The sequence below is a fragment of the Rhizobium sp. NZLR11 genome, from assembly GCF_019685115.1.
Lineage (GTDB): Bacteria > Pseudomonadota > Alphaproteobacteria > Rhizobiales > Rhizobiaceae > Rhizobium.
On record NZ_JABDWD010000006.1, the window covers coordinates 228,474 to 284,355 of the forward strand.

56 protein-coding genes and 1 tRNA gene (2 of these 57 only partly in view) are annotated in these 55,882 nt (G+C 61.6%); 29 read left to right on the top strand and 28 right to left on the bottom strand.

Going from position 1 to position 55,882, the window contains the following annotated elements:
• Positions 1–317 carry the beginning of a LysR family transcriptional regulator gene (locus HJB83_RS13095; protein ID WP_207582202.1) on the bottom strand. 592 nt of this gene lie to the left of the window's left edge, so only the first 317 of its 909 coding nucleotides appear in the window; the start codon lies at positions 315–317; its stop codon lies beyond the left edge, outside the window.
• A 101-nt stretch (positions 318–418) separates the two neighbouring features.
• Here HJB83_RS13095 and HJB83_RS13100 point away from each other — a divergent pair, with 101 nt between their 5' ends.
• The 6 genes from HJB83_RS13100 to HJB83_RS13125 all read left to right on the top strand — a co-directional run bounded on the left by HJB83_RS13100 (position 419) and on the right by HJB83_RS13125 (position 8,862).
• The gene (locus HJB83_RS13100) at positions 419–1,831 is read left to right on the top strand and encodes a VOC family protein (RefSeq protein ID WP_221131641.1); all 1,413 of its coding nucleotides are present in this window, start codon (positions 419–421) and stop codon (positions 1,829–1,831) included.
• A gap of 67 nt (positions 1,832–1,898) precedes the next feature.
• Positions 1,899–3,182 carry an FAD-binding oxidoreductase gene (locus HJB83_RS13105; RefSeq protein WP_207582200.1) on the top strand — a complete coding sequence of 428 codons (1,284 nt, stop codon included), beginning with the start codon at positions 1,899–1,901 and terminating at the stop codon, positions 3,180–3,182.
• A gap of 65 nt (positions 3,183–3,247) precedes the next feature.
• Entirely contained in the window at positions 3,248–4,786 is a 1,539-nt protein-coding gene (locus tag HJB83_RS13110) for an aldehyde dehydrogenase family protein (RefSeq protein WP_207582199.1), read from the top strand.
• 299 nt (positions 4,787–5,085) lie between these two features.
• Positions 5,086–6,102 (top strand): iron ABC transporter substrate-binding protein, encoded by a 1,017-nt coding sequence (locus HJB83_RS13115; protein ID WP_221131642.1) that lies wholly within the window; start codon positions 5,086–5,088, stop codon positions 6,100–6,102.
• A 61-nt stretch (positions 6,103–6,163) separates the two neighbouring features.
• The gene (locus tag HJB83_RS13120) at positions 6,164–7,828 is read left to right on the top strand and encodes an iron ABC transporter permease (protein ID WP_221131643.1); all 1,665 of its coding nucleotides are present in this window, start codon (positions 6,164–6,166) and stop codon (positions 7,826–7,828) included.
• Positions 7,825–8,862 (top strand): ABC transporter ATP-binding protein, encoded by a 1,038-nt coding sequence (locus HJB83_RS13125; RefSeq protein ID WP_207582196.1) that lies wholly within the window; start codon positions 7,825–7,827, stop codon positions 8,860–8,862. Before HJB83_RS13120 ends, HJB83_RS13125 begins: the two co-directional genes overlap by 4 nt.
• 101 nt (positions 8,863–8,963) lie before the next feature.
• Here HJB83_RS13125 and HJB83_RS13130 read toward each other — a convergent pair whose 3' ends face one another.
• The 3 genes from HJB83_RS13130 to HJB83_RS13140 all read right to left on the bottom strand — a co-directional run bounded on the left by HJB83_RS13130 (position 8,964) and on the right by HJB83_RS13140 (position 12,591).
• Complete coding sequence (locus HJB83_RS13130) at positions 8,964–10,298, bottom strand: glucoamylase family protein (RefSeq protein ID WP_207582195.1); 1,335 nt, start codon at positions 10,296–10,298, stop codon at positions 8,964–8,966.
• 367 nt (positions 10,299–10,665) lie between these two features.
• A complete protein-coding gene (locus HJB83_RS13135; RefSeq protein WP_207582194.1) occupies positions 10,666–12,108 on the bottom strand; it encodes a M81 family metallopeptidase in 1,443 nt (480 codons plus the stop codon).
• A gap of 408 nt (positions 12,109–12,516) precedes the next feature.
• Positions 12,517–12,591, bottom strand: a tRNA-Gly gene (locus tag HJB83_RS13140).
• Between the two features lie 256 nt (positions 12,592–12,847).
• Here HJB83_RS13140 and HJB83_RS13145 point away from each other — a divergent pair.
• From HJB83_RS13145 to HJB83_RS13160, 4 genes are all read left to right on the top strand, one after another.
• A complete protein-coding gene (locus HJB83_RS13145; protein WP_207582175.1) occupies positions 12,848–13,357 on the top strand; it encodes a prolyl-tRNA synthetase associated domain-containing protein in 510 nt (169 codons plus the stop codon).
• Positions 13,358–13,516: 159 nt separating this feature from the next.
• The gene (trxA, locus tag HJB83_RS13150) at positions 13,517–14,491 is read left to right on the top strand and encodes a thioredoxin (protein ID WP_207582174.1); all 975 of its coding nucleotides are present in this window, start codon (positions 13,517–13,519) and stop codon (positions 14,489–14,491) included.
• Between the two features lie 174 nt (positions 14,492–14,665).
• Positions 14,666–15,352 (top strand): LON peptidase substrate-binding domain-containing protein, encoded by a 687-nt coding sequence (locus tag HJB83_RS13155; protein ID WP_207584400.1) that lies wholly within the window; start codon positions 14,666–14,668, stop codon positions 15,350–15,352.
• A 9-nt stretch (positions 15,353–15,361) separates the two neighbouring features.
• Positions 15,362–15,550, top strand: a complete 189-nt coding sequence (locus tag HJB83_RS13160) for a Trm112 family protein (protein WP_003589705.1) — start codon at positions 15,362–15,364, stop codon at positions 15,548–15,550.
• A gap of 17 nt (positions 15,551–15,567) precedes the next feature.
• Here HJB83_RS13160 and HJB83_RS13165 read toward each other — a convergent pair whose 3' ends face one another.
• The gene (locus tag HJB83_RS13165) at positions 15,568–16,782 is read right to left on the bottom strand and encodes a ubiquinone biosynthesis hydroxylase (RefSeq protein WP_221131644.1); all 1,215 of its coding nucleotides are present in this window, start codon (positions 16,780–16,782) and stop codon (positions 15,568–15,570) included.
• An 84-nt stretch (positions 16,783–16,866) separates the two neighbouring features.
• Here HJB83_RS13165 and tesB point away from each other — a divergent pair, with 84 nt between their 5' ends.
• The 6 genes from tesB to HJB83_RS13195 all read left to right on the top strand — a co-directional run bounded on the left by tesB (position 16,867) and on the right by HJB83_RS13195 (position 24,338).
• A complete protein-coding gene (tesB, locus tag HJB83_RS13170) occupies positions 16,867–17,751 on the top strand; it encodes an acyl-CoA thioesterase II (RefSeq protein ID WP_221131645.1) in 885 nt (294 codons plus the stop codon).
• Between the two features lie 221 nt (positions 17,752–17,972).
• Positions 17,973–18,323, top strand: coding sequence for a P-II family nitrogen regulator (locus tag HJB83_RS13175; RefSeq protein ID WP_003543684.1), 351 nt, complete (start codon positions 17,973–17,975; stop codon positions 18,321–18,323).
• 25 nt (positions 18,324–18,348) lie between these two features.
• Positions 18,349–19,707 carry an ammonium transporter gene (locus HJB83_RS13180; RefSeq protein WP_221131646.1) on the top strand — a complete coding sequence of 453 codons (1,359 nt, stop codon included), beginning with the start codon at positions 18,349–18,351 and terminating at the stop codon, positions 19,705–19,707.
• A gap of 248 nt (positions 19,708–19,955) precedes the next feature.
• Positions 19,956–22,625, top strand: a complete 2,670-nt coding sequence (locus HJB83_RS13185; RefSeq protein ID WP_221131647.1) for a DNA translocase FtsK — start codon at positions 19,956–19,958, stop codon at positions 22,623–22,625.
• Between the two features lie 139 nt (positions 22,626–22,764).
• On the top strand, positions 22,765–23,433 hold the full coding sequence (locus tag HJB83_RS13190) for an outer membrane lipoprotein carrier protein LolA (RefSeq protein WP_207582169.1): 669 nt from the start codon (positions 22,765–22,767) through the stop codon (positions 23,431–23,433).
• Positions 23,434–23,534: 101 nt separating this feature from the next.
• Positions 23,535–24,338 carry an exodeoxyribonuclease III gene (locus tag HJB83_RS13195; RefSeq protein WP_207582168.1) on the top strand — a complete coding sequence of 268 codons (804 nt, stop codon included), beginning with the start codon at positions 23,535–23,537 and terminating at the stop codon, positions 24,336–24,338.
• Positions 24,339–24,391: 53 nt separating this feature from the next.
• Here HJB83_RS13195 and HJB83_RS13200 read toward each other — a convergent pair whose 3' ends face one another.
• Both HJB83_RS13200 and HJB83_RS13205 read right to left on the bottom strand, forming a co-directional pair.
• Positions 24,392–24,847: a cyclic nucleotide-binding domain-containing protein gene (locus tag HJB83_RS13200; RefSeq protein ID WP_207582167.1), complete on the bottom strand. Its 456-nt coding sequence runs from the start codon at positions 24,845–24,847 to the stop codon at positions 24,392–24,394.
• Positions 24,848–24,963: 116 nt separating this feature from the next.
• The gene (locus HJB83_RS13205) at positions 24,964–25,647 is read right to left on the bottom strand and encodes a response regulator transcription factor (protein WP_003582964.1); all 684 of its coding nucleotides are present in this window, start codon (positions 25,645–25,647) and stop codon (positions 24,964–24,966) included.
• Between the two features lie 166 nt (positions 25,648–25,813).
• On the opposite strand from HJB83_RS13205, the gene HJB83_RS13210 reads away from it, so the two are divergent.
• Both HJB83_RS13210 and HJB83_RS13215 read left to right on the top strand, forming a co-directional pair.
• Entirely contained in the window at positions 25,814–26,335 is a 522-nt protein-coding gene (locus HJB83_RS13210) for a L,D-transpeptidase (protein ID WP_207582166.1), read from the top strand.
• Between the two features lie 130 nt (positions 26,336–26,465).
• Positions 26,466–27,296, top strand: a complete 831-nt coding sequence (locus HJB83_RS13215) for an aldo/keto reductase (RefSeq protein WP_221131648.1) — start codon at positions 26,466–26,468, stop codon at positions 27,294–27,296.
• Between the two features lie 97 nt (positions 27,297–27,393).
• Here the strand turns inward: HJB83_RS13215 and HJB83_RS13220 are convergent, their stop codons facing one another.
• From HJB83_RS13220 to ffh, 12 genes are all read right to left on the bottom strand, one after another.
• On the bottom strand, positions 27,394–27,744 hold the full coding sequence (locus tag HJB83_RS13220; RefSeq protein ID WP_207584399.1) for a cell surface protein: 351 nt from the start codon (positions 27,742–27,744) through the stop codon (positions 27,394–27,396).
• Positions 27,745–28,105: 361 nt separating this feature from the next.
• Entirely contained in the window at positions 28,106–29,515 is a 1,410-nt protein-coding gene (gene leuC, locus HJB83_RS13225; protein WP_221131649.1) for a 3-isopropylmalate dehydratase large subunit, read from the bottom strand.
• A 299-nt stretch (positions 29,516–29,814) separates the two neighbouring features.
• The gene (locus tag HJB83_RS13230) at positions 29,815–30,168 is read right to left on the bottom strand and encodes a hypothetical protein (RefSeq protein WP_221131650.1); all 354 of its coding nucleotides are present in this window, start codon (positions 30,166–30,168) and stop codon (positions 29,815–29,817) included.
• Positions 30,165–30,530 carry a hypothetical protein gene (locus tag HJB83_RS13235; RefSeq protein WP_221131651.1) on the bottom strand — a complete coding sequence of 122 codons (366 nt, stop codon included), beginning with the start codon at positions 30,528–30,530 and terminating at the stop codon, positions 30,165–30,167. The genes HJB83_RS13230 and HJB83_RS13235 overlap by 4 nt, the downstream gene beginning before the upstream one ends.
• A gap of 69 nt (positions 30,531–30,599) precedes the next feature.
• Positions 30,600–31,412 (bottom strand): amino acid ABC transporter permease, encoded by an 813-nt coding sequence (locus tag HJB83_RS13240; RefSeq protein ID WP_221131652.1) that lies wholly within the window; start codon positions 31,410–31,412, stop codon positions 30,600–30,602.
• A 16-nt stretch (positions 31,413–31,428) separates the two neighbouring features.
• The gene (locus tag HJB83_RS13245; RefSeq protein WP_221131653.1) at positions 31,429–32,226 is read right to left on the bottom strand and encodes a basic amino acid ABC transporter substrate-binding protein; all 798 of its coding nucleotides are present in this window, start codon (positions 32,224–32,226) and stop codon (positions 31,429–31,431) included.
• Positions 32,227–32,387: 161 nt separating this feature from the next.
• Positions 32,388–32,930: a 50S ribosomal protein L19 gene (rplS, locus tag HJB83_RS13250; protein WP_221131654.1), complete on the bottom strand. Its 543-nt coding sequence runs from the start codon at positions 32,928–32,930 to the stop codon at positions 32,388–32,390.
• 213 nt (positions 32,931–33,143) lie between these two features.
• A complete protein-coding gene (trmD, locus tag HJB83_RS13255; RefSeq protein ID WP_207582160.1) occupies positions 33,144–33,845 on the bottom strand; it encodes a tRNA (guanosine(37)-N1)-methyltransferase TrmD in 702 nt (233 codons plus the stop codon).
• 4 nt (positions 33,846–33,849) lie between these two features.
• Positions 33,850–34,419 carry a ribosome maturation factor RimM gene (gene rimM, locus HJB83_RS13260; RefSeq protein WP_007632422.1) on the bottom strand — a complete coding sequence of 190 codons (570 nt, stop codon included), beginning with the start codon at positions 34,417–34,419 and terminating at the stop codon, positions 33,850–33,852.
• A gap of 114 nt (positions 34,420–34,533) precedes the next feature.
• Entirely contained in the window at positions 34,534–34,905 is a 372-nt protein-coding gene (gene rpsP, locus HJB83_RS13265; RefSeq protein ID WP_209880769.1) for a 30S ribosomal protein S16, read from the bottom strand.
• A 45-nt stretch (positions 34,906–34,950) separates the two neighbouring features.
• Positions 34,951–35,271: a chorismate mutase gene (locus tag HJB83_RS13270; protein ID WP_003543666.1), complete on the bottom strand. Its 321-nt coding sequence runs from the start codon at positions 35,269–35,271 to the stop codon at positions 34,951–34,953.
• A gap of 16 nt (positions 35,272–35,287) precedes the next feature.
• Entirely contained in the window at positions 35,288–36,874 is a 1,587-nt protein-coding gene (gene ffh / locus HJB83_RS13275; RefSeq protein ID WP_207582158.1) for a signal recognition particle protein, read from the bottom strand.
• 223 nt (positions 36,875–37,097) lie between these two features.
• On the opposite strand from ffh, the gene HJB83_RS13280 reads away from it, so the two are divergent.
• From HJB83_RS13280 to HJB83_RS13310, 7 genes are all read left to right on the top strand, one after another.
• Positions 37,098–37,319 (top strand): hypothetical protein, encoded by a 222-nt coding sequence (locus tag HJB83_RS13280; protein ID WP_221131655.1) that lies wholly within the window; start codon positions 37,098–37,100, stop codon positions 37,317–37,319.
• Positions 37,320–37,376: 57 nt separating this feature from the next.
• Positions 37,377–37,601, top strand: coding sequence for a hypothetical protein (locus HJB83_RS13285; RefSeq protein ID WP_207584398.1), 225 nt, complete (start codon positions 37,377–37,379; stop codon positions 37,599–37,601).
• A 112-nt stretch (positions 37,602–37,713) separates the two neighbouring features.
• On the top strand, positions 37,714–38,619 hold the full coding sequence (dapF, locus tag HJB83_RS13290) for a diaminopimelate epimerase (protein ID WP_221159561.1): 906 nt from the start codon (positions 37,714–37,716) through the stop codon (positions 38,617–38,619).
• Positions 38,616–39,890, top strand: coding sequence for a tRNA (N(6)-L-threonylcarbamoyladenosine(37)-C(2))-methylthiotransferase MtaB (gene mtaB, locus HJB83_RS13295; protein ID WP_221115454.1), 1,275 nt, complete (start codon positions 38,616–38,618; stop codon positions 39,888–39,890). Before dapF ends, mtaB begins: the two co-directional genes overlap by 4 nt.
• A 17-nt stretch (positions 39,891–39,907) precedes the next feature.
• Complete coding sequence (ftsY, locus tag HJB83_RS13300; protein WP_221115455.1) at positions 39,908–41,527, top strand: signal recognition particle-docking protein FtsY; 1,620 nt, start codon at positions 39,908–39,910, stop codon at positions 41,525–41,527.
• Positions 41,528–41,605: 78 nt separating this feature from the next.
• On the top strand, positions 41,606–42,250 hold the full coding sequence (locus tag HJB83_RS13305) for a septation protein A (RefSeq protein ID WP_007632438.1): 645 nt from the start codon (positions 41,606–41,608) through the stop codon (positions 42,248–42,250).
• A complete protein-coding gene (locus HJB83_RS13310) occupies positions 42,247–42,837 on the top strand; it encodes a DUF2585 domain-containing protein (RefSeq protein ID WP_221115456.1) in 591 nt (196 codons plus the stop codon). Before HJB83_RS13305 ends, HJB83_RS13310 begins: the two co-directional genes overlap by 4 nt.
• A gap of 4 nt (positions 42,838–42,841) precedes the next feature.
• Here HJB83_RS13310 and HJB83_RS13315 read toward each other — a convergent pair whose 3' ends face one another.
• From HJB83_RS13315 to ccmA, 5 genes are all read right to left on the bottom strand, one after another.
• On the bottom strand, positions 42,842–43,450 hold the full coding sequence (locus HJB83_RS13315) for a DsbE family thiol:disulfide interchange protein (RefSeq protein ID WP_207582153.1): 609 nt from the start codon (positions 43,448–43,450) through the stop codon (positions 42,842–42,844).
• Positions 43,447–43,614, bottom strand: coding sequence for a heme exporter protein CcmD (gene ccmD / locus HJB83_RS13320; RefSeq protein ID WP_207582152.1), 168 nt, complete (start codon positions 43,612–43,614; stop codon positions 43,447–43,449). Before ccmD ends, HJB83_RS13315 begins: the two co-directional genes overlap by 4 nt.
• A 3-nt stretch (positions 43,615–43,617) precedes the next feature.
• Positions 43,618–44,379 (bottom strand): heme ABC transporter permease, encoded by a 762-nt coding sequence (locus HJB83_RS13325; RefSeq protein ID WP_207582151.1) that lies wholly within the window; start codon positions 44,377–44,379, stop codon positions 43,618–43,620.
• Positions 44,380–44,426: 47 nt separating this feature from the next.
• Complete coding sequence (ccmB, locus tag HJB83_RS13330) at positions 44,427–45,086, bottom strand: heme exporter protein CcmB (protein ID WP_207582150.1); 660 nt, start codon at positions 45,084–45,086, stop codon at positions 44,427–44,429.
• A gap of 241 nt (positions 45,087–45,327) precedes the next feature.
• A complete protein-coding gene (gene ccmA / locus HJB83_RS13335; RefSeq protein WP_207582149.1) occupies positions 45,328–45,975 on the bottom strand; it encodes a heme ABC exporter ATP-binding protein CcmA in 648 nt (215 codons plus the stop codon).
• A 261-nt stretch (positions 45,976–46,236) separates the two neighbouring features.
• Here ccmA and acnA point away from each other — a divergent pair, with 261 nt between their 5' ends.
• From acnA to HJB83_RS13350, 3 genes are all read left to right on the top strand, one after another.
• Positions 46,237–48,927: an aconitate hydratase AcnA gene (gene acnA / locus HJB83_RS13340; RefSeq protein WP_207582148.1), complete on the top strand. Its 2,691-nt coding sequence runs from the start codon at positions 46,237–46,239 to the stop codon at positions 48,925–48,927.
• A gap of 235 nt (positions 48,928–49,162) precedes the next feature.
• A complete protein-coding gene (locus tag HJB83_RS13345; protein WP_207582147.1) occupies positions 49,163–49,903 on the top strand; it encodes a thioredoxin family protein in 741 nt (246 codons plus the stop codon).
• A 350-nt stretch (positions 49,904–50,253) separates the two neighbouring features.
• On the top strand, positions 50,254–50,655 hold the full coding sequence (locus HJB83_RS13350) for a DUF2794 domain-containing protein (RefSeq protein ID WP_164007576.1): 402 nt from the start codon (positions 50,254–50,256) through the stop codon (positions 50,653–50,655).
• A gap of 63 nt (positions 50,656–50,718) precedes the next feature.
• Here HJB83_RS13350 and HJB83_RS13355 read toward each other — a convergent pair whose 3' ends face one another.
• The 4 genes from HJB83_RS13355 to HJB83_RS13370 form a co-directional block, all read right to left on the bottom strand.
• Positions 50,719–51,276 (bottom strand): GNAT family N-acetyltransferase, encoded by a 558-nt coding sequence (locus HJB83_RS13355; RefSeq protein ID WP_221131709.1) that lies wholly within the window; start codon positions 51,274–51,276, stop codon positions 50,719–50,721.
• Between the two features lie 109 nt (positions 51,277–51,385).
• Complete coding sequence (locus HJB83_RS13360; RefSeq protein ID WP_007632456.1) at positions 51,386–52,114, bottom strand: Bax inhibitor-1/YccA family protein; 729 nt, start codon at positions 52,112–52,114, stop codon at positions 51,386–51,388.
• Between the two features lie 179 nt (positions 52,115–52,293).
• Positions 52,294–54,837: an ABC transporter permease gene (locus HJB83_RS13365; RefSeq protein ID WP_207582146.1), complete on the bottom strand. Its 2,544-nt coding sequence runs from the start codon at positions 54,835–54,837 to the stop codon at positions 52,294–52,296.
• Positions 54,834–55,541 carry an ABC transporter ATP-binding protein gene (locus tag HJB83_RS13370; RefSeq protein WP_221131657.1) on the bottom strand — a complete coding sequence of 236 codons (708 nt, stop codon included), beginning with the start codon at positions 55,539–55,541 and terminating at the stop codon, positions 54,834–54,836. Before HJB83_RS13370 ends, HJB83_RS13365 begins: the two co-directional genes overlap by 4 nt.
• Before the next feature lie 72 nt (positions 55,542–55,613).
• Between HJB83_RS13370 and HJB83_RS13375 the strand changes: the two genes are divergently transcribed.
• Positions 55,614–55,882: the 5' end (the start) of an arylesterase gene (locus HJB83_RS13375; RefSeq protein ID WP_221115461.1), read on the top strand. It continues 376 nt past the right edge of the window; the window shows 269 of its 645 coding nt (coding positions 1–269); the start codon lies at positions 55,614–55,616; its stop codon lies off the right edge, out of view.

A 55,882-nucleotide genomic window follows, 5' to 3' on the forward strand; every position in this document is an offset into this window, starting at 1 on the left:
AGGATGGCAAGATTGAGCGTGCCGCCATACGGATTTGCGCGCAGGTTCAGCGAGGCGCTGGATATGCGCCGTAGCGCCTCGCGGATTTCACGGGCATAACTGTCACCGGCAAGCGTCAGCCGCATGGTCTGGCGTTCGCGCCGGAAGAGTTCGACGCCAAGCTGCTGCTCCAGCGCGCTCACCTGACGGCTGACGGCGCTCTGGGTCAGATCGAGTTCGCGCGCGGCTGCCGTCACACTGCCGGTGCGGGCGACCGCCTCAAAGGCGGCGAGATGCGAAATCGATGGCAAAAATCGTCTTGAAGCAAACATGATCATTCCGCTTCAGAATGAGCTATTTCCAAAATGTCGATATTTCTGGGTTTGTTACGCTTGTAAAGAGGTTCATCCTGCAAAAGCGGAATGAGCCGGAGTCCCCGATGCCGAAAGCCTTCGTTTCCACAGACCGTATCCGTTCGCTCTTTACCGAGGCGATGTCGCAGATGTACCGGGCAGAGGTGCCGCAATACGGCACGCTGATCGAACTGGTGGCGGATGTGAATGCCGGCTGCCTCGAACACGACCCCGAACTGCGGGAGCGACTGGCCCGCGCCGGCGAACTGGAGCGCATCGATGTCGAGCGCCACGGCGCCATCCGGCTCGGCACGGCAGAAGAACTTTTCACCATTCGACGGCTGTTTGCGGTCATGGGAATGCAGGCCGTCGGCTATTACGATCTTTCGGTTGCCGGCGTGCCTGTTCATTCCACCAGCTTCCGGCCGGTCGACGACGCGGCGCTCAACGTTAATCCATTCCGCGTCTTTACCTCGCTGTTACAGCTGGAGCTAATCGAAGACGAGGGGCTGCGCGGCGAAGCGGCGGCCATTCTGGCGGCGCGGCGCATCTATACGCCGCGCGCCATCGCGCTAATCGAGCGTCATGAGCGGGACGGCGGCCTGACCGGGCCGGAAGCAGTGGAATTCGTCGCCGAGGCGCTCGAAACCTTCCGTTGGCATGGCGAGGCGACCGTCAGCGCCAAGACTTACAAGCGCCTGCACGATGCACACCGGTTGATCGCCGACGTCGTCAGCTTCAAGGGGCCGCACATCAACCATCTGACGCCGCGCACGCTGGATATCGACGCGGTTCAGGCCCGCATGCCAGAACGCGGCATCACGCCGAAGGCCGTCATCGAAGGGCCGCCGCGCCGTCATTGCGATATCCTCCTGCGGCAGACGAGTTTCAAGGCGCTGGAGGAAAGGATCGGCTTTTCCGATGACGACGGTGCGATCCGGGGTACACACACCGCCCGCTTCGGCGAGATCGAACAGCGCGGTGTGGCGCTGACGGCCAAGGGCCGGGCGCTCTACGACCGGTTGCTCGCCTCGGTTCGCGGCGAGGTCCAGGTCGGCCCCGGCGGCGCCAAGGCCGGCGCCTACGACAGCGAACTTGCCGAGCGTTTCAAGGCGCTGCCGGACAGCTGGGAAGAGCTGCGCAGGCAGGGTCTGGCATTTTTCCGTTATTCCGCCACACCTGCTGGCATTGCCGCCGCCGTCCGCGGCACGCTGCCCGACGATCCGGAAGCGTTGATCACCAACGGTTACCTCGCCTTCGCCCCGATCGTCTATGAAGACTTCCTGCCGGTCAGCGCAGCCGGCATCTTTCAGTCGAACCTCGGCACCGACCAGCAGCAGAATTATGGGACCCGCTCGAACCGCGACGCCTTCGAGGCAGCACTTGGCGGGACCGTCCAGGACGAGCTGGCGCTTTATGCCGAACGCCAGACGGCATCGCTGGATGCGGCGATGGAGGCGCTCGGTCTTGCGGGCCTGCAACTGAAGACCGTCGCGTAAAATGGTGGCTTCAACCCTTCATCATATGCGTTAGAGTACCGCGATTTCGCTCCGATCGGACTGAGCCATGCTGAATGATCCGCGCTCCCACGGCCTCTGGGAAAAGACCGCAGCCGAACCACCGGCCACCTCGCCGCTTGCAGGCGCGGTGTCGGCCGATGTCGTCATCGTCGGCGGCGGTTACACCGGCCTGTCGTCTGCTCTGCATCTTGCCGAAGCCGGGTCGAAGGTGGTGCTGCTGGAAGCCAAGGAGATCGGCTTCGGCGGGGCGGGGCGCAATGTCGGCCTGATCAATGCCGGCATGTGGGTGATGCCCGACGATCTGCCCGGCGTGCTCGGCCCGGTGCATGGCGAACGTCTGCTCGAGCTGCTCGGCAATGCGCCAAAGCTGGTCATGGAACTGATCGACAGGCACGGGGTTGCCTGTGAACTCGAACGCAACGGCACGCTGCATTGCGCTGTCGGTGCGGACGGGCTGAAGGAGATCGAAGAACGCGCGGCGCAATGGTCCGCCCGCGGCGCCGCCGTAACGCTGCTCGATGCGGCGGAGACGGCCAGACGCATCGGCAGCGATGCCTATACCGGTTCGCTGCTCGACATGCGCGCCGGAACGCTGCAACCGCTGGCCTATGCGCGCGGTCTTGCCCATGCCGCCGTCAAATCAGGCGTCGTCATTCACACATCCAGTCCGGTCGTTGCAACGGAGCGTCACGGCAGCCGCTGGAAGGTGAAGACCGAAAGCGGCGAAGTCAGCGCCGAATGGATCATCGTCGCGACGGACGCCTACAGCACCGGACCGTGGGAGCAGGTGCGCAGCGAACAGGTGCATCTGCCCTATTTCAATTTCGCCACCGTGCCGCTCGGCCACAATCTGCGTCAGTCGATCCTGGCGGGCCGGGAAGGCGCGTGGGATACCAAGGAAATCCTCTCCTCCTTCCGGATGGATCAGGCTGGACGTCTGGTGTTCGGCAGTGTCGGGGCGTTGCGCAATACCGGGCTCACCGTGCATAAGGGTTGGGCCAAGCGCGCCCTGAAGCGGCTGTTTCCGGTTATCGGCGATGTCGAATTCGAGTGCGAATGGTATGGCCAGATCGGCATGACCGACAATGCGCTGCCGCGCTTTCACAAATTCGCGCCAAATGTCGTCGGCTTTTCGGGTTACAATGGCCGCGGCATTGCGCCCGGCACGGTCTTCGGCCGGACGCTGGCAGAGCATATCCTCGGCCGGCTTGCCGAAGCCGACCTGCCGCTGCCGCTGACGTCGCCGACCGAACCGAGGCTCCGTGCGCTGAAGGAACTATGGTACGAAGCGGGCGCTCAAGTCGCCCATTTCGCCGATGCCCGCTTTTGAGAACCGGTAAACGCTTCCGGGAAGCGAAACTCGCTTCTGAGAATAATAAGATTGGAACCACGACAATGAATATCGCCGTCCTCGATCTCGCCACCGAAACCGCCAAGCTGCTTGCCGAACTCGGCGTCGATGCCGGCCGCTATCACGGCGGCACCCTGTCGGTCAGCTCGCCGGTCACCGGCAAGGAAATCGGCAAACTCAGAGAGCATTCGGTTGCCGAGGCGAATGCGGCGATCGAAGAGGCGCATAAGGCCTTCCTCGAATGGCGTGCCGTACCGGCACCGAAGCGCGGCGAACTGGTCCGCCTGCTCGGCGAGGAACTGCGCGCCGCCAAGGCAGCACTCGGCCGTCTCGTCTCGATCGAAGTCGGCAAGATCACATCCGAAGGCCTCGGCGAAGTGCAGGAGATGATCGATATCTGCGATTTCGCGGTCGGCCTTTCCCGTCAGCTCTACGGCCTGACGATCGCCACCGAGCGCTCCGAACACCGGATGATGGAAAGCTGGCATCCGCTCGGTGTGATCGGTATCATCTCCGCCTTCAACTTCCCTGTTGCTGTCTGGTCGTGGAATGCGGCGCTGGCGATGGTCTGCGGCAATTCCACCGTCTGGAAGCCCTCGGAAAAGACACCTTTGACCGCCCTTGCCGTGCAGGCACTGTTCGAGAAGGCGCTGAAGCGCTTCATCGCCGAGGGCGGCACGGCTCCGGCCAATCTATCGACTTTGATCATCGGCGGCCGTGAAGTCGGCGAAGTGCTGGTCGACCATCCGAAGATCCCACTCGTTTCCGCCACCGGTTCGACGGCCATGGGCCGCGCCGTCGGTCCGCGGCTGTCGCAGCGTTTTGCCCGCGCCATTCTCGAACTCGGCGGCAACAATGCGGCGATCGTCTGCCCAAGCGCCGATCTCGACCTGACGTTGCGCGGCGTTGCCTTCTCCGCCATGGGCACGGCCGGCCAGCGCTGCACGACGCTGCGTCGTCTCTTCGTGCATGACAGCGTCTACGACCAATTGGTGCCGCGCCTGCAGAAGGCCTATGGCTCCGTCACCATCGGCAATCCGCTCGAAACCGGCACGCTGGTGGGACCACTGATCGACGGCAAGGCTTTCGAGAAGATGCAGGCAGCACTTGGCGAAGCGAAATCGGCCGGCGGCAAGGTGACCGGCGGCGACCGCGTCGACAATGGTTCGACTGACGCCTTTTACGTTCGCCCGGCGCTGGTCGAAATGCCTGATCAGACCGGCCCGGTCGAGCACGAGACCTTCGCGCCGATCCTCTATGTGATCAAATATAGCGATTTCGACGCGGTGCTGGCGCTGCACAATGCCGTGCCGCAGGGGCTGTCGTCGTCGATCTTCACCAACGACATGCGCGAGGCCGAAACCTTCGTCTCCGCCCGCGGCTCGGATTGCGGCATCGCCAATGTCAATCTCGGGCCATCGGGCGCCGAAATCGGCGGCGCCTTCGGTGGCGAGAAGGAAACCGGTGGTGGCCGCGAATCCGGCTCGGATGCCTGGAAGGCCTATATGCGGCGCTCCACCAACACGATCAATTACGGCAGGACGCTGCCGCTTGCGCAGGGCGTCAAGTTCGACGTCGAATAAGCCGGCTGCAACGGGCGGCATTCCCTAAAGCGCGTCGCATGCAATTGATTCATGCGACGCGCGTTAGCTCTTTGTTTTGAAGTGTGTCGCTATCCGGAACCACTGCACACTTCCGGGCGACATGCAGGGGGCGTCGCCTTTTTGGCCAATCGCGATTTATTCCACTATAACATGAGACATTTAGTCAAGATATTGTGATGGCTTTTTCGGGCAAGCCAAACTTGAAATCCTCAGTCAGGAAAAATATACGCCTCTCATCACCCGTGGAGACCTCGGGTGACATCGCCACGGAGGCCATCATGAACATTGCTCTTAGCCGTTTTTCCCTCGCGCTTGCCGCTTCGCTTCTCGCCGCCACCGCGCTCGCCGGTAGCGCCAATGCGCAGGACGAAAGTCTCGTCGTCTACAATGCCCAGCATGAAAGCCTGGGCCGCGAATGGATCGATGCCTTCACCAAGGAGACCGGCATCAAGGTCACCATGCGGCAGGGCGGCGACATGCAGTTCGCCAACCAGATCATTCAGGAAGGCGACGCCTCTCCGGCCGACGTGTTCCTGACCGAGAATTCGCCGGCGATGACGCTGGTCGATGGCGCGGGCCTCTTTGCCCCCATCGAAAAGGACACGCTGGACCAGGTTCCCGATCAATATCGCCCGGCTGACGGCATGTGGACCGGCATTGCCGCCCGCACCACCGTTTTTGCCTATGACAAGACGAAGCTCACCGAAGACAAGCTGCCGAAATCAATGCTTGACCTTGCTGATCCGGCCTGGAAAGGTCGCTGGGGTGCGTCACCTGCCGGCGCCGATTTCCAGGCCATCGTCGCTGCGCTGCTGCAGCTCAAGGGTGAGCAGGCGACCGCCGACTGGCTGAAGGCTCTCAAGGAAAACGCCACGCCCTACAAGGGCAACAGCGTCGCCATGAAGGCCGTCAATGCAGGCGAAGTCGAGGGTGCGATCATCTATCACTATTATTGGTTCGGCGATCAGGCGAAGACCGGCGAGAACAGCAAGAATGTCGGCCTGCACTACTTCAAGAACCAGGATCCCGGCGCCTTCGTCAGCGTTTCGGGCGGCGGCATCCTGAAGTCAACGCAGCACATGAAGGAAGCCCAGGCTTTCCTGAAGTTCCTCACCAGCAAGGCCGGCCAGGCGGTTCTCAAGGATGGTGACTCCTACGAATATGCCGTCGGCAAGGACGCGCCCTCCAACGAGAAGCTCGCTCCGCTCGCCGATCTCGACGCGCCGAAAGTCGAAGCTTCGACGCTCGACAGCAAGAAGGTTGTGGAGCTGATGACGGCCGCCGGCCTGATCTGACCTTCTGCCGCAGGCGACTTCCGCCAAAACTATTGCTTTTGGCTCAAGAAAACCTTAGGGCATGACGAAATCCGGCAACCGCTCCTCAAAAGCGGTTGCCTTCCTTTTTCAGCGTGTAAAGGCATCGGCCTTGCTGCAGGACAACAGATTGCTCGCATCCGGTAACGCGGGGCCGGTCGCGCCTGGGGGGCGGATGGGTTTGCCGCGCGCGCCCATGCCGCACGCTTCCGTGGTGCTGCTGGCAACCATCGTCGCGATCTTCAGCCTGGTGCCGCTCGGCTTCATCGGCTGGGTCACCTATGATGTCGGCTGGGAAACGGTAAACGCCCTGGTCTTTCGGCCGCGCGTCGGCGAACTGCTCGTCAACACGGTTCTGCTGGAATCGCTCACCATTCCACTATCGATCGCGCTTGCGGTGACGCTTGCCTGGCTGACCGAGCGGACCGACATTCCTTTCGCGCGGCTCTGCGCCTGGCTTGCGATTGCTCCGCTCGCCGTGCCTGCCTTCGTACACAGCTATGCCTGGGTCAGCCTCGTCCCCGGCATGCACGGCCTGCAGAGCGGTGTCTTCGTCTCGGTGATCGCCTATTATCCTTTTCTCTACCTGCCGGTCGCCGCGGCGTTGCGCCGTCTCGATCCGGCGATCGAGGATGCCGCGGCCTCGCTGGGTCTCAATCCCTGGCGGGTCTTCTTCCGGGCGGTGCTGCCGCAGCTCCGACTCGCCATTTGCGGCGGCTCGCTGCTGATCGGGCTGCATCTGCTTTCGGAGTACGGCCTGTTTGTGATGATCCGGTTCGACACTTTCGCGACGGCGATTGTCGACCAGTTCCAGTCCTCCTACAACAGTCCCGCCTCCAACATGCTCGGCGGCGTGCTCGTCGCCTGCTGTCTTTTTCTGCTCGGCTTCGAGGTGCTGGTGCGCGGCAACGAACGGTATGCACGCGTCGGCTCCGGCTCGCCGCGTCCGACAGATCGCCGCCGGCTCGGCTGGTTCGTGGTGCCGGCCGTTTTTCTGCCTGTCGTCCTGGCGGTGCTGACCCTCGGCGTGCCGCTGGTGACGCTTGGCCGCTGGCTCTATCTCGGCGGCACCGAGATCTGGCGCATCGAAGTCGGCAGCGCTTTCCTGCAGACGATCGTGCTTGCCATTGTCGGCGGCGTGCTGGCGACGATTGCCGCAGCACCGATGGCCTGGCTTTCCGTGCGTGCGCCCGGCCGTTTGCAGCGCGTGCTCGAAGCCTGCCATTACTATGTCGGCTCGCTGCCGGGTGTCGTCGTGGCGCTGGCGCTGGTGACGATCACCGTGCGTCTCGTGCTGCCCCTCTACCAGACCTTTGCAACGCTGCTCGTCGCCTATGTGATGCTTTTCCTGCCCCGCGCCATGGTGGGGCTGCGCGCCAGCATCGCCCAGGCACCGGTGGAGCTGGAGCGCGCCGCGATGGGCCTCGGCCGCACCCCGGGGCAGGCGGTACGGCAGATCACCATGCGGCTTGCCGCACCCGGAGCGGCGGCCAGCGTCGCGCTCGCCGCCCTCGGCATTACCAATGAACTGACGGCGACCCTGATGCTGTCGCCCAACGGCGTCGATACGCTGGCGACGAAATTCTGGTCGCTGACCAGCGAGATCGATTATGTTTCGGCTGCGCCCTATGCCTTCATGATGATCGTGCTGTCGCTGCCGCTCACGCTGATGCTCTATACCCAATCGAAACGGACTGCCGGCCAATGACGCTGCTTACGATCGAAAACATCAGCAAGCGCTACGGGCCTGTGCAGGCGCTGAAGGATATTTCGCTCGATGTCCAGGCGGGCAGCCGCACCGCCGTCGTTGGCCCGTCCGGTTCGGGCAAGACGACACTGCTGCGCATCATTGCCGGCTTCGAGCAGCCCGACGTCGGGAGAGTGACGCTCGATGGCGAGGTGCTTGCCGACGGCCCCGCGACGGTGCCGGCTCACAAGCGCGGCATCGGCATCGTTTCGCAGGACGGCGCGCTGTTTCCGCACTTAAGCGTCGCCGAAAATATCGGCTTCGGCTTCGAGCGGGGTGCGGCCGACCGTGAGAAGCGTATCGTCGAGCTGCTCGATATGGTCGAGCTCGACCGCGGCATGCTGGTGCGGCGCCCGCATCAGCTTTCCGGCGGCCAACAGCAGCGCGTGGCGCTTGCCCGCGCGCTCGGCCGCAAGCCGCGGCTGATGCTGCTCGACGAACCTTTCTCGGCACTCGACACCGGGTTGCGCGAGAACATGCGCAAGGCGGTTGCGCGCGTTCTCAAGGCGGCCGGCATTACCACCATTCTGGTTACGCATGATCAGGAAGAGGCGCTGACCTTTGCCGATCAGGTCGCGGTGCTCAGAGAAGGACGGCTGGTTCAGGCCGGGTCGCCGCAATCATTGTATCTGCATCCCAGGGATCGTGAGACAGCACTGTTCCTCGGCGATGCCGTGCTGCTTCCCGCGATCATTCGGAACGGTCTGGCCGACTGCGCGCTTGGCCGCGTCGCCGTCGAAGGCAGTCGTCAGGGCAAAGCGGAGATCATGCTGCGGCCGGAGCAGATCCGCGTCGTTGCCGATGAAAGCGATCGCAACCATGGCGGACGTGTCGTCGAGGTGGAGTTCGGCGGCGCGGTCTGCACCGTTGCCGTTTCGCTCGACGGTGTTGCCCTGCCGCCGATCCTGATCAAGACCTCGAGCGTCGCGCTGCCGGCGCGAGGCGATCTCGTTCGCCTCGATATCGCCGGCAAGGCGCATGTTTTCGAGAGCTGAGTGAAAGCGTCGCGCGTCCGAGGACGCTCAGAACCCCCATAACTTCTTGTTTTAACGCAATTCCGGACGGAAAACCGCTTCGCACTTTTCCTGTAATTGCTTTAGCCGAACTTGCGCACCACTTCTTGCGGCTCGATGCCTTCAAGCCAGCCGCCGGTAAAGCCGGCGCGCTCGAGCCCGAGCCGGATGGCCGGCGATTGCCTCATCAGCTTCCAGATGAAGTCGGAGCGCTCGTTCTCGACGGTCATGACGAGAAGACCCTGATCAATGCCGACGGTGCGGTCGTCGACCCAGCCTTCCGGCCGCGTGGTCTTGACCGTCGGGTTGAAGCCGCCGGGAAAGCCGCCTTCCAAGAGCAGGTTCGGATAGCTGGTCAAAAGTGCCTTGGTGCCATCCAAAGCCGCCTGCCGGTCATAGGGCAGGCAGGCAAGGGCTGCCCAGGGTGCGATCGTGCCGTCATCCGGGCCGAGCGGGGCTCCGCGAGCGGCATAACCCAGAACCTTCGGCTGGCGGCCGCCGCGCATGCGCCGCGTCGGCGGCGGGCCGTCGCAGGCGGAGAAACCCCAGATATTCTTGTTATAGCCGACGAACTGGCCGGGATTGCGCTCGGCATAATCACGCTGGACGTTGATGACCGCCTGCGTGTTGCGGAAATAATCCCAGTTCCGCTCCGCCATCGGCTTGTCCTGAATGCCGCGGAAATCGATCCAGGCATGAGAGAACAGGTGGATGAACAGCGGCCCGGCATAGAGATAGGACTGTTCGCCGTGCAGCATCCAGGAATAGCTTGACGTAAAGGCGTCGTAGCAAGATTGCGGGATGGGGTGCGTCGGCGATGCGAGCGCCAGTGCGTAAAGGATGATCGCCTCGTCGAAGCCGTGATAGCGCCAACGCAGGAAGCCGGAAGAGGGCTTCCAACCCATGGCAATGGTGTCGCCCTTGTTCAACGCCCAGCGCCAATCGACGCGCTCGTAGATGAAGGTCGCGAGCTCACGGATTTCCGTTTCCGTCTCGTCGTCTTCGCGGATGAAATACTGCGCTGATGTCAGGATGCCGGCGACCAGCAGCGCCGTATCGATGGTCGACAGCTCGCTGTTCCAGGCGCGGTGGCCGGTATCCATATGCAGAAAGTGGTAGAAGAAGCCGCGGTGGCCGGTGGCGTGGCGTTCCTCGCCCTGACGCGCGCCGGCGAAAAACCGCAGCGTATTGACCGTGCGTTCGGCTGCTTCCGCGCGGCTGATCCAGCAACGCTCGACACCGACGGGATAGGAGGAAAGGGCAAAGCCGACGGCTGCGATACTTGCCGGCACGCCGCCGATCGAGGTATCGGCCACCAGGCCATTTTCGGGATTGGAATATTTCAGGAAGTACTTGAATGCCGAATGCTGCAGCCTGTCGACAAGCGCTGCATCAATATCTTCAATCCGTTGCAGCATAGGCTCCTACCCAACTGTTGCATCGCCCCATGCTTGAACATGACGGCCGTCCCCCGGCAAATCAAACCTTTTTGATTCGCAGGGATAAGAGAACACAAATGGGCAGAAGTGGTCGTTAATAATTATCGGTGAAATAATATCTAGTAGAAGTCATATAAGCGGTGCAGCAAAAGCAGCGGTTACGCGCCGGTCCGCAGCCGTTGTTTTCGGCGATATTCGGTTCCTCCGATCTTCCGCGGAACGGGTGACAGTCGCTCAATCGTATAGGCTGGTATGAGGCGTCGTAGTCTCTACTGCGCGCATCTACCCCTTGGCATCGCGCCGCGAGGCAGTGAAGATGAAACACGCCTCTCGCCGATCGGTCGTCTCAAGTCCCCGCCGAACGCGCCGACAGGAAGACCTGCGGCTCGAAGGCAAAATCCTTGTCGAAGGGATAGGTTGGATGCTGCTTGCGCAGCCGTGGCAGGCGCTCGACGAACTGATCGACGACACCGGTCGAGAGCGCCATCAGGCTGGGATTTGCAATCGGCGCCAGCTCGGGAGAGAGATAACCCGATTTGACGACAATGATCCTCGCCTTGTGCGGATCGAGGCCGAGCCGGGTGAAATCGGCTATGTTGTGATAGGGCCGGCGTTTGGCGGACAGTACGAGATCGATGCCATCGATCGAAACCACCGCCTGGCGGTCGGCGGGTTCGGCGGTTCCATGCAGGAACTTGACGATGAAACGAGCATTGACCGGCTTGCTGCCCTCGCTGTCGAGTGAGGCGCCAACGCTGAGGTCCAGTTTGGCGCCCACGCCTGCGGCATAGCAGGTCTCGGTTGCCGCCTTGTCGGTGATGCCGGCGAAGACGACGCCGGCAGCACCCCTACCGATCAACTCGGCCAGCACGTCGGCTCGGTCCCCGACGCCGCCGCCGGTCGGGTTGTCGCCGGATTCGGCGAGCACGACGGGGATTGTCGGGCTTGCAATGGCTCTCGCGACGCATTCCTCCAACGAGCCGGTCTCGCAGCCGAAGACAAAGTCTTCGCGCGCATCCCAATAGGCCTTGGCGAGACGTCTGGCCTCGCGCTCCATTACCGCGCGGTCGGTGCCGGTGATGATGGCGGCGGCCGTGGCGCGCGGTTCGTCGGCCCAGACATAACCAACCATCAGTGATGCATCCCAGACACCATCAATCGCATCGATTTCGGGCAGCATCTCATAGAGGCTTTTCGCCGGCTCATCGACGGTGCTGGTGCGCTCGCCGGGCAGCACGACCGGGACCGGCGCCCAGAGAACAACCGGCCGCACACCTGATTTCAGGCTCTTCACCAGCATGGAGACCGAGCGGCGCATCGTCTCCTCGACATCGATATGCGGCGCAGTGCGATAGGTTGAATAAATATCGAGCGCATCGATGATGCGCTGGGTGACGTTGCCATGCAGGTCGTAGCTTGCCGACACCGTGCAGGCCTCGCCGACGAGCGCGCGGGCCGCACAAATCCAGTCACCTTCGGCATCCTCCATGCCCTCGACATACATGGCGCCATGCATGGCGAGGTAGAGACCGTCGAGCGGCAGCATCGGCTTCAGCCGCTCGAGGAATTCGCCCTTGAAGGCCTCGTAGGTGGCGCGTGAAACCGGGCCGCCAGCAATGGCGCGGGCATGGATCGTCGGTAGGAATTCGGCGTCGTAATCCCTGAGGAAGCCAAAGTAGGGTGATGCCAGCAGTGCGTCCCCGCGCAGCACGCGAAAATCCTTCTCCTCGTTCAGGACGGGATTGTATGTGCTGCATTCGATATGAATGCCACCAACGGCGATGCGCATGGGAAACCTCAGTTGATATTGGGAGCAATCAGGAAGGTAGGGCCGCAATGCCGGCAGCGCCCTGGACCTCGAGGCCGGTGCTGTCGTCAAGAATTTCTCCGGTCATCTGACACCAAGTGAGGGATTGTCGCAAGCGGTGCGGCCCATCTCATTGAGTGCGCCATCTGCTCCTGCCGTTGACGATGATCAGAACATCATCTTATGGGTCGAGGCCAAGCAGAGTGGCGTTGCTATGCGGCGAGTCATTGGGTGCACGCAAGATCGCGTCAAACTCAGCAGTTTACGCGCCCCGGCCGCGAGGAGCACACGCCCCTTATTCGCCGATCAGCGAGCTCGCGGATCGGCAAACATTCAGAACAGGCACGCTGCACGGCAAAGGTGCGCTAAGGCTTTGAAAATTTGAGAAACTGGAGCGGGCGAAGGGATTCGAACCCTCGACCCCAACCTTGGCAAGGTTGTGCTCTACCCCTGAGCTACACCCGCTCAATCCACATCGGTCCGGGGTAGTTGTTGGACCGTGGGCGCCGCCTCGCGGCGACCGGCGCTATATGGCCTAACGGGTTTTCAAATGCAACAGGGAAATGACGGAGAGGTGAAGAAAAATTCTCCTGCTCGCGCGGGCCGGGCGGAAAGGCCGCAAATGCGGGGCAAAGCGTCGGCCGCAAAGATTGCCAAACGATGTCGACGGACTTAATCAGGACGCCTTGTCTTTTTCCCTTCCTATCCAATGGATTGCCCAATGTCCGAAAATGTCCCGAAGACCAGAGAAGAATTGTTTGCCTTTCTCGATGGGCTCGGCATTGCCCATAAGACGGTTGACCATGCGCCGGTTTTCACCGTGGCGGAATCGGTTGCGCTGCGCGACGAGATCCCCGGCGGCCACACCAAGAACCTGTTCGTCAAGGACAAGAAGGACAGGTATTTTCTGCTGACCGTCGAGGAAAACGCTGCCGTCGATCTCAAGCAGGTGCATAATGCCATCGGCGGGTCCGGCAGGGTCTCCTTCGGCAGGCCCGAGAAGTTGATGGAATATCTCGGCGTCATTCCCGGCGCGGTCACTGCATTCGGCGCGATCAACGATACTGCGGCGAATGTCACCTTCGTGCTCGATACCGATCTGATGCGCGAGGAGATCATCAACTGCCATCCGCTATCCAACGATGCGACGACATCGATTGCGAGCTCCGATCTCATCCGTTTCATGGAAGCGACCGGGCATAAGCCGCTTGTCTTGAAAGTGACGTCCTGACATACGATTTTAGCGCTAAAGCGCGTCGCGGACTTTCAGTTTCGCTTGCGGCGCTTTAGGCCTTTGGTTTTGTGCATGTCTTGATCGCAAAACCGCTACACTTTTGCGCGACATGCTTTAGCAAAGACGCCGGCAAGATCGGCGCGGCGGGAGATACCTATGAGCGGCAGCGACAACCCCTATAACAGTTCCTTCGGAAATCAGATGACGGCGACGACAAGCTTCGGCGCCACCCCAGAACCCGTGGCTGCAGCCGGCAGCTACATCACCGACACCACGACCGCGAATTTCGGCAAGGACGTCATCGAGGAATCGCGCAATCAACCGGTGCTGGTGGATTTCTGGGCGCCCTGGTGCGGGCCGTGCAAGCAGCTGACGCCGGTGTTGGAGAAGGTGGTCAACGAAGCCAAGGGCCGCGTCCGGCTGGTCAAGATGAACATCGACGACCATCCCTCGATCGCCGGCCAGCTCGGCATCCAGTCGATCCCCGCCGTGATCGCCTTCGTTAACGGCCGCCCCGCCGACGGCTTCATGGGTGCAGTGCCGGAAAGCCAGATTCAGCAGTTCATCGACCGTATCGCCGGCCCGGCCGGCGCCGATGAGGCGGCCGAGATCGAAGCCGTGGTTACGGAAGCAGCAGAACTGCTGGCCGCCGGCAACATCAATGAGGCCGCTCAGCTCTACGCCGCGGTGATGCAGGCCGATCCCGAAAATGCCAAGGCGATTGCCGGCATGGCCGAGTGCATGATCGTCGCAAACCAGCATGAGCGGGCGCGCGAAACTCTGACTGATCTGCCGGAAGAGTTGGCGAAGGACGCCGGTATCCAGGCCGTACTGAAAAAGCTCGAACAGATCGAGGAAGCCCGCAAGCTCGGCGATCCTGTTGCGCTCGAACGTGGCCTTGCCGTCAACCCCGACGACCATGAGGCGCGGCTGAAGCTCGCCAAGATCCTCAATGTCGAAGGCCGGCGCGACGAAGCGGCCGAGCACCTGCTGCTGATCATGCGCAAGGACCGCGCCTTTGACGATGACGGCGCCCGTCGCCAGCTGCTGCAGTTCTTCGAGGTCTGGGGCTTCAAGGATCCGGCGACGATTTCGGCTCGGCGCAAGCTTTCGGCGATGCTGTTCTCGTAAAGCGCCGCGGGTCCGACAGGGCGGCAAGGCGCTGTATTGCTTTGTATCCCTGTCTGATCCTGTTGAAAGGCGATTCGGATTTTCGGAGGTAGGCGCTAAGTTTCGAGCAACTGCCCTTGCGTTTTCGGACGGGGGCACCACATTCTCGTGAGGACGGGCATGCCCGTTACAAGAATGCGGGACGGTTTCATGCAAGTCGGGAATGCCAGATACCTGAAGCCGGGCGATCTGCCTGATACAATCGCCGTCTTTCCCCTGACCGGTGCCCTCCTTCTGCCGGCCGGGCAGCTTCCGCTCAACATTTTCGAGCCGCGTTATCTGGCGATGCTGGATGCTGTACTGACGGGAAACCGGCTGATCGGCATGGTGCAGCCGGCGCTCGGCGAACACGAAGACAAGGGCGGCGATCCCAATCTTGCCGCCGTCGGCTGCCTTGGCCGCATCACCTCCTTCGCCGAAACTGGCGACGGCCGCTATATCGTCTCGCTGACCGGCGTCTGCCGCTTTCGGTTGCTTGAGGAGAAAGCAACCAGCGATCCGTTCCGCACCTTCCGTATCGCGCCGTTCATCGCCGATCTCTCGGCCGCGAACGAGGAGGAGGCGGTCGACCGCGCAGCGCTTCTGACTGCCTTCAAGGCCTATCTCGATGCCAACAAGCTGGAAGCGGACTGGGAGAGCGTCGAGCGGGCGAGCAATCTGACGCTTGTCAATTCGCTGGCGATGATGTCGCCGTTCGGACCGGCTGAAAAGCAGGCACTGCTGGAAGCGCCCGATCTGAAGACGCGGGCCGAAACGCTGATCGCCATTACCGAGATCGTGCTGGCGCGGGTCTTCGGTGACTCCGACACGGTTCTGCAGTAGACTTCAGCCATGGATGAAAAACTCAGCCGCGTCGATCCAAAGCTGCTCGATCTGCTGGTCTGCCCGCTCTCCAAGGGCCGGCTTTCCTATGATCGCGAACACAATGAGCTAGTCTCGGAAAAGGCGCGGCTTGCCTATCCGATCCGCGACGGCATTCCGATCATGCTGGTGTCCGAAGCCCGTCGCCTCGACGAATAGGCGTCTTTAAATCACCATCAAATGACTTGGCCTGCCAGCAGCCGCGGATTGTCCTTTGCCGTCGTTCCAGCCGCCTGGCCGATGAAGAAAGATTTGAGGCGCGGCAGCCGGTCGACGATGCCGAGGCCGACGTCTCGGGAGATGCGGATCGGTATTGCGTCGTTGGAGAACAGCCGGTTCAGCACGTCCGTCGTCACGCCCATACGGAAGGTGTCGAAGCGGCGCCAGGTCTGGTAGCGTTCGAGAATGTTGATCGATCCGATATCGAGGCCGAGCCGATCAGCCTCCACGATCGTTTCGGCAAGTGCCGCTACATCCTTGAAGCCGAGATTGAGGCCCTGGCCTGAGATCGGGTGAATGCCGTGGGCGGCGTCGCCGGCCAGCGCGAAACGCGGTGCGACGAAGGCGCGTGCCAGCGTCAGGCCGAGCGGGAAGGCGCGTTTGTCGCCGATGATTTTCAGCGCCCCAAGCTTGTGGCCGAAGCGGCGTTCGAGCTCTTCCTCGAAGACCAGGTCGTCGGCGGCGACCAGCCGATCGGCATCATGTGTCCGCTCCGTCCAGACGAGCGAGGAGCGATTGTTCTTGAGCGGCAGGATGGCGAAGGGACCGGCCGGCAGGAAATGCTCCTCGGCGCAGCCATCATGCGGCCGCTCATGTTCGACCGTGGCAACGATGCCCGACTGGCCGTAGTTCCAGGTGACGGTCTTGATGCCGGCGAGATCGCGCAGCGTCGAGCGCACGCCGTCGCAGGCAACCAACAGCCGGCTCTCCAGCGCGCTGCCATCCGAAAGCGTGACGGTTATGTGGCTGTCGTGCGTCTTCAGCTCCGTGGCGCCGAGCCCGTGACGGATGTCGATGCCGAGCCGCTCGCAGACGCCCCGCAGCGCTGCGACCATGGCGACATTCGGGATCATGTGGGCGAAAGGCCGGCCTTCCGCCGCTTCGCCGTCGAAGGTGAGAAAAACCGGGCGCACCGGATCAGAGGTCTTGGAGTCGGTAACGATCATTTTGGTGATCGGCTGGGCTTCCGGCTCGATCTCATTCCAGATGCCGAAGACCTCGAGCATCTTCGACGCCGCCGCGATGACGGCGGAAGCGCGCGTGTCGTTTTTCCAGACATGCTCCGGGGCCGCCTCGACGACGACGACATTCAGATGGGGGGCTGCCTGTTTGACCGCGACAGCGGCGGAAAGGCCGACATAACCCCCGCCCACAACCAGCATGTCCAGCATCGCGCCGCTCCCGTACCTTGTGCCTCAGATGTGACCTATATAGATCATCGCAACTTCACTTCCTACCGCCGGGAGACATACAAAATGACGCGCGAGACGACCGGGTCTTCGGCAATGGAGACACTGCTTTCGACGCTCGACCTGGAGCCGATCGAGGTCGATATCTTCCGTGGACGCAGCCCGCAGGCCGGCTGGCAGCGCGTCTTCGGCGGCCAGGTGATCGGCCAGGCGCTGATGGCGGCGCAGCGCACCATCGAGGGCGAGCGTTTCGTCCATTCCCTGCATGCTTATTTCATGCGGCCCGGCGATCCCTCGGTGCCGATCATCTACCAGGCGGAGCGCATCCGCGATGGATCGAGCTTCAATACCAGGCGCGTCGTCGCGATCCAGCACGGCAAGGCGATCTTCACGCTGTCGGCCTCCTTCCAGGTGGAGGAGCCGGGCTTCGATCACCAGATCGTCATGCCTGAGGTGACAATGCCCGAAGCGCTGCTTGGCGAACAGCAGATCAAGGAGCAATATCTCGCGCATGCGCCGGTGGCGATCCGAAAATACTGGCAGCGCGAGCGGCCGATCGAGATCCGTCCCGTCTCGCTGACGCATTATTTTTCCGACAAGAAGCTCGATCCCAAACAAGACGTTTGGGTGCGCGCCACCGGCCCGGTTCCCGACGACCGGCTCTATCAGGCGGCCGTGCTTGCCTATCTCTCGGACATGACCCTGCTCGATACGTCGCTTTATGCACACGGCACCTCCATCTTCGATCAGAGCCTGCAGGTGGCAAGTCTCGATCATTCGATGTGGTTTCACAGGCCCTGCAAGCTCGACGACTGGTTGCTTTATACGCAGGACAGCCCGTCGGCGTCGGGTGCCAGAGGGCTGACCCGGGGTAGCCTGTTTACCCGATCGGGTGAGCTGATTGCCTCTGTCGCACAGGAGGGTTTGATTCGGAAAAAGGCAAATGAATAAAAAATACGCATCTTTTTAAAATTGCGCATTATTTGTGCGATTGATGGCCGGTCATTTGCCGATCATTTGCCTGTTTATTGGCGCCAGGTATTATAATCGTTATTTTTCAATAAGTTATTCCATGCCTCGAATCTGGCACGTCCCTTGAATGTATATCGCCGGTCGCTGTTCAGGAACGTCAGCGGCAAGGAGAGTCGGCTCCGCGCCGAGGATAACGAAGGATGGGAAACCAGATGAAAATTGTGATGGCTATTATCAAGCCGTTCAAGCTCGATGAGGTCCGCGAAGCTCTTACGGCGATCGGCATTCAAGGGCTGACCGTGACCGAAGTGAAGGGCTACGGGCGCCAGAAGGGGCATACCGAAATCTATCGCGGCACCGAATATGCGGTCAGCTTCCTGCCGAAGCTCAAGATCGAAATCGCGGTTGCATCGGAACTCGTCGACAGGGCGGTCGAGGCCATCGCGGCATCGGCCAAGACCGGTCAGATCGGCGACGGCAAGATTTTCGTCTATTCGATCGACCATGCCGTGCGCATCCGTACGGGCGAAACCGATTCAGAAGCGCTGTAAGCGGCAGATCAAGGAGCTTTTTCCAATGTCAATTTCGAAGTTTTCTTCCACCTTTGCGCGGATTTGCGCAGCTTCGGCAGCGCTTCTCGCGCCGGCCGTCGCTTTCGCGCAGGAAGCTGCACCGGCTGCGGCTGCGGCTGCAGCACCGGTGCCGGACAAGGGCGATACTGCCTTCATGTTCATTTCCACGATCCTTGTGCTGTTCATGCTGGTGCCCGGCCTAGCACTCTTCTATGGCGGTCTCGTTCGCGCCAAGAACATGCTCTCCGTTTTGATGCAGTGCACGATGATCGGCGCGGTGGTTATGCTGATCTGGGTGATTTACGGCTATTCCTTCGCTTTCGGCGGTTCGGACAGCCCCTATTGGGGCGGCACAGCCAAGATGTTCCTTTCCGGCGTTTCCACGGCAACCACGGCTGCAACCTTCTCCAAGGGCGTCGTCATTCCGGAATTCATCTTCATGTTATTCCAGATGACCTTCGCAGCGATCACGCCTGCCCTAATCATCGGGGCTTTCGCCGAGCGCATCAAATTTTCGGCTGCAGTTCTCTTCTGCGCACTTTGGGCGACTTTCGTCTACTTTCCGATCGCGCACATGGTCTGGGATTCGAACGGCATGCTCTTCAAGATGGGCGCGCTTGACTTCGCAGGGGGTACGGTCGTCCACATCAATGCCGGTATCGCTGGTATCATTGGCGCTCTTCTGGTCGGTAAGCGCACCGGCTACGGCAAGGACATGATGGCACCGCATTCGATGACGCTGACCATGGTCGGCGCCTCGATGCTCTGGGTCGGCTGGTTTGGCTTCAACGCGGGCTCCAACCTCGAAGCCTCCGGCGGTGCGATGCTTGCAACGGTCAACACCTTCATCGCGACCGCAGCTGCCATCGTTTCCTGGACGCTCGTCGAAACCCTTGCTCGTGGCAAGGCGTCTATGCTCGGCGGTGCTTCCGGCATGGTTGCGGGTCTCGTTGCCATCACGCCGGCTGCTGGAATCGCCGGTCCGATGGGCGCGATTGTCATGGGCCTAGCCGTTTCGCCGCTTTGCTACTTCTTCGTATCCGTCGTGAAGAACAAGTTCGGCTATGACGACACCGCAGACGTCTTCGGCGTGCACTGCGTGGGCGGCATATTCGGCGCTATCGCAACGGGCGTCTTCGCCAGCGCGTCGCTCGGCGGCGTCGGCTATGTCGAAGGTGTGACGATGGGAAGCCAGGTCGTTGTTCAGCTCATTGCCGTTCTCACTACCATCATATGGTGCGGCGTCGGTTCGGCGATCCTCTACAAGATCGTCGATGTCGTCATCGGGCTGCGCGTCAGCGTCGAAGCCGAGCGCGAAGGTCTCGACCTCGCAACCCACGGCGAAGCCGCCTACCACTCGTAAATCGGCTTTGCGGCGCCTGGCTTAAGGACGCCGCTCCACGGCCCGTCGCGGCCTATCTAATCATAGACCGCATTTGGCCCGGACCTCTCAAGGTTCGGGCTTTTTTTATTTCCCTGTCGCGAATGCACGTCCAGGCGTGCATGGTTAACATCGCTTTAACCCGGCTCTGATTAGGTGGAGCGGACGCATTTTGGCATGGCGAGGCTTCGGTGATTCGCCTGCCCTCAGGCATTGGACGGGTTAGACACATGGCAAGAAGCACGTCGCCGGCGATGGATGGCCGTCCGGATCGGTTCTCCCTCTCGGCATTCATGCTGCGGCAGATCCAGGCCCTCATCGGCTTTGCGATCTTTCTGCTATTGGCGCTCTGCGTCGCGGCGCTGGCGACATGGAACGTTGCCGATCCGAGCTATTCCTATGCCACTGCCAATCTGCCGACCAATATCCTCGGTTATAGCGGCGCTGCCTTTGCCGATATCGTCATGCAGTTTCTCGGCCTTGCCAGCGTCATTTCGATGCTGCCGATCGTCGCCTGGGCGCTGACGCTGATCTCGGGCCGCCGCTTCAGCCGTATCCCCGCCCGAGCCGGCGCCTGGCTTGCCGGTACGGTGCTTTCCTGCGCCGTGATCGGCTGCTTCCCGCCGCCGCTCACCTGGCCGATCCCGAACGGGATCGGTGGCGTCATCGGCGACATGATCCTGCGTTTTCCCGCACTCTTCGTCGGCGCTTATCCCACCGGCACCTTCGCCATGGTCGTCGGCTGCATCTTTGCCGCGCCCACCGCCTGGATGATGCTCTTTGCGTCGGGCCTCGTCGGCCGCAGCGACGCCGAGGAGGAGATCGAGGAAGATTACGTCGGGACAGCAAGCAAGGTCCGCGTCGTCGGAGACGAGGACGAGGACGACGAGTCGCGCTGGGTCGCTCTCAGCGGTGCGATGACCCATGCCTGGTACATGAGCCAAGGGCGGCTGCGCCGGCTCTTCGGCATGGGGCCGCGCAAGCGCCGCCAGGGCGATTTCGAATCACCCTATGATTTCAACGATGACGAGTTCGGCACGCTGAACGAACCCGTCCGCGCTAAGGCGCCCACCGTCCGCGGCGAGCGCATGGAGCCGTCGATGGAGGCACGCGCAGCATCGCCGCGGCGTATCGTCTCTGCACCGTCGCTTTCCGTCGATGACGACGATGATGACGACGATCTGCCCTTCGATGCCGACATGCCGCCGCGCCCGGCCGATATTCTGCCCGATGATGACGACGACGACTGGATGATCCGCGCACCGGCAAAGGCCGCCGGCAAGCCGGAACCGCGCGTCGTGCCTTTGGTCTCGCGTCCGAAGCCCAGCGCCCGCATCGAGCGGGAGGCGCAGGGCTCGTTCATCCGTCCGGAGGGTTTCCAGCTGCCCTCGATGCATCTGCTTGCCGAACCGAAGAATGTCGTGCGCGACTCGACGCTATCGGCCGATGCGCTGGAGCAGAACGCCCGCATGCTCGAAGGCGTGCTTGAGGATTTCGGCGTCAAGGGCGAGATCATCCATGTCCGCCCCGGCCCGGTCGTCACGCTCTATGAACTGGAGCCGGCGCCCGGCATCAAGTCGTCGCGCGTCATCGGCCTTGCCGACGATATCGCCCGCTCGATGAGCGCCATTGCCGCCCGCGTCGCCGTCGTGCCCGGCCGCAACGCGATCGGCATCGAATTGCCGAACCAGACGCGCGAGACCGTCTATCTGCGTGAACTTATCGCCTCCAGGGATTTCGAAGGCAGCAAGGCGAAGCTCGCCATGGCGCTCGGCAAGACGATCGGCGGCGAAGCCGTCATCGCCGACCTCGCCAAGATGCCGCATTTGCTCGTCGCCGGCACCACCGGCTCCGGCAAGTCGGTCGCCATCAACACGATGATCCTGTCGCTGCTTTACCGCATGACGCCGGAACAATGCCGGCTGATCATGATCGACCCGAAGATGCTCGAACTTTCGGTCTATGACGGAATCCCGCATCTGCTTTCGCCCGTCGTCACCGATCCCAAGAAGGCCGTCGTCGCGCTCAAATGGACCGTGCGCGAGATGGAAGAGCGCTACAAGAAGATGTCGAAGATCGGTGTTCGCAACATCGACGGCTTCAACACCCGCGTCGAGCAGGCCTTGTCGAAGGGCGAGGCGATCTCGCGCACGGTGCAGACCGGCTTCGACCGTCACACCGGCGAGGCAATGTACGAGACCGAAGAATTCGACCTCAGGCCAATGCCCTATATCGTCGTCATCATCGACGAAATGGCCGACCTGATGATGGTCGCTGGCAAGGATATCGAAGGCGCCGTGCAACGGTTGGCGCAAATGGCGCGCGCGGCCGGCATCCATGTGATCATGGCGACACAGCGCCCATCGGTCGACGTCATTACCGGCACGATCAAGGCGAACTTCCCGACCCGCATCTCCTTCCAGGTCACCTCGAAGATCGACAGCCGCACCATCCTTGGTGAACAGGGCGCCGAACAGCTGCTTGGCATGGGCGACATGCTCTACATGGCGGGCGGCGGACGTATCCAGCGCGTGCATGGTCCGTTCGTCTCGGATGTCGAGGTGGAAGAGATCGTCTCCTACCTGAAGACCCAGGGCTCGCCGCAGTATCTCGATGCGATCACCGCCGACGACGACGAAGATGGTGATTACGGCGGCGGTGGCCCGGCCGGCACGTCCAACCTTTCGGAATCGGAAGATCCTTACGATCAGGCTGTCGCCATCGTGTTGCGTGATGGCAAGGCCTCGACCTCCTACGTCCAGCGCCGGCTCGGCATCGGCTACAATCGGGCCGCCTCGCTGATCGAGCGGATGGAGAAGGAAGGCATCATCGGGCCGGCCAATCATGCCGGCAAACGCGAGATTCTTGTTCCGACCGAAGGCGATATCCTCGACCGCTGAAATAATTGGCATATATTTCCAATAGGGCCGGTTTTGCGGAAACCTGACAGCGTCGAAGCCGTTACCTCTCGCGGGCCGATCGCAACGCCTTGAAGACGCCGCCTTTCGGCAGCATGCAGATCGCATAAAGGAGATTTAGATGAGTAACTCCGACCCCTTCCTCTCCGGCCTGACGGTAACGCGCCGCGATCTTCTCGGCGCCTTTGCCGTTGCTGCGATGGTGAGCGCCGTTCCCTTCGGTGCTTATGCGCAGGCGGCAGCTCCCGCCTCCGGCACCGCGCAGGCGATCGCCGACCACTTCTCCGGTGTCACGACGATGCAGGGCGAATTCGTGCAGTTCGGTCCGCGCGGCGAGCAGACCGGCGGCAAGTTTTTCATCCAGCGGCCCGGCAAACTGCGCTTCAATTATGACGACCCGTCGCCGATGCGGGTGATCGCCGACGGCAAAAACGTCGCCATCGGCAATACCAAGCTGAAAACCTGGGACCTCTATCCGCTCTCGAAGACGCCGCTCAGCCTGCTCCTGGCGCAGCACATCGACCTCTCGGCCGGCATGGTGAAGCGCGTGAAGGAAGAGTCGGATCTGACGACGATTGCGCTCGGCAACAACACGGTATTCGGCAGCTCGACCATCACCATGATGTTCGACCCGAAGACCTACGACCTGCGTCAGTGGACGATCACCGACAACCAGGGCAAGGACACCTCGGTGATGATCTTCAACGTCAAGACAGGCATGCAGTTCGACGATCGCGTGTTCCGCGTGCCCTATGAGACCATTCCGGGCACGCCTCAGTCCCGCGACTGACGCCTTTTTGGTTGACTGTCCCCTGTTTTGCACGCGGGCGGTTCCCTCCCATCCGCCTTTGTTCTAAAGCCCTTTCATGAAAGCATGAAAGGGCTGGGAATATGGGCTTTTCGATCACCACCTGGAACATCAACTCGGTGCGGCTGCGCATGCCGATCGTCGAGCAGCTCGTTCTCAAGCACAGGCCCGACATTCTCTGCCTGCAGGAAACCAAGGTGGCGAACGAGCTCTTTCCGGCCGCACCGCTGCGGGCGATGGGCTACGATCACATCATCATCCACGGCCAGAAAGGCTATCACGGCGTGGCGATCGCCTCGCGCATTCCGCTGACGGAGGATCACCGGCAGGATTATTGCGGGGTCGGCGATGCCAGACACATTTCGGCGATTTTCGAGCGCGGCAATCGCCGTGTCCGGCTGCACAATTTCTACGTTCCGGCCGGCGGCGACGAGCCCGACCGTACCGTCAATCCGAAATTCGGCCACAAGCTCGATTTCATCGAGGAGATGAAGCGGCTGAAAGCCAATGGTGAGAGCAACACCTCCGCCATCCTGGTCGGCGACCTGAACGTCGCGCCGCTGGAGCACGATGTCTGGTCGCACAAGCAGCTCCTGAAGATCGTCAGCCATACGCCTGTCGAGACCGACGGGCTGCTTGAGGTGATGAAGCGCGGCGGTTGGCTCGATCTCATGCGCCAGCATGTGCCGGAGAACGAGAAGCTCTATACCTGGTGGAGCTACCGCGCCAAGGACTGGGAGGCGGCCGATCGCGGCCGCCGTCTCGACCATATCTGGTCGTCATCGGATCTCGGGCCGCATCTCCGGCGCATCGAGATCCTGAAGGAGGCGCGCGGCTGGGACCGGCCCTCGGACCATGTGCCGGTCACGGCGCATTTCGATCTTTAGAGCGGTGTGGTGGTTCAGCTTTTCGTGGAAGCGCAGAACCGCTCCAGCAGGCCTCAGCTGAAGCGGTAGAACTGGCTTGCGGCCTTTGCCGCAAGTTCGGCGAGATTGTCGCGGATGCGGTTCTGGATCAGCAGGGCTGCGTCCGGATATTCCTCGATCAGTCGGTGGAAAAGGGCGCGGGTGATGCGGATGATGCCGGTGTCCTCGCGCGCCACCGCGGTGAACTTGCGCTCCACCAGCGTGACCAGCGCCAGTTCGGAAATCATCGTTCCGGGGCCGGCGACCCCCTCCGTCTTCTGCATGCCGTCGCTGCTTGCAGCGCTCAGCTCCAGGCTGCCGCTGAGGACGACATAGGCACTCTCGGCGGGCGAGCCCTGGCGAAACAGCATCTGGCCGGCCGCGATCATGCGCCGATCGGCGCCGAAGGCGATCAGCCGCAGCTGATCCTCGTTCATATCCCTGAACAAAGGAAGCTGCGCGAGCATGTGGATGTCGTCGGTCAGCGCCATGCGGGCTTTTCGCCTAAGAGCAATTCCATCAAAAGCGCGTAGCGGCTTTGCGTCCGGAATTGCGTGAAAACAGAGAGATAGAGCATTTCCGTGATTCGGAGAAAAATGAAAATGCTCTAGGGTATGATCTTGTAGCCGCCGTTTTCGGTGACCAGGATTTCGGCATTGGAGGGATCGCGCTCGATCTTCTGGCGCAGCCGGTAAACGTGGGTTTCCAGCGTATGCGTCGTCACGCCGGAATTATAGCCCCAGACCTCTTCGAGAAGCACGTCGCGGGTCACGACCTTCTGTTCGGCACGATAGAGATAGCGGATGATCGCCGCCTCCTTTTCCGTCAGCCGGATCTTCTGGCCGTTATCGGTGGTGAGCAGTTTCTGGCTCGGCTTGAAGAGGTAGGGGCCGACGGTGAAGGTGGCGTCCTCGCTCTGCTCGTGCTGGCGCAGTTGCACGCGAATGCGCGCGAGCAGCACGGCGAAACGGAAGGGCTTGGTGACATAGTCGTTGGCGCCGGCTTCGAGGCCAAGGATCGTGTCGGAATCGGTATCGTGGCCGGTCAGCATGATGATTGGCGCCTTGAAGCCGCCCTTGCGCAGCAGTTTCACCGCCTCGCGGCCGTCCATATCGGGCAGGCCGACATCCATGATCAGCAGATCGACCGGTGTCGAGCGGGCGGTCGCAACACCCTTGCCGGCGTTGGCTTCCTGCAGAACCGAAAACTCCTCATACAGCGACAATTGCTCCGTCAGCGTCTGACGAAGGTCGTCGTCGTCATCCACCAGAAGAATGGTGCGTGCGGTCATGCCGTCTTGTCCTCGTGTTATCTTCCCTAGTCCTACGCCAAATTCCTGGTTTGGCAAGGATCGGGCGGCGGGCTGTTGCCGCACAGGTTTTCATATGATTTCAATGGGAGCCCCAGACAATGCAAGACATGCGAGAAAAATGGAAAAAACAAGGCGGAAGCCGGGGATGAAGCCGTCGACGATCGTGGTGCGGCCGGCGCCGGGCCAGAAAAGCCGGGCGATCGTCCGGTTCGGCGCCATCACCGTCCCTGCCGCGATCGGCCGCTCCGGACGAACCGCAATGAAACGAGAGGGCGACGGCGCCACACCGATCGCCTCGATGAGGCTGATATCAGGCTTCCGGCGTGGTGAGCGAAACGGCCGGCTCGCCACTTCTCTTCCCATCCGCCGCATCCGCGCCGACATGCTCTGGTGCGATCAGCCCGACAACGCCAGCTATAATCGCCTCGTCAGGGGGCCGTTCGGCCCGAGCCATGAGGAGATGCGGCGTGGCGACGGGCTCTACGATATCTGTCTGGTGATGGACTGGAACATCTCCTCGCGGGCGCGCAATCGCGGCTCGGCGATCTTCTTCCATCTCATCCGGCCGGGCTACGAGCCGACGGCCGGCTGCGTGGCGGTCAGCCTCAGCGACATGCGCCGGCTTCTGCCGCATCTTCGGAAAGGGACGATTGTCCGGGTCCTCTGATTGTCTTCCGGATACGGCCGCCTATATGTTTTCGGTGACCGAGCGCTCAGGCTGAAATGCGTTCCGGGACGCCTAAAAGTGTGGGCGCAATTCATGCCTCGTCCAATTCTCAAACTCCCGGAGATATATTGTGACCGCTCAACCCATCATTACTTTCCATGACGGACATTCCGTTCCCCAGGTCGGTCTCGGCGTCTGGCAGACGCCGCAGGACATTGCCGCCCCGACGGTGCGTACCGCAATTGCCGCCGGCTATCGCCATATCGATACGGCGTCCGGCTACGACAACGAAGAGGGCGTCGGTGAAGGCATCCGCTCCTCCGGCCTCGACCGCAAGGATATCTTCGTCACCACCAAGCTTAGGAATACCGACCAGGGTTACGACAATGCGCTCAGCGCCTTCGACGGCAGCCTGAAGAAACTCGGCTCCGACTATGTCGATCTCTATCTCATTCACTGGCCGTCGCCGCATCGCGGCCTCTACACCGAGACCTGGAAGGCTTTCGTGCGCATCCGCGAAGAGGGCCGCGCCCGCTCGATCGGCGTGTCGAATTTCTTTCCCGAACATCTGGAGCGCATCATCGGCGAAACCGGTGTCGTTCCGGTCATCAACCAGATCGAACTGCATCCCGACTTCCAGCAGAAGGCGGCGCAGGAGGCGCACAAGAAGCTGAATATCGCCACCGAATCCTGGAGCCCTCTCGGCCAGGGCAAATTCATTTCGAACCCGGTTATCGGTGAGATCGCCGGCAAGCATCGGAAGACGCCGGCCCAGGTCATCATCCGCTGGCATATCGACACCGGCCTCGTCGTCATCCCGAAGTCGGTGACGCCGTTGCGTATCGAGGAGAACTTCCAGGTATTCGATTTCAAGCTTGATGCCGATGACATGGCGGCGATCGCCAGACTCGACCGCGCCAGCGCCCGCATGGGACCGGACCCGATGACGGCAACCTTCTGATCGTCGTTTCGATCACGACCCAACCCATCAAAGGCCGCCTCTGAAGAAAAGATCGCCGCGGCGGCGGCCACATGGCACAGGTCACGCAGCCTTCACGTCAGTAATTGCAACTGGACGATCCGTTGGTCGGGGCAAAGCCGTAGTTGCAGGTATTGCCCAGGTTCGTCGGCCGTCTAATCGAGCCGGTATAATCGTCGAAGGCGCGCGAGGGATACCAATAACCGTTCGAGCTCTTGATATAACCGGGTCGGGCCTTGCTGGAGCCGCGATATCCGTTGACTGACGGTACTCTGTTCTGCGCCACCTGCAGCAGTTGGCTCGACGAGACCTGCGTGAGCGGCGGTAGGGTTGGATGCATCGATACGGCGCCCACGGCGTCGATCGATGCCAGCGATGCAAATACGGTCAGGATGGCATGCGCGAGACTCTTTGCCATTTTCCGCCTCATGACGACACTCCCCAAGGCGCAGTGTTCGCCGAAGCCGTCCGTAGCAGGCTGACGGTCTGTCGCGTGTCGCGCCTGATATCGATGAGGCCACAGGAATTTATCGATGTCGATTGCCCGAAAGGATGAAATGGGAATTGCCGGCGACGCACAAATGGGCTCGCCCGCAGGGGCATAGTCAAATCGCAAACGATCTAAGTTTTCATGCAAAACCTTAAGACGCTGCAGATCTTTGTGCGCTTGGGCGGCGCGCCGTGCTGCAAGCCGCAACAGCCTCGCACCGAAGCGACAGGGTCATGAAAGGCGAAGCCGCCCGATGTGCTCTGCAGGCATCGGGCGGCTTTCATTCTCTCCGTCGGACGGATCAGTTCCAGTCGCGGATATCGACGAAGTGACCGGCGATCGCGGCGGCAGCGGCCATTGCCGGCGAGACGAGATGCGTGCGGCCCTTGAAGCCCTGACGGCCTTCGAAGTTGCGGTTCGAGGTCGAGGCGCAACGCTCGCCCGGCTTCAGGCGGTCGTCATTCATGGCCAGGCACATCGAGCAGCCCGGCTCGCGCCAGTCGAAGCCGGCTGCCTTGAAGATTTTGTCCAGGCCTTCGGCTTCCGCCTGTTCCTTGACGAGGCCGGAGCCCGGAACGATCATCGCGTCGACGGTGGCGGCAACCGTCTTGCCTTCGACCACCTTGGCGACTTCGCGCAGATCCTCGATGCGGCCGTTGGTGCAGGAACCGATGAAGACGCGATCGAGGGTAATGTCGGTCATCTTCGTGCCCGGCTTCAGACCCATATAGTCGAGGGCGCGCCACTTGGAGGTGCGTTTGGTCTCGTCCTGGATATCGTCGGGATTCGGCACGATGCCCTGGACGGAGATGACGTCCTCGGGTGAGGAGCCCCAGGAGACGATCGGCGGCAGGCTGGCGGCATCGAGCACGACGACGCGGTCATAGTGAGCGCCTTCGTCGGTCTCCAATGTCTTCCAGTAGGCGATTGCCTGTTGCAGCGCCTCGCCCTTCGGTGCGCGCGGCTTGCCCTTGATGTATTCGAAGGTCTTTTCGTCAGGTGCGATCAGGCCGGCGCGGGCGCCGCCTTCGATCGTCATGTTGCAGATGGTCATGCGGCCTTCCATCGACAGCGAGCGGATCGCTTCGCCGGCAAATTCGATGACGTGGCCGGTGCCGCCGGCGGTGCCGATTTCGCCGATGATGGCGAGGATGATGTCCTTGGCGGTAACGTGCGGCGGAAGCAGGCCGTCGACCCGCACCAGCATGTTCTTCGCCTTCTTCTGGATCAGCGTCTGGGTCGCCAGCACATGCTCGACTTCGGAGGTGCCGATGCCGTGCGCCAGCGCGCCGAAGGCGCCGTGCGTCGAAGTGTGGCTGTCACCGCAGACGATGGTCATGCCAGGCAGGGTGAAACCCTGTTCCGGGCCGACGATGTGGACGATGCCCTGGCGCTTGTCGCTTGCCGAATAATATTCGACGCCGAATTCGGCGGCGTTGGTGGCCAGCGCTTCCACCTGGATGCGGCTTTCCTCGTTTTTGATGCCGAGATGGCGATCGGGCGAGGTCGGAACGTTATGGTCGACGACGGCGAGCGTCTTTTCCGGGGCGCGAACCTTGCGGCCGGTCATGCGCAGGCCTTCGAACGCCTGCGGCGACGTGACTTCATGGACCAGATGGCGGTCGATGTAGAGAAGACAGGTGCCGTCCGGCTGTTGATCGACCAGGTGATCGTCCCAGATCTTGTCGTAGAGAGTACGCGGTGCGCTCATGGCGTTAAGTCCGTTTTTTGGATGCTTTGGGAAATCGAGAAAAAAGCGGATCAGGCTCCGCCGGCCGTCATTCGATCAACGAAGTCGGCTGCTGAGCGCACCGGACACGCATGCAAAGAACCGCGCCGGCAGGCGATAGTGGTCCTGCAGCACGAAAATATGCGCGCCTGTGCATCTGAACTTGGATTCCATCGCCTGCATATAACAACTTTCCACCGCCTGGGCAATGTTCTGCTAAGTGACATGGGCCACTGGATAAAGCGGGTTGGAGTCGGATATTCCAGGGTGAACTGTCGGCCTCAATTCCAATTACAGCTTAGTTCGTCTTGAAAGCAACGATAACCGACATTGCCTGCCAAGCAGCGTAGGAGCGATCGATAAGCTCCCGGGCCCGATGTGCGGCAGTAGGCAAATGCTTTTTCCGAGACGATCTCCCAGTGCTCAGCGAGCTTCTTCTTTGTGTCAGCTTCTTCCTGAAGACACTTGTTTGTTTCGATGTTCTTTTCATCCGCATCCAGCATCTTTGAGTTTAGCTGGACACAGTATGAGCTGTCATATTCAGGCAAGTCTGCTGCTTCACCGGAATACGGTTGTGCAATGGCGGCGCCCATAAGGATCAACGCGACTGAGAACTCCAGGAATTGAATTCTCACAGCGTTTTTCCTCGACAAGTCAGCTTTCCAGAATAGCATTTGGAACCAACGATATCTGAAAGGCATCCCATAAGCTGCAGATAGGATTTAATCTCGTTCATGGTTCCTTTAGATTTCATGCAGAATTTCATGTCGTCGTCGGTGACCAGAAACCAATGTTTCTGCAATTGCTCCTTAAATTGATTTTCGGAGCGATTGCACTGTATAAGAGCAAGGAAACGCTCGGCCGGCTTTATCGGCTGCTTTGCGACTTCTGTACAATATTCGCCTTGAAACGTGGGAAATTCGGTGGCTTTAGCCGAAAAGGATATTGTGCTGGCAAAAACAGCGATCGCCAAAAAAAACTGGATAGGTGCGGTCATTGAAAATACTCCGGACTTAACAACCTAAAAATTGCTCCTGGAAAGACGCAAGCAAAAAGTTGGCTCTGTTCACCGCGACTTCATCCACTTCTCTGTGCGCCGCAGCGCCAGCGACAGGCCGATCGTCAGGATCAGGTAGATATAAGTGACGATCGAATAGGTTTCGAAGAAGCGGAAGGAGCCGGCGGCATAGACCTTGCCCATCTGAGTGATGTCGGCGACGCCGAGCACGGAGACGAGCGAGCTGTCCTTCACCATCGAGACGAAATCGTTGGAGAGTGGCGGGAAGATCACCCGGATCGCCTGCGGGAAGACGACGGAACGGAAGCGCCGGTAGCGGGAAAGGCCGAGTGCCTTGGCAGCCTCGATCTGGCCCAGATCGACCGACTGAAAACCGGCCCGGAAGATCTCGGCGATGAAGGAAGAGTAACCGATCGTCAGCGCGATGATCGCTCGCCACATCAACGAGAGATCGCGCACCAGAATGGGCTCGGCCATGCCTGATGTCACCAGCGGCGAAATCAGGACGTTATAGGAAGCAACCAGAGCCGGTGCACCGACGAAGGCGACGTAGAACAGTAGCACGAGGATCGGGATGCCGCGGATGATCTCAATGTAGAATCGCGCGATCTGGCGCAACACCTGGCTGTCGGCCATGCCGAGCAGGCAGATGCCGAGGCCGAGCACGGTGGCGAGCACGAAGGCGACCAGCGTGACAAAGACGGTGATGCCGACACCGTTGACGACGGTGCGGAAAACCTGAGCGTAGATGTCGTTGGCAACGATGACGGCAGCAAGGGCGATGCCCATCACGACAAGCGCGATCAGCCACCAGGGATAGTCGTCCTTGACGTGCCTGTCGGGAGATGGTCGCAAAGTCATCAGCAATTGCTCGGCGTCATTCGCCCATCTTGTAGTCGAGGAACCACTTCTTGTTCAGCGCATCCAGCGTGCCGTCGGCCTTGAGAGCGGCGATGGCGGCATTGACCGGGGCGACGAGATCGGAGCCCTTCGGGAAAATGAAGCCGAAATCCTCGGTGCCGAGCGGCTCGCCGATCAGTTTCAGGGCGCCGCCCGAGGCATCGACATAACCCTTGCCGGCAGTGCCGTCTGTCAACACGACGTCGACGTCGCCGGCCTTCAGGGCCTGGACGGTGGCGCCGAAGGTTTCGAACAGCTTGATGCGCGGGTTCTGTTCGTTGCCGTCGAGCACTTCATAGACAGCGGTATAGAAAGGCGTCGTGCCGGGTTGCGCGCCGACCAGGCCGTCCTTGAATGCGCCGAAGGACTTGGCCTCGGTGAAACGCTTCTCGTCGCCGCGCACCAGCATGAACTGCTGCGAGCGCATATAGGGGTCGGAGAAATCGACCTTCTGCTTGCGGTCTTCCTTGATGGTAATGCCGGTCATGCCGATATTGTACTGGCCGTCGGAAACCGCCTGGATCATCGCGTCCCAGCTGGTGTTCTGATACTCGACCTTGAAATTCAGGCGCTTGGCGATCTCGTTCATCGCATCATATTCCCAGCCGATCGGCTTGCCGGATTTCGGATCCACGAATTGCAGCGGCGGATAGGCGTTCTCGGTAACGACGACGACGCTCTTGCGGCCGAGATCGGGCAGCGCAGCGGCCATTGCGGCGAGCGGCAGAAGACTAAGGGCGGCGAAGCTCGCAAGAACGGTGCGGCGAAACAACATTGATCGGTTCCCTAAAATTGAACGGCAAAAACTGTCATGGAAGATAGGTCCGAGGCAAGGCCGCCTGCTGCACGCCGAAGCAAAAAATAGAAAAGGCGACCCGAAGGCCGCCTTTTCAAGCAAAGAATTTTGCTTCAAGCAAAGACTGCGTCACGCAGATGTTATTCTGCTGCCGGTTCCGCGGCGGCAGCGGCTGCTGCTTCAGCAGCGGCCTTGGCTTCCGCTGCTTCTGCTGCTGCCTTCTCGGCGGCGAGCGCCTGGGCTGCTGCAACCTTTTCAGCTTCGGTGCGTGCCTTTTCCTCGGCAATGGCGGCGCGCTCGGCGTCGTTGAGCTTGCGGGCGCGGACGCCGGTGTCTTCAACAATACGGGCAGACTTGCCGCGACGGTCGCGCAGGTAATAAAGCTTGGCGCGACGGACCTTACCACGGCGAACGACGTCGACGCTTTCGATCATCGGCGAGTAAACCGGGAATACGCGCTCGACGCCTTCGCCGTAGGAGATCTTGCGGACCGTGAAGTTTTCCTGCAGGCCGCCGCCGGAGCGGGCGATGCAGACGCCTTCATAGGCCTGAACGCGGGTACGGGTGCCTTCCGTGACCTTCACGTTGACGCGGAGGGTGTCGCCCGGGGAAAATTCTGGAAGCGTGCGCTTGGCTTCGATCTTGGCGACCTGTTCGGCCTCAAGCTGCTGAATGATGTTCATCGTCTTAACCTTTGGTTCTTCTGAAACAGCCAGAGCGCTCGACACTGATCCTTTGGAACTGGCCTCGGGACTTTGCCCTTTCGGGCGGGAGCGGGTTCGCCATTCTTTGTTTGCTGGCAGACGGGGATAAACCCCATTTCCGCGTGCGCCAATACACCAAAGCCCAGGGCTTGTCATCCCTCGCACGACATTTTTGTGAAAAAGGCCGTGAAATCAGCCGTTTTTGTCACTCTCAGCTTTTTCGAGCAGGTCCGGCCGTCGCTCCCGCGTCAGCCGCACCGCCTCCTGATGCCGCCATTTTTCGATGGCGCCGTGGTTGCCCGAGGTGAGAATGGCGGGGATTTCCCGGCCTTCCCAAGCCTGCGGCCGGGTATAGTGGGGATGTTCCAGCAGGCCGCCTTCGAAGCTTTCGTGCAGGCCGGAAAGATCGTTGCCCATGACACCGGGCAGGATGCGGATGATCGCGTCGAGCACGATCAGCGCCGCCGGCTCGCCGCCTGATAGCACGTAGTCGCCGATCGAGACCTCTTCCAGTCCGCGCGCCTCGATCACTCGCTGGTCGACGCCCTCAAAGCGGCCGCAGACGATGATGACGCCGTTGCCGGCCGCAAGCTCGCGTACGCGCTCCTGCGTCAGCGGCCGGCCGCGCGGGCTCATCAGCAGGCGCGGCCGGGTATCATTTTCCGCGGTGCTGTCGATCGCACGGGCGAGAACGTCGGGTTTCAGCACCATGCCGGCGCCGCCGCCAGCCGGAGTGTCGTCGACGGTGCGGTGCCTGTCGGTGGCGAAGTCGCGGATTTGCACTGCATCCAGCGACCATTGCCCTCGCTCCATCGCCTTGCCGGCGAGCGAGAAGCCCAGATGCCCCGGAAACATTTCCGGATAGAGTGTCAGCACGCTCGCCCGGAAGGCCATGGCGTTACTTCTTCTTTTTCGGCTTGTCCGCGGTGAATTTCGAAAGCTCTTCGGAATCGTCGACCAGCCCTGCCGCCAGTGGATCGATCAGCAGCGTTCCGGCCTCGAGATCGATCTCCAGCACCGAGGCTTCGGAGAAGGGGATTAGCACCGGGCGTTTGCCCGGACCCTTGAGTTCCAGCAGGTCGCCGCCGCCGAAATCGAAGACGCCGGTGACCGTGCCATAGCTGACGCCCTTGTCGTCGCGTGCTTCGAGACCTTCGAGATCGGCATAGTAGAACTCGTCGTCCTCCAGCTCTTCGTCCGGCAGGTTGTCGCGCTCGATATAGAGCTCAAGCCCGTTCAGCGCCTCGGCGGCATTGCGGTCGTTGACGCCGCGGAAACGGACGACGACGATATTCTTCGTCTCGCGGATTTCCAGCACTTCGAAGCTGCGGCCGTCCATGCTGTGCAGGTGGCCGTAGTCGCCAAGTGAGCTCGGATCGGCTGTGTAGGCCTTGGCACGCACCTCTCCCCGGAGGCCTTGCGCGCCACCGATCGTTGCCATCAGAACGGGGTTTTCAAGCTTTGTCATGGGTTCCTTCATGTGAAGCCGAAAGTCAGTTTCTCATAAACGAAGTGCGGACGATTGGAAACGAAAACGGGCGGCATGTCGCCATGCCGCCCGTTCGATAAGGGACTGTCCCGATTATTCCGCGGCGTCGGCAGCAGCAGCGGCGGCGTCAGCAACCTTCTGAGCCTTTTCGGCGGCGCGTTCCTGGGCGCGCTTGCCAGGCTTTGCCTTGACCGGGTTGTTCTTGACTTCGCGCTTGGCAACGCCGGCTTCATCGAGGAAGCGCAGAACGCGATCGGTCGGCTGGGCGCCTTGTTCGATCCAATGCTTGATACGCTCGGCGTTCAGCTGAACGCGCTTCTCATCGTCCTTGGCAAGCATCGGGTTCCAGGAACCGAGGCTTTCGAGGAAGCGGCCGTCACGCGGGCTGCGCGCATCGGCGAGAACGACGTGGTAGTACGGGCGCTTCTTGGAGCCACCGCGGGCGAGACGAATTTTCAGTGCCATGTTCTTTACTCCTTAGGCTTTTCTTGATCGCCTGATTAGGCGGGGTTATCGGGCTGCGGCGCTCTGCTCAGCGTGATCCGCAGCGATCTGCTCATGATGCCGGATGACTTCCTTGATGACGAAGTTCAGGAACTTCTCGGCGAAATCCGGGTCCAGATTGGCAGCCTTCGCCAGCTGGCGAAGGCGTTCGATCTGGTATTCCTCGCGCGCCGGGTCGGCCGGCGGCAGATTGTATTTGGCCTTCAGCACGCCGACCTCTTTGGTGCAGCGGAAGCGTTCGGCCAGCATGTGCACGAGAGCGGCATCGATGTTGTCGATCGACTGACGATAGCTCGCGAGCTGGGCTTTGACGTTTGGATCAATCATGGGGCAAGCGATCCTTTCACTTCTTCTTCGGCAATCCGGGCAATCCCGGGAAACCACCGCCAAGGCCCGGCAGCTTGGCGCCGCCGAGGCCCGACAAACCACCCGGCAGACCGCCGAGACCGGGCATACCCCCACCCGGCTTTCCAAGTCCCGCCGCTTCTGCCTGCTTCTGCAAGGCTTCGAGCTGCCGGGGATCGATATTCGAGAGATCGGGCATACCGCCACCCATACCGCCCATGCCACCGCCAAGCCCCATCTTGCCGGCAAGGCCGCCCATCATCTGCTTCATCATGCCGCCTTTGCCCTTGCCGCCCATCATCTTCATCATGTCCGCCATCTGGCGGTGCATCTTCAGAAGTTTGTTGATGGCGGCGGCATCGGTGCCGGAGCCGGCGGCGATGCGCTTCTTGCGCGAATGCTTGAGCAGGTCGGGATTGGTGCGCTCGGCCTTGGTCATCGACTGGATGATGGCGATCTGACGGCCGAAAAGCCGGTCGTCGAGGCCGGCTGCGGCCATCTTGTCCTTCATGCCCGACATGCCGGGCATCATCCCCATAATGCCGCCCATACCGCCCATCTTCTGCATCTGGCGCAGCTGGTCGGCGAGGTCGTCAAGGTCGAATTTGCCCTTGGCCATCTTGGCGGCCATGGCGGCCGCCTTCTCGGCGTCGATATTCTCGGCCGCGCGCTCGACGAGCGAAACGATGTCGCCCATGCCGAGGATGCGGTCAGCGATGCGGCGGGGATGGAACTCCTCGAGCTCGCTCATCTTCTCGCCGACGCCGATCAGCTTGATCGGCTTGCCGGTGACGGCGCGCATCGAAAGGGCAGCACCGCCGCGACCGTCGCCGTCCATGCGGGTCAGCACCAGGCCGGTGATGCCGACGCGCTCGTCGAAACTGCGGGCGAGGTTGACGGCGTCCTGACCGGTGAGGCTGTCGGCGACCAGCAGGATTTCATGCGGGTTCGAGCGCTTCTTGATGTCGGCCATCTCGGCCATCAAGGGCTCGTCGATATGGGTGCGGCCGGCGGTATCGAGGATGACGACGTCATGGCCGCCGAGCTTGGCCGCCTGGACGGCGCGGGCGGCGATATCGGTCGGCGACTGGCCTGATATGACAGGCAGCGTGTCGATATTGGCTTGGGCGCCGAGCTGGCGAAGTTGCTCCTGGGCTGCCGGACGGCGCGTGTCGAGCGACGCCATCAGCACTTTCTTCTTATCGCGCGTCGACAGGCGGTGGGCGATCTTGGCCGTCGTCGTCGTCTTGCCGGAGCCCTGCAGGCCGACCATCATGACGACGACGGGGGCCGCCGCATGCAGGTCGATGCCGACACCTTCGCCGCCCAGCATCTCGATCAGTTCGTCATGGACGATCTTGACGACCATCTGGCCGGGCTTGATCGACTTCAGGATCTCGGCGCCGACGGCCTTTTCACGCACGCGGTCGGTAAAGGAGCGCACGACGTCGAGAGCGACGTCCGCCTCCAGCAAAGCACGGCGAACCTCGCGCAGCGCTGCGGAAACATCGGCTTCCGAAAGCGCGCCACGGCCTGTCAGTCCATTCAGAATGGATCCAAGACGGTCCTGGAGGTTTTCAAACATCGGCTCTTCCTTGATACGTTTCGGGCGGGGGGTCGGATATGCCCGGAAACGTCGTGCTTTTCCTTGACGAAAACAAGACGCAAAGCCAAAAAGCACCCGAGGGCGCATCGCGCTGTCGGGTGTTGACCTCCGGGATCTCAGGTCCCGGTCGGCGGCTCGGAGTCATGCGGCTCGTCGCGGATTGGGCAGGATAAACAGGAAACGCGCGGGAAAGTCAAGGCAGATGGGGCAACGGCTCGTCGCGATTTTTCAGAAGTCGCGTGATGTCGGCGTGCGCGACGGTGCCGTCCTGAAGAAACAACGCAGTCGATCGTCGATTGAACCGATGTATTGGACTTGCGATTCTGCCGGCGAATTCTGCCGGTTTTCAGATTTTACCGCTCAAAATTCCGCTCAGTCGTTCGAATTCGCTGTAGCGGCCAGTTGCAAATTATTCCGCTTGTGATTCTACTTTCTACTTAAGTGCGTCCTGTAAAATGATTCGTGAATATCCTTGATGCCGATGAATCGGCGGAGATATCGAATGTTAAATCCTGATATTGAGAGCTGGGCGCTGGCGCGGGCCCATCATATTGTTTTGAACGAAGGCCTGAACCTTGCAAAGGCGGCACAGGATCTGGATCGCAAGCGGTCCCGCTCGCTGGTCTACGAGCTGAGAAAGGTCATCACCGCAGCTATTGTCGAGGCGCATGCCGCGTCCTTCGATCCAGACGGCGCCGAGCGGTAAAGCCGAACCGGCTTGAAGGGTCGGCGGGCCACAGCGTCTGCCCGGCACTCATCCCACTGGTAATTCTTTCGCATTTCCGCCATATACACCGGAAAGACGGACGGATGATATCATGAGCGCAACGGTCGAATTCGCGAGGATGAACGGGCTTGGCAACAAGATCCTGGTTGTCGACATGCGCGGCCGGCCGGACAAGGTGACGCCTGCGGCGGCGGTTGCGCTCAATGTCGATCCGCAGACCGAGTTCGACCAGATCATGGCGATCCATGATCCGAAGGCCGAGGGCACCGACGCCTTCATCGATATCTTGAATTCCGACGGTTCGAAGGCGCAGGCTTGCGGCAACGGCACGCGCTGCGTCGTGCAGGCGCTGGCCGCCGAGACCGGCCGGAAGGCCTTCACCTTCCAGACGGTCGCCGGCATCCTCAACGCCGTCGAGCACGAGGACGGGACGATCTCGGTAGATATGGGCCGGCCGGTGTTCGATTGGAACAGGATCCCGCTCGCCGAAGAATTCCACGATACCAGCCGCATCGAACTACAGATCGGACCGATCGACAATCCGGTGCTGCATTCGCCCTCGGTGATGTCGATGGGCAATCCGCATGCGATCTTCTGGGTGGATCGGGACGTGATGTCCCACGATCTCGCCCGCTTCGGACCACTGCTGGAAAACCATCCGATGTTTCCCGAGCGCTCCAATATCACGCTGGCGCAGGTGACCTCGCCGACATCGATCACGACGCGCACCTGGGAGCGCGGCGCCGGGCTGACGCTCGCCTGCGGCTCGGCGGCCTGTTCCGCCGCTGTCAGCGCCGCACGCACCGGCCGCACCGGCCGCAAGGTGACGGTCAACGTCGCAAGCGCCAAGCCGCCGGCCACGCTTTCGATCGAATGGCGCGAGCGCGACGACCATGTCATCATGACCGGCCCAGCCGAATGGGAATGGTCGGGCAGGGTCGATCCTTCGACCGGTCTCTGGTCACGCGATGGTACCCGAGAGGCGGAGGCACAGTGAGCGGCATCGAGGTCATTACCTTCGGCTGCCGCCTCAACACATATGAATCGGAAGTGATGAAGGCGCAGGCTGAGAAGGCCGGGCTCAACAACGCCGTCCTGGTCAATACTTGTGCGGTCACCGGTGAGGCTGTGCGCCAGGCCCGCCAGGCGATCCGCCGGGTGCGACGCGACAATCCGCATGCCCGCATCATCGTCACCGGCTGCGCCGCACAGACTGAGAAAGAGACCTTCGCCGCGATGGCAGAGGTCGATGCCGTGCTCGGCAACGAGGAGAAGCTTTCGAGCGGCTCCTATCGCAGCCTGCCGGACTTCGGCGTTTCGGCCGAAGAGAAACTCCGTGTCAACGATATCATGAGCGTCAAGGCGACGGCGCCGCAGATGGTCAGGCATATCGACGGCCATGTGCGCGCCTTTATCCAGGTGCAGAATGGCTGCGACCACCGCTGCACCTTCTGCATCATCCCCTATGGCCGCGGCAATTCCCGCTCCGTGCCGATGGGAGCGGTCGTCGACCAGGCCCGCAAGCTCGTCGACAGCGGGTATCGCGAGATCGTGCTGACCGGCGTCGACGCCACAAGTTATGGCGGCGATCTGCCGGGGGCGCCGACGCTCGGATTTCTGGCGAAGACGCTGCTGAAACAGCTTCCGGATATTCGCCGCCTGCGGCTTTCCTCGATCGACAGCATCGAGGCCGATGCCCACCTGATGGATCTCATCGCCGACGAGTCCCGCTTCATGCCGCACCTGCATCTGTCGCTGCAGCATGGCGACGACATGATCCTGAAGCGGATGAAGCGCCGGCATTTGCGCGCCGATGCGCTGCGTTTCATCGAGGAGGCGCGCCGCCTTCGCCCCAATATGAGCTTCGGCGCCGACATGATCGCCGGCTTTCCCACCGAAACCGAAGAGATGTTCGAAAATGCCGTGCGGCTGGCCGAAGAGGCCGACATCGCGCATCTGCACGTCTTCCCCTACAGCCCCCGTCCCGGCACGCCGGCAGCCCGCATGCCGCAGCTCGACCGGTCGCAGGTCAAGGAGCGCGCCGCCAGGCTGCGTGCCACTGGACATAGGCTCCATCAAGCCCATCTCGACGGCATGATCGGCAGCCGGCAATGGCTGCTTGTCGAAAACAGCGGCCTGGCGCATACGGAAAACTTCACGCTTGCCGCGGCACCCGGCCTTCGTCCCGGCGAACTTGTGCCGGCCACGATCACCGGCCACAATGGCAAGCATCTCGACATGCAATTGACGGCCGCAGAGGCGGCCTGACTTCTCACGGAATCCCCATGGCGCTCAGTTTTATCAAAAAGGTCTTCACCTTCGGCAAGGACAAGCCGGCGGAGACAGATACGGTAGAGACTGCCGACGTAAAGGCGCTGCAAGCAGAACTTGAGCCGCATTCGCGCGAAGAGCATCTGCCGCTTGCCGATGATCCGGTTCTCGCCGAGGAAATGGATACGGCTGGCGGCCCGGCTGCCGATGTCGGACAGGGCGGGGCGGAGGAGCCTGCCGGCGAGGATGATGCCGAACCCGCTATCCTGCCCCCTGCTGACCAGTTGAGCGACATGGGTGTGGTGCCGCTTTCGCTGCTGGAGGCCGAGGCCACCGCAGAAGCGGAGACGGAAACCCAGCCGACCAACGGCAACGCTGCGGAAGCACCCCCCTCTGTCCCTTCGGGACATCTCCCCCACAAGGGGGGAGATCGTTCGGAGGCTGACGCGCCGGCTTCGGTCGAAGGGACAGCGGAAGTCGCAGAAGCGCTCTCAGAGGAAATTTCTGCTGAGATCAATGTAGAAGAAGACATTTCCGTTCAGCCGATCTCCCCCCTTGTGGGTGAGATGTCCGGCAGGGCAGAGGGGGGTATCACATCCACCGAGCCTTCCGAGACGATCGCCGAACAGCCGAAGCCGGAATCTCCCAGTCTTCCCAAAGGCTTTGCCACCGGGCCGGCAATCGTCGCGCCGGAACCCATTCTCCCGCAGCCGAAACTCAGCTGGTTCCAGCGCCTGCGCAACGGCCTTGCACGCACCTCCTCGCAGCTGACCGGCCAGATCACCGCGCTCTTTACCAAGCGCAAGCTTGATGACGAGACGCTGCAGGATCTGGAAGACCTGCTGATCCAGGCCGATCTTGGCGTCGAGACCGCCATGCGGGTCACCGATACCCTGGCTTCCGAGCGTTATGGCAAGGATGTCACCGGCGAGGACGTCAGCCGGATCATGGCGTCCGAAATCGCCAAGGTTCTGAAGCCGGTCGCCAAGCCGCTGCAACTCGACCTGTCGCACAAGCCGCATGTCATCCTCGTCGTCGGCGTCAACGGCACCGGCAAGACGACGACGATCGGCAAACTCGCGGCGAAGCTCTCCGGCGCCGGGCTGAAGGTGATGCTGGCTGCCGGCGACACCTTTCGCGCCGCGGCAATCGAGCAGCTGAAAATCTGGGCCGACCGGACGAAATCCGAATTCATCGGCACCAAACTCGGCGCCGATGCCGCCGGCCTTGCCTATGACGCCTTCGAACTGGCGAAAGCAAAAAAATGCGACGTGCTGATCGTCGATACCGCCGGCCGGCTGCAGAACAAGGCCGAGCTGATGGCCGAGCTCGAGAAGATCGTCCGCGTGCTTGGCAAGCTCGATCCCGATGCTCCGCACACCGTGCTGCAGACGCTCGACGCCACCACCGGGCAGAATGCGCTCAGCCAGGTCGAGATCTTCCGCAACGTCGCCGGCGTCAATGGGCTGATCATGACCAAGCTCGACGGCACGGCGCGCGGCGGCATTCTCGTTGCCATTTCCGCCAAGCATAAGCTGCCGGTCTATTTCATCGGGATCGGCGAGGGCGTCGAGGATCTGGAACCGTTCGAGGCTGAGGATTTCGCTCATGCCATTGCCGGACTTCCCCAATGATGCCACAGATATGCCGCCGAAAGCGTGCAAGGCACGGCCGGCAATCAGGTTTTCAGGAATAGCAGGTTTGAAGGACGCATGAGCACCGAAAGCGATATTACCCCGACCGCGGCCGACCGGCATCACCCGTTGCTGAAACTGGCACTGGAACTCGGGCCGCTGCTGATCTTCTTCTTCGCCAATCTGCGCGGCCAGTGGCTGGTGGAACGGTTTCCTGCTCTTTCGGAGCTGGGTGGTCCGCTGTTCGTCGCAACCGGGCTTTTCATGGCGGCGACGGCGATTTCGCTGATCGTTTCGAAGATTGTGCTCGGCCATCTGCCGATCATGCCGTTCGTCTCCGGCATCGTGGTGCTGATCTTCGGGGCGCTCGGCATCTACCTGCAGAACGAGACATTCATCAAGATGAAGCCGACCATCGTCAACGCGCTCTTCGGGGTGGCGCTGCTTGGTGGGCTTGCCTTCGGCAGGTCGCTGCTCGGCTACGTCTTCAATGCCGCCTTTCAGCTCGATCCGGAGGGCTGGCGCAAGCTCACCATTCGCTGGGGCATCTTCTTCCTGTTTCTCGCCGTGCTGAACGAGGTCGTCTGGCGCAATTTCTCCGACGGTACCTGGGTCGCCTTCAAGGTCTGGGGCACGATGCCGATCACCATCATCTTCACGCTGGCGCAGATGCCGCTGGTGCTCAAACATAGCATCAACCTGGAAACGGACGGCGAGAAGTGAGCGCGGCAGACGTCGAATATCGGGCCAGACACCAGACCTTCTGGTTTGTCGCCTGCCTTGCTGTGCTGGTCGCCCAGATCGTCGCCGAATATATGATGGGCCGCGTGCCGATCTGCGCCTGCGGCTACGTCAAGTTGTGGGAGGGCGGGGTCAATACCAGCGGCAATTCGCAGCACCTGTCGGATTGGTACACGCCGTCGCATATCATCCACGGCTTCCTGTTCTACGGGCTCGGGCATCTGATCCTGCGCCGCAAACCGCTGGCAGCGAGGCTGCTGCTGGCGCTGTTCATCGAATCCGGCTGGGAACTGCTGGAGAATTCGCCTCTGATCATCGACCGCTACCGTACGGCGACGATCGCGCTCGACTATTACGGCGACAGCATCCTGAATTCGGCGATGGATACCGTCTTCATGTGCGTCGGTTTCTTCTTCGCAGCGCGTGCGCCAGTGGCGCTCACGGTTGCGATCGCCATCTTCTTCGAGATTTTCACCGGCTACATGATCCGCGACAACCTGACCCTCAACGTGGTGATGCTGATCTGGCCGGTGGAGGCGATCAAGGTCTGGCAGGGCGGCGGCGCGTAAGCTCTTACGAAACCGGCTTCCCCAATGCCTTTTCCATCGCTGGAAACAGCCCTTCCTTCAGGCTGATATCGTCGAAGGGGCCGACGCGTTTATAGAGGATCGTGCCGTCGGGGCCGACGAGGTAACTTTCCGGAATGCCGTAGACACCCCAGTCGATCGCTGCCTTGCCGTTCGGATCGATGCCGATCGCCTGATAGGGATTGCCAAGCTCACCGAGGAAACGCACGGCGTTGTCGCTCTTATCCTTGTAGTTGATGGCGACGATGTTCAGCCGTCGGTCTTTCGCCAGCTCTTTCAAAACAGGATGTTCGTCCCGGCAGGGGATGCACCACGAGGCGAAGACGTTGACGAGGGTCAGCTTGCCGTTGACGGCGGCATCGGTCAGCGCCGGCAGGTTGGCGCCAGCGAGCGGCGGCAGGTTCAGCGCCGGCGCCTTGGTGCCGATCAGGGCGGAGGGGATTTCGGCGATGTTCTTGCCGTGGAAATCCTGGTCGTAGAGCATCTTTGCTGCCGTTGCGGCAATGCCGCCGAAGACGATCAGCGGCAGAAGCGCCAGCGCGTAGCGGCCAAGTCCGCGCGGTTTGGCGGTGGTGGTTTCAGGCGTCTCGCTCATTCGCCGTCCTTTGCGCGCGCCGAGCGGCGGCGAATGCCCGCGGCTTCGAGCGCTGCGAGTTCACGGCGGCGGGCTAGACCGTCGGCCCAGGTCCATAGCGTTACGACGACCGTCAGGAGCGCCGCAAAGCCATAGGAAGCGTAGACGTAGAAGGCATGCGTCACCGGCTATTCCTCCCGGCTCGCAAGGCGGGCGGCAAGACGGCGCTGGGCGGCAATGCGGCGGCGCCAGATCTCGTTGCGCATCGCCATGATATGCAGCGTGAAAAAAAGCAGGGTAAAGGCGATCGCCATGACGAAGAGCGGACGCAGGAATTCCGGATCGATCGCCGGGCCATCGAGGCGCATCACGCTTGCCGATTGATGCAGCGTATTCCACCACTCGACCGAGAACTTGATGATCGGGATGTTGACGAAGCCGACGAGGATGAGCACGGCGCTGACACGTGCGGCTCTCGACGGATCGTCAATGGCGCGGCTGAGCGCAATCAGGCCGAGATACATCAGGAAGAGAACGAAAACCGAGGTCAATCGCGCATCCCAAACCCACCAGGTGCCCCACATCGGCTTGCCCCAGAGCGAGCCGGTGACAAGCGCAAGCAGGGTAAAGGCGGCGCCGAGCGGCGCTGCGGCCTTGGCGGCAACGTCGGCGAGCGGATGGCGCCAGACCAGCGTGCCGATCGCCGAGATGCTCATGACCGTGTAGCACATCATCGCAAGCCAGGCCGCGGGCACATGGATGTACATGATGCGCACGGTTTCGCCCTGCTGGTAATCACCTTCTGTGGAGAAGCTGAGATAGAGGCCGATCGCGAAACAGAGGGCGGTAATGCCGGCCAGCCACGGAATGACGCGCGCCGCCAGCGCCAAGAACCGGGTCGGGTTGGCGAGGTCGCTGAATTTGCTGATGGCAAGGCTGGTTTGGCTCATGTTCGCTTCCTTACCGTGATCCGACTTTTCCCGCAATCGGATGCCAATCAATCCGCCGTGTTTCGCAGCGCAAGGGCCGCGGCAGCCGGGCCGATGACCGCGAAGAACAGCGTCAGCGCGATGAGGATGAGAAAGGGCGGCAGGAACGGGGCGGGATCCTCGACGGCGGCATAGGTGGCGCTGACACCGAAGATCAGCACCGGGATGGTCAGCGGCAACACGAGGATCGAGACCAGCAGACCGCCGCGGGGCAATGCCACGGCGACGGCGGCGCCGACAGCGCCGATGAAGGTGATGGCGGGCGAGCCGACAAGCAGCGTCAGCGCGGTCGCGCCGATCGCCCTCTCGTCCATGTTCATGAAGAGGCCGAGCAGCGGCGAGGCGATGACCAGCGGCAGGCTGGTGGCGGTCCAGTGGGCGAAGCATTTGACCAGGACGGTCAGGACGAGCGGTGTTTCCTGCATCAGCATCAGGTCGAGCGATCCGTCATCGCGCTCGGCCTGGAACAGGCGGTCTAGGCCAAGAAGGGCGGCGAGCAGCGCGCCGATCCAGACGATGGCGGGGCCAATGCGCGAAAGCAGCTTGAGGTCCGGACCGACCCCGAAGGGGATGACGGCGACAATGGTCAGGAAGAACAGCACGCCAATCAGCGCGCCGCCGCCGGCGCGGATGGAGAGTTTGAGGTCGCGAAGGAAGAGGGCGGTCATGCGGGGCGGCTCTTTGCATGAGTTGTGGTCGGGGCGGCACCCCCCTCTGCACTGCCGGGCATCTCCCCCACAAGGGGGGAGATCGGCACGATGCATGGGCTTCGAGAAATCTTAATCGCGCGCCAAGCGGCCGCGTCCATCTGCAGCGTTTGACTGGGGCAAGAGGCCGCCCCTGGCCGATCTCCCCCCTTGTGGGGGAGATGCCCGGCAGGGCAGAGGGGGGGTGCAACGCCTCGAACCATCATCCCCACACTCCCTGATCCACACCGGCAAAGCCGGTCATCTTCAACTCGTGCGCATTCTTCAGCCCCAGCGGCTGATGCGTCGCCGCCAGCACGATGCCGCCTTTGGCCAGATGCGCTTCGATCAATTCGGCCAGCAGCTGGTCGGCGCGGGCATCCAGTGCGGCTGTCGGTTCATCGAGGATCCATAAGGGGCGATGGGCGACGAGCAGCTTGGCGAAGGCGAATCGACGCTGCTGGCCGGCGGAGAGGTAACCGAAGGGAAGGTGGGTGATCCCCGAAAGGCCGACGGCGTCAGCGGCGTCCTCGACGGAGAGACCGGCAGAGCCTCCTATACCGCCAAAAAAGCTGCGCCAGAAATCGAGGTTTTCTGCAACTGTAAGTTCATTCTTCATCGCATTTCGATGGCCAAGGTAGTGGCTGACCTCGGAAGAACGGCGGTCGTCTCCGCCCTCTCCGTCATGGAAGATGACGGCGCCTTTTTCCGGACTCAGGAGGCCGGCGACAACCCGCAGCAAAGTGGACTTTCCCGATCCATTTCTTCCCGTCAGCACAAGCGCCTCGCCGGCTGCCAAGTGAAAGGAAATGTTAACGAAAATGAGATCCTCACCGCGCCTGGCAGCCAGATTTTCGGCGGTGAGATGCATGCGTCGGCTCTTTCTTCGTTTCGGGTCGCGGCGGGGTCAAAAAATCTCCGATTTTGACCGCGCTCGGGTATGGCAAGTTTTTAGGAAATTATCTATAAGAGCCGCAACCACGCCAGCGGTCGGCGTGAATTTCATCCTTGCGCCGAACTTGGAGCATCTGTTCCACGTGCGGACAGCGGAAATGGCCGTACCCGCATCCTGATGTGCATTAAGTGCATAGGCGTTCGCACGACTGTGTTGGCTATCAGAACGGGGTCTCTCGTGTCTAAATCTCTTGACAGCTTCAATTGTCGTTCCACCCTTTCCGTTGGTGGAAAGGACTATGTCTATTACAGCCTGCCCAAGGCTGAGGCAAACGGTCTGGCCGGCGTCTCGAAGCTTCCCTATTCGATGAAGGTGCTGCTCGAAAACCTGCTGCGCTTCGAAGACGGCCAGTCGGTCACCAAGGAGCATATCCTCGCTGTTGCCGAATGGCTGAATAATAAGGGTGCGGTCGAAAACGAAATCGCCTACCGCCCGGCGCGCGTGCTGATGCAGGACTTCACCGGCGTTCCCGCCGTCGTCGATCTTGCCGCGATGCGCGACGCGATGGTGTCGCTCGGCGGCGATCCCGAGAAGATCAACCCGCTCGTTCCCGTCGATCTCGTCATCGACCACTCGGTCATCGTCGACGAATTCGGCACGCCGCAGGCTTTCGCCAGGAATGTCGAGCTGGAATACCAGCGCAACGGCGAGCGCTACCGCTTTCTGAAATGGGGCCAGCAGGCCTTCAAGAATTTCCGCGTCGTGCCTCCCGGCACCGGCATCTGTCATCAGGTCAATCTCGAATATCTCGGCCAGACCGTCTGGACCAAGGAAGAGGACGGCGAGACGATCGCCTATCCGGATACTTGCGTCGGCACCGACAGCCACACGACGATGATCAACGGTCTCGGCGTGCTCGGCTGGGGTGTGGGTGGTATCGAAGCTGAGGCGGCGATGCTCGGCCAGCCGGTCTCGATGCTGTTGCCCGAAGTCATCGGCTTCAAGCTGATCGGCAAGCTCAAGGAAGGCGTCACGGCGACCGACCTCGTCCTCACCGTCGTGCAGATGCTGCGCAAGAAGGGCGTCGTTTCGAAGTTCGTCGAATTCTTCGGCCCCGGCATGGACAATATGCCGCTCGCCGACCGCGCGACGATCGGCAATATGGGTCCGGAATACGGCGCCACCTGCGGCTTCTTCCCGGTCGATGGCGAGACTATCAACTACCTCACCGTGTCCGGCCGCACGCATGACCGGATCGCTCTCGTCGAGGCCTATTCGAAGGCCCAGGGCATGTGGCGTGATGGCGACGGTTCAGATCTCGTCTTCACCGATACGCTGGAACTCGATCTTGGCGACGTGGTGCCGTCGATGGCCGGCCCGAAGCGTCCGGAAGGCCGCATCTCGCTCGAGAACATCGCGACCGGCTTTGCCGGCTCGATGGATGCCGATTACAAGAAGCCGGGCCAGCTCAACAACCGCTACGCCGTCGAAGGCACGGATTTCGATCTCGGCCATGGCGACGTGGCGATCGCTGCCATCACCTCGTGCACCAACACTTCCAATCCGTCGGTACTGATCGCTGCCGGGCTTCTGGCTCGCAACGCCGTAGCCAAGGGCCTGAAGACGAAGCCCTGGGTGAAGACCTCGCTGGCACCGGGATCGCAAGTCGTCGGCGAATATCTTGCCACGTCAGGCCTGCAAGCCGATCTCGACAAGCTCGGCTTCAACCTCGTCGGCTTCGGCTGCACCACCTGCATCGGCAATTCCGGCCCGCTGCCGGCGCCGATCTCGAAGACGATCAACGACAAGGGCCTGATCGTTTCCGGCGTCCTTTCCGGCAACCGCAACTTCGAAGGCCGCATTTCGCCCGACGTGCAGGCGAACTACCTGGCTTCGCCGCCGCTCGTCGTCGCCTATGCGCTCGCCGGTACGGTGCAGATGGATCTGACCAAGGAGCCGATCGGCGAAGACCAGAACGGCAATCCGGTTTATCTCAAGGATATCTGGCCGACCTCGCACGAGGTGCAGGAGTTCATCCAGAAATACGTGACCCGCGAACTTTACGAAAGCAAGTATGCCGACGTCTTCAAGGGCGACGTCAACTGGCAGGCAGTTCAGGTTCCTCCGGGCCAGACCTATGCCTGGGACGACGATTCGACCTATGTCCAGAACCCGCCCTACTTCGTCGGCATGGGCAAGAAGGGCACCGGCATCGCCGATATCAAGGGCGCCCGCGTCCTTGGCCTGTTCGGCGACAAGATCACCACCGACCACATTTCGCCGGCCGGTTCGATCAAAGCGGCATCCCCTGCAGGTGCCTATCTGCTCGGCCATGAGGTCGCCGTTGCCGACTTCAACCAGTACGGCACACGCCGCGGCAACCATGAAGTGATGATGCGCGGCACCTTCGCCAATATCCGCATCCGCAACCATATGCTCGGCCCGAACGGCAAGGAAGGTGGCTACACCATCCACTACCCGTCGAAGGAAGAGACCTCGATCTACGACGCGGCGATGCAGTACAAGGCCGAAGGCGTGCCGCTCGTCATCTTCGCCGGTGTCGAATATGGCAACGGCTCCTCGCGCGACTGGGCTGCCAAGGGCACCAATTTGCTCGGCGTCAAGGCTGTCGTCGCCCAGTCCTTCGAGCGTATCCATCGCTCGAACCTGGTCGGCATGGGCATCATTCCTTTCGTCTTCGAAGAGGGTACGACCTGGCAGAGCCTCGGCCTGAAGGGCGACGAGCTCGTCACCATCGAGGGCTTGGAAAAGATCAAGCCGCGCGAGAAGAAGATCGCCAAGATCACCTATGGCGACGGCACTGTGAAGGAAGTTCCGCTGCTGTCGCGCGTCGATACGCTCGACGAGGTGGTCTACCTCAACAATGGCGGCATCCTGCAGACGGTTCTGCGCGATCTCGCTGCCTGATTGTTAAGAGCTTCATAATATGATGATGGCCGCCGGAGAGCATTTTCCGGCGGCTTTTCTTTGCGGCGACGGTATTTGAGGGACCTCACGATGATTTGTTTTATGCGGGTTCCGGTTGCGCTGCGTCTCACCCGTTCGTGACTTTTCGTTTGGATCCGGAAGGATTATTCGTACGTTCATATGTCAGGGCCTCCGGTCGAACACGCCGTCGGCGCTGAAAAAGAGGTGCAGGTGAATGTCCCCCCGTTTTCTGATTCCGCTGATCGCCGGCGTTGTTCTCTCAGGCCCGCTTCAGGCCGAAGACGGCACGCCGAAAGGTGTCGTCGAACTGTTTACGGCGCAGGGCTGCTCCTCCTGTCCTCCCGCGGATGCTGCTTTCCGTAAGCTGGTGAGCCAGGGCGATGTCATCGCGCTCGCCTATCATGTCGATTACTGGAACTATCTCGGCTGGGCCGATACGCTGAGCTCGAAGGAAAACACCGAGCGGCAATATGGCTATGCGAGGACAATGGGCCGCAGCAACGTCTACACGCCGCAGGCCATCGTCAACGGGCGCGGTCATCTGGCCGGCGCCGATCTCAACGGTATCAACGGCAAGCTCGATACCTATAGCGGCGAAGGCAACGGGCTGACCGTCCCCATCAGCGCGTCGATGCGCGGCGACGAGCTGGAGATCAAGATCGGCGCGGGACAGGGCAAAGCCAATGTCGTGATGGTGTATTTCGACAAGGAAAAGACCATCGACGTCGAAAAGGGCGAGAACAGCGGAAAGAAGATTTCCTATCTGCACAGCGTCACCAATGTCGAAACCGTCGGCATGTGGGACGGCAAGGCGACCAGTCTGACGCTGCCAGCCAGTGTCCTGCAGCGGCCGCAGCTCGAGGGCTGCGCGATCCTGCTGCAATCGGCGACCGACAACGGCGATCCGGCTGCGATCCTTGGGGCGACCGTGGTGATGGCTGGAAAAAACATCTGAGATTTCATCCGCTTGCGGATGAAGTACCGGGCGGCCCGGCCGAGCGTATTCGGGGCTGGGGTTAAGGTCGATACGCTCCGCCGGGCCCTTTGGCGCGCTGGCGCCAAACCGGGATTCATAATTCTCCTGCAAATGAGGCGCTGTTTTGACTGAAATGCGGCGCTACCGAGAAAGCGACAACGCTATTATGCGCATCGGACGATGCGCCGATTCAAAGTGCTACGGCATCCTTGCGCGTCCAACGCGCGGCGCTGGAGTGCGGCCGAATGTGACGGCCGGCACTCTTGCAATTTGCGGCGGCTCGGGCACACTGTCACTCTCCTGTCACATGCAGAGGCCTCGGAGACTGAATGACAGATCAGCCGGATTTGCGACACGGCGAAAGCCGTTCCGTCGACAATAGTTCCTCAGTCGTCGTCGATCTCAGGGAATACAAGCAAAGCAAAGATCCACTTCCGGTGACCTTTCATCGGCGCGAACTGGATGCGATCCTCTGGATCTACGGCCGTATGGTCGGTGACGGCGAATGGCGCGACTACGCCATCGATCATCTGAAAGACAGGGCGGTATTTTCCGTCTTCAAACGCTCCGGTGAAATGCCGCTCTTCCGCGTCGAGAAAAATCCCAAGCTTGCCGCCAAGCAGGGCGCCTATTCGGTGATCAACGTCCACGGCACCATTCTGAAGCGCGGTCACGAGTTGAACCAGGTGTTGAAGGTGTTCGACAAGGCGCTGAAGCTGGTCGATAAGTAAGCCGAAACACTTTTTCTGCATGTCGTTATCCCGGAACCGCTGCACACTTCCGGGCGACATGCATCAGCCGGCAAACAGCGTGCCGGGATAGATGGACGGATCCGGATCGGTCGTCATACCCTCGCCGAGGACGCGCTGCATGAGCATCGTATCCAGCCAGCGGCCATGCTTGTAGCCGGCCCCCCGCATCAGGCCGACCTCCACGAAGCCCGCCTTGAGATGAAGCGCGATCGAGGCGGGGCTGGCGCCGCCGATGACCGCGATCATCTGACGAAAACCGAGACCGGTGCAGCGGTCGATCAGCTCGGTCATCAATGCTTTGCCGATGCCGCGGCCGCGGGCTTCGGGCGCCAGATAGATCGAATCCTCGACTATCCAGCGATAGGCCGGGCGGACGCGAAAGGCCGAGGCATAGGCGTAGCCGAGCAGGTTTCCGTCAGCATCGGCTGCGGCGATATAGGGATATTGCTGGCCGACGATCGCCGCAAACCGCTGCGCCATCTCAGCCTCGGACGGCGGCGTGATCTCATAGCTCGACGTGCCGTTCAGGACGGATTCGCGATAGATTTCGGCGATGGCGGGGATATCGGCTTCGGAAGCATTGCGCAGGAGGAGGGACATTTCGGCGGCAGGTCCATCGGAGGGCAAGGTCTCTCCTAAACCATTCCGCGAAAGCCGGCGCAACAAAAAAGGCGGCCGAAGCCGCCTTTTCGATCTCAGTCTGTCCTGCTTATTTACGGTTGCCCATGAACTGGAGCAGGAACATGAAGAGGTTGATGAAGTCGAGATAGAGCGTCAGCGCACCCATGATCGCCTTGCGGCCGGCCACGGCGACGTCATCGGCTTCCAGGTACAATTCCTTGATCCGCTGCGTGTCGTAGGCGGTAAGGCCTGCGAAGATCAGGACGCCGATCGCGGAGATCGCGAACTGCAGCGCGGACGACGCCAGGAAGATGTTGACGATTGAAGCGATGATCAGGCCAAAAAGCCCCATGATCAGGAACGAGCCCATCGCCGACAGGTTACGCTTCGTGGTGTAGCCGTAAAGCGACAGCGCGCCGAAGGAGGCGGCGGTGACGAAGAAGGTCTGAACGACGCTCTGGCCGGTGTAGACCAGGAAGATCGACGAGAGCGACAGGCCGACAAGTGCGGCATAGACCCAGAAAGTCGTCTGGGCGGCGGCCACGCTCATGCTGTTAATGCGGAAGCTCAGGAAGAAGACGGCCGCAAGAGGCGCAAGGATGACGACCCAGCGCAAAGGCGACTGGAACAGCAGCACGCCGAACTGGGTGAGCTGGCCGTCCTGAACAGCGAAGTTGAATCCGAGATATGCGGCCACGCCGGTGATCGCCAGACCCAGCGCCATCAGGTTGTAAACCTTGAGCATATAAGTGCGCAGGCCTTGATCAATCATCTCGCCGGTCTGCGCGCGGCTTTGATAGTTACGAAGGTCAGCCATAGTTTCCTCTTACAAGCTCCGATGGAAATACGGTGTCGGGTTTTCGACCCGGGCGCCGCTGCGGAGCTCCAGCATGCCTGCAGACAATATGAGGCTTTCGCCGATCGCAAACAAGAGGCTTGCAAAGGCTCGGTCGGTTAAATCGCCGTAAGGTGAAGGGTTTGGGCGTCGCTATCCGGTCAGAGTTCGCGCAGGACGGGCGCCGCCTTCTGTCCGAGGATCCGCCAGGTGCCGATGAGGCCGATGCCGACGGTGAGGACGAGCGCGGTCACCAGCGTCAGCCCCGCCACATCGGGCAGGAAGGTCGAGGGCAGGCGCATGATGCGGGCGACGATGAACCAGGCGGCAACGCCGCCGGCGATCAACGCGAAGATTGCGGTTGCCAGCCCGAGGATCAGATATTCGTAGCTGAAGGCGCGGATCAGCATGGCGCGGGTGGCGCCAAGCGTCTTCAGCACCACCGCGTCGTGGGTGCGCGCCCGGTTTCCGGCGGCAAGCGCGCCGGCCAAGACGAGGATCGAGGCGATGAGAGCAACGGAGGCGGCGGCGCGAATTGCGGTCGCAAGCTCGCCGACCAGCTGGTTGACGATATCGATCGCGTCCTTGACGCGGACGCTGGTGATCGTCGGATAGGTGTTGGTGACGGATTTCAGGATCGCCGCATCTTCGGCCGGTGTCGAGGAGGGATCAGTGAGGGTCGCCAGCCAGGCATGCGGGGCGCCGCGGAAGGTGTTCGGCGAGAAAACCATGACGAAGTTGATCGACAGCGATTCCCATTGGACGCGGCGCAGATTGGCGATTTTCGCGGTAATATTGCGGCCGAGCACGTTGACGGTGATCTTATCGCCGATCTTCAGGCCGAGTTCATGCGCCTCTTCCGACGAGAAGGAGACGAGCGGCTCGCCGCTGTAATCCTTGCCCCACCAGTTACCTTCCGTGAGGGCGGCATTCTCCGGCAGGGTGTCGGCATAGGTGATGCCGCGATCGCCGTTCAGCACCCAGCGGCCGGCGGCCGGCACGTCCAACTTGGTGACATCTTCGCCGTTGAAGGCGACGATCCGGCCGCGCAGCATCGGCACTTCAACGAGCTTGCCCTGCGGCGCCTGCGCCTTGACGAGATCGCGGAAGGCGTCGACCTCGGCGCTCTGGATATCGACGAAAAAGAAGTTCGGCGCGCCTTCGTTCATGCGGCCGGTCAGCTGCCGACGCAGGTTGCCGTCGATCAAGGTCAGCGTCACCAGCAAAGCCAGGCCGAGGCCGAGCGAGAGCACGACCGAGGGCGTCAGCGCGCCGGGGCGATGGATGTTGCCGATTGCCAGCCGCAATGCCGGCGAGTTGACGCGCGGGCTGCGGCGCGCAAGCCAGGCGATCAGCGCGGCGACAAGGCGAAGGGCGACGAAGGCAAAGACGATCGCGCCGACGAAGACGACGGCGATGAAGCGGTCATAGGCGGTGACGATGGCAAGGCCGGCAAGGGCGGCCATGAACAGCGCGGCCAGCAGGATGTAGGGCCAGGAGGGCAGGCGGCGGGCCTCGAAACCCTGCTCGCGGAAGAGTGCCGTCGCAGGCACTTCGCGGGCGTGGCCGAGCGGCAGGATGGCGAAGGCGAGTGTCGTCAGGATGCCGAAGAGCGTGGCAAGCAGCAGGGCGCCGGGATAAAGGGTCGGCGCAGTCGAGACCGGCAGGAACTGCGCCAGGAACTGCGCGGCGAAGATCGGCGACAGGGCGCCGATGACGAGGCCGATCAGGATGCCGCCAAGCGCGATGATGGCGATCTGGAAGAGATAGATCAACACGACGACCTGCGCCGGCGCACCCAGACATTTGAAGGTGGCGATGGTGGTGCGTTTGGAATCGAGAAAGGCGCGCACGGCATTGGCGACACCGACGCCGCCGACGATCAGCGCGGTCAGGCCGACCAGCGTCAGGAACTGCGAGAAACGGGTGATGTTTTCGGTGAGCGAGGGTGCGGCGCGGTCGCTGGTGCGAACAGCCCAGCCGGCGGAGGGGAATTCCTTGGTGGCGCGCGCCTGAATGCCCGACATCGCGCCCTTGTCTTCCAGCCGGATCTTGTAGGCATGTTCGACTAGGCTTCCCGTCTGGATCAGCCCGGAGGCTGCGAGCGCCCGGCGGCTGACGAGCAGGCGCGGCGCAAAGCCAAAACCCTCCGACAATGCATCCGGCTCGGTTTTCACCGTGCCGGTGATGCTGAGCTTGACGGTGCCGAGCAGCAATTCGTCGCCGACCGCAAGCCCGAGCCGATCGAGAAGCAATGGGGCTGCGACCGCACCATAGGTGCCGCCTTGGCCTGAAAGCAGGGCTGCGAGCGGATAGTCCGGCTCGGCCACGAAGCGGCCGTAGAGCGGGTAGGCGTCATCGACGGCCTTGACCTCGACCAGCGCCTGATCGGAACCGTCAGGCTTGCGGGCCATCGAGCGCAGGCCCGTCGAGACCGAAACGGTGCCGAGGCCGTCGAGGAAGCCCATTTCCTCGGGCGTCGCCTCGCGATTGTTGAGCTCGAAACGCACGTCGCCGGCCAGCAGCTCCTGCCCCTGCGAAGCGATCGTGTCGGTGATCGACTGCGACACGGAATTGACCGCGGCGATCGCACCCGTGCCGAGGGCGATACAGGCGAGGAAGATGTAGAAGCCGCGAATGCCGCCGCGCAGCTCGCGGAGCGCCAGGCGAAAAGCGAGCGAGACGCGCGGCGTGATGATCCTCATGCGATCGCCGCCTCGTTGTGGCGGGCGGCGCTGTCGCCTTCGATCCTGCCGGAGCGGACGCGGATCTGGCGCGAGCAGCGGTTTGCGAGCGAGACGTCATGGGTGACGAGCAACAGGGTCATGCCGCGTTCGGCCTGCTTGGAGAACAGCAGGTCGGCGATCTGGCGACCGGTCTCGGTGTCGAGATTGCCTGTGGGTTCATCGGCGATCAGCAGGGCCGGAGAGGGGGCAAGCGCCCTGGCGATCGCCACGCGCTGCTGTTCGCCGCCGGAAAGCTGGCCGGGATAATGGTTCAGCCGTTCACCGAGGCCGACCGATTTCAGCTCGCGATGGGCGATCTCGAAAGCGTTGCCGACATTGGCGAGTTCCAGCGGCACGGCAACGTTTTCCAGCGCCGTCATGTTGGCGATCAGGTGGAAGGACTGGAAGACGATACCGATGTTGCGGCCGCGGAAATCGGCGACCTGATCCTCGCTCAGCGTATGAAGCGGCGTGCCGTTGATGTTGATTTCGCCGCTGTCGAGTTTCTCCAGCCCGGCAAGCACCATCAGCAGGGTCGATTTGCCGGAACCGGACGGGCCGACGATGCCGACGGATTCGCCGGCGGAGACATCGAGATCGATGCCCTTCAGCACATGCACGGAGGCGGCTGCACTGCCGAGGGTCAGATCGGCGCCCTTCAACTCGATGATGGTTTTTGCCAACAGAAATCGCCCTATATAAATCCATAATCGAATGGCCGCATAACAGCACTTCGCCAATCTAGGGAAGCCAGAATGAGATTTAAAGTTGCCGCGCTTCAATTCACCGTCATTGCCGTCTCGCTGGTCTTTGCCGTTGCAGCGGATGCCCGAACGATCAATCTCGTTGGTTTCGGGGACAGTTTGATGGCGGGCTACCAGCTGCCGCCCGGCGACGGCTTTCCGGAAAAGCTGCAGGCGGCCCTGAAGGCGAAGGGGCTCGACGTCGCCGTTGCCAATGCCGGGGTCTCCGGCGACACGACGTCAGGGGGGCTTGCTCGCATCGACTGGTCGATACCTGACGG

Coding starts and splice junctions, on each gene's coding strand:
- HJB83_RS13100 (WP_221131641.1), top strand. CDS start 419: ATGCCGAAAGCCTTCGTTTCCACAGACCGTATCCGTTCGCTCTTTACC.
- HJB83_RS13105 (WP_207582200.1), top strand. CDS start 1,899: ATGCTGAATGATCCGCGCTCCCACGGCCTCTGGGAAAAGACCGCAGCC.
- HJB83_RS13110 (WP_207582199.1), top strand. CDS start 3,248: ATGAATATCGCCGTCCTCGATCTCGCCACCGAAACCGCCAAGCTGCTT.
- HJB83_RS13115 (WP_221131642.1), top strand. CDS start 5,086: ATGAACATTGCTCTTAGCCGTTTTTCCCTCGCGCTTGCCGCTTCGCTT.
- HJB83_RS13120 (WP_221131643.1), top strand. CDS start 6,164: ATGACGAAATCCGGCAACCGCTCCTCAAAAGCGGTTGCCTTCCTTTTT.
- HJB83_RS13125 (WP_207582196.1), top strand. CDS start 7,825: ATGACGCTGCTTACGATCGAAAACATCAGCAAGCGCTACGGGCCTGTG.
- HJB83_RS13130 (WP_207582195.1), bottom strand. CDS start 10,298: ATGCTGCAACGGATTGAAGATATTGATGCAGCGCTTGTCGACAGGCTG.
- HJB83_RS13135 (WP_207582194.1), bottom strand. CDS start 12,108: ATGCGCATCGCCGTTGGTGGCATTCATATCGAATGCAGCACATACAAT.
- HJB83_RS13145 (WP_207582175.1), top strand. CDS start 12,848: ATGTCCGAAAATGTCCCGAAGACCAGAGAAGAATTGTTTGCCTTTCTC.
- trxA (WP_207582174.1), top strand. CDS start 13,517: ATGAGCGGCAGCGACAACCCCTATAACAGTTCCTTCGGAAATCAGATG.
- HJB83_RS13155 (WP_207584400.1), top strand. CDS start 14,666: ATGCGGGACGGTTTCATGCAAGTCGGGAATGCCAGATACCTGAAGCCG.
- HJB83_RS13160 (WP_003589705.1), top strand. CDS start 15,362: ATGGATGAAAAACTCAGCCGCGTCGATCCAAAGCTGCTCGATCTGCTG.
- HJB83_RS13165 (WP_221131644.1), bottom strand. CDS start 16,782: ATGCTGGACATGCTGGTTGTGGGCGGGGGTTATGTCGGCCTTTCCGCC.
- tesB (WP_221131645.1), top strand. CDS start 16,867: ATGACGCGCGAGACGACCGGGTCTTCGGCAATGGAGACACTGCTTTCG.
- HJB83_RS13175 (WP_003543684.1), top strand. CDS start 17,973: ATGGGAAACCAGATGAAAATTGTGATGGCTATTATCAAGCCGTTCAAG.
- HJB83_RS13180 (WP_221131646.1), top strand. CDS start 18,349: ATGTCAATTTCGAAGTTTTCTTCCACCTTTGCGCGGATTTGCGCAGCT.
- HJB83_RS13185 (WP_221131647.1), top strand. CDS start 19,956: ATGGCAAGAAGCACGTCGCCGGCGATGGATGGCCGTCCGGATCGGTTC.
- HJB83_RS13190 (WP_207582169.1), top strand. CDS start 22,765: ATGAGTAACTCCGACCCCTTCCTCTCCGGCCTGACGGTAACGCGCCGC.
- HJB83_RS13195 (WP_207582168.1), top strand. CDS start 23,535: ATGGGCTTTTCGATCACCACCTGGAACATCAACTCGGTGCGGCTGCGC.
- HJB83_RS13200 (WP_207582167.1), bottom strand. CDS start 24,847: ATGGCGCTGACCGACGACATCCACATGCTCGCGCAGCTTCCTTTGTTC.
- HJB83_RS13205 (WP_003582964.1), bottom strand. CDS start 25,647: ATGACCGCACGCACCATTCTTCTGGTGGATGACGACGACGACCTTCGT.
- HJB83_RS13210 (WP_207582166.1), top strand. CDS start 25,814: ATGAAGCCGTCGACGATCGTGGTGCGGCCGGCGCCGGGCCAGAAAAGC.
- HJB83_RS13220 (WP_207584399.1), bottom strand. CDS start 27,744: ATGAGGCGGAAAATGGCAAAGAGTCTCGCGCATGCCATCCTGACCGTA.
- leuC (WP_221131649.1), bottom strand. CDS start 29,515: ATGAGCGCACCGCGTACTCTCTACGACAAGATCTGGGACGATCACCTG.
- HJB83_RS13235 (WP_221131651.1), bottom strand. CDS start 30,530: ATGACCGCACCTATCCAGTTTTTTTTGGCGATCGCTGTTTTTGCCAGC.
- HJB83_RS13240 (WP_221131652.1), bottom strand. CDS start 31,412: ATGACTTTGCGACCATCTCCCGACAGGCACGTCAAGGACGACTATCCC.
- HJB83_RS13245 (WP_221131653.1), bottom strand. CDS start 32,226: ATGTTGTTTCGCCGCACCGTTCTTGCGAGCTTCGCCGCCCTTAGTCTT.
- rplS (WP_221131654.1), bottom strand. CDS start 32,930: ATGAACATCATTCAGCAGCTTGAGGCCGAACAGGTCGCCAAGATCGAA.
- trmD (WP_207582160.1), bottom strand. CDS start 33,845: ATGGCCTTCCGGGCGAGCGTGCTGACACTCTATCCGGAAATGTTTCCG.
- rimM (WP_007632422.1), bottom strand. CDS start 34,419: ATGACAAAGCTTGAAAACCCCGTTCTGATGGCAACGATCGGTGGCGCG.
- rpsP (WP_209880769.1), bottom strand. CDS start 34,905: ATGGCACTGAAAATTCGTCTCGCCCGCGGTGGCTCCAAGAAGCGCCCG.
- HJB83_RS13270 (WP_003543666.1), bottom strand. CDS start 35,271: ATGATTGATCCAAACGTCAAAGCCCAGCTCGCGAGCTATCGTCAGTCG.
- ffh (WP_207582158.1), bottom strand. CDS start 36,874: ATGTTTGAAAACCTCCAGGACCGTCTTGGATCCATTCTGAATGGACTG.
- HJB83_RS13280 (WP_221131655.1), top strand. CDS start 37,098: ATGGGGCAACGGCTCGTCGCGATTTTTCAGAAGTCGCGTGATGTCGGC.
- HJB83_RS13285 (WP_207584398.1), top strand. CDS start 37,377: ATGAATCGGCGGAGATATCGAATGTTAAATCCTGATATTGAGAGCTGG.
- dapF (WP_221159561.1), top strand. CDS start 37,714: ATGAGCGCAACGGTCGAATTCGCGAGGATGAACGGGCTTGGCAACAAG.
- ftsY (WP_221115455.1), top strand. CDS start 39,908: ATGGCGCTCAGTTTTATCAAAAAGGTCTTCACCTTCGGCAAGGACAAG.
- HJB83_RS13305 (WP_007632438.1), top strand. CDS start 41,606: ATGAGCACCGAAAGCGATATTACCCCGACCGCGGCCGACCGGCATCAC.
- HJB83_RS13315 (WP_207582153.1), bottom strand. CDS start 43,450: ATGAGCGAGACGCCTGAAACCACCACCGCCAAACCGCGCGGACTTGGC.
- HJB83_RS13325 (WP_207582151.1), bottom strand. CDS start 44,379: ATGAGCCAAACCAGCCTTGCCATCAGCAAATTCAGCGACCTCGCCAAC.
- ccmB (WP_207582150.1), bottom strand. CDS start 45,086: ATGACCGCCCTCTTCCTTCGCGACCTCAAACTCTCCATCCGCGCCGGC.
- ccmA (WP_207582149.1), bottom strand. CDS start 45,975: ATGCATCTCACCGCCGAAAATCTGGCTGCCAGGCGCGGTGAGGATCTC.
- HJB83_RS13345 (WP_207582147.1), top strand. CDS start 49,163: ATGTCCCCCCGTTTTCTGATTCCGCTGATCGCCGGCGTTGTTCTCTCA.
- HJB83_RS13350 (WP_164007576.1), top strand. CDS start 50,254: ATGACAGATCAGCCGGATTTGCGACACGGCGAAAGCCGTTCCGTCGAC.
- HJB83_RS13355 (WP_221131709.1), bottom strand. CDS start 51,276: ATGTCCCTCCTCCTGCGCAATGCTTCCGAAGCCGATATCCCCGCCATC.
- HJB83_RS13360 (WP_007632456.1), bottom strand. CDS start 52,114: ATGGCTGACCTTCGTAACTATCAAAGCCGCGCGCAGACCGGCGAGATG.
- HJB83_RS13365 (WP_207582146.1), bottom strand. CDS start 54,837: ATGAGGATCATCACGCCGCGCGTCTCGCTCGCTTTTCGCCTGGCGCTC.